63 protein-coding genes and 5 pseudogenes (1 of these 68 only partly in view) are annotated in these 54,825 nt (G+C 53.7%); 37 read left to right on the top strand and 31 right to left on the bottom strand.

The annotated features are described in order from the left end of the window. Positions 1–624, bottom strand: the 5' portion of a protein-coding gene (locus PG5_RS00280; RefSeq protein WP_020795094.1) for a hypothetical protein. It extends 30 nt beyond the left edge of the window; the window shows 624 of its 654 coding nt (coding positions 1–624); its start codon is at positions 622–624; its stop codon lies beyond the left edge, outside the window. 317 nt (positions 625–941) lie between these two features. Here PG5_RS00280 and PG5_RS34690 point away from each other — a divergent pair, with 317 nt between their 5' ends. From PG5_RS34690 to PG5_RS35165, 26 genes and pseudogenes are all read left to right on the top strand, one after another. After that, entirely contained in the window at positions 942–1,073 is a 132-nt protein-coding gene (locus tag PG5_RS34690; protein WP_256227746.1) for a hypothetical protein, read from the top strand. Beyond that, entirely contained in the window at positions 1,070–1,375 is a 306-nt protein-coding gene (locus PG5_RS00275; protein ID WP_020795093.1) for a hypothetical protein, read from the top strand. Before PG5_RS34690 ends, PG5_RS00275 begins: the two co-directional genes overlap by 4 nt. A 115-nt stretch (positions 1,376–1,490) precedes the next feature. Further along, positions 1,491–1,682, top strand: a complete 192-nt coding sequence (locus tag PG5_RS00270; RefSeq protein ID WP_020795092.1) for a hypothetical protein — start codon at positions 1,491–1,493, stop codon at positions 1,680–1,682. A 249-nt stretch (positions 1,683–1,931) separates the two neighbouring features. Then, complete coding sequence (locus tag PG5_RS00265; protein WP_020795091.1) at positions 1,932–3,098, top strand: RecT family recombinase; 1,167 nt, start codon at positions 1,932–1,934, stop codon at positions 3,096–3,098. A gap of 69 nt (positions 3,099–3,167) precedes the next feature. Then, a complete protein-coding gene (locus tag PG5_RS00260) occupies positions 3,168–4,184 on the top strand; it encodes a lambda-exonuclease family protein (RefSeq protein WP_020795090.1) in 1,017 nt (338 codons plus the stop codon). 203 nt (positions 4,185–4,387) lie between these two features. After that, entirely contained in the window at positions 4,388–5,419 is a 1,032-nt protein-coding gene (locus PG5_RS00255; protein ID WP_020795089.1) for an AAA family ATPase, read from the top strand. 3 nt (positions 5,420–5,422) lie between these two features. After that, positions 5,423–5,866 carry a hypothetical protein gene (locus tag PG5_RS00250; RefSeq protein WP_020795088.1) on the top strand — a complete coding sequence of 148 codons (444 nt, stop codon included), beginning with the start codon at positions 5,423–5,425 and terminating at the stop codon, positions 5,864–5,866. A gap of 58 nt (positions 5,867–5,924) precedes the next feature. Next, positions 5,925–6,254 (top strand): hypothetical protein, encoded by a 330-nt coding sequence (locus tag PG5_RS00245; RefSeq protein ID WP_042955044.1) that lies wholly within the window; start codon positions 5,925–5,927, stop codon positions 6,252–6,254. A 202-nt stretch (positions 6,255–6,456) separates the two neighbouring features. Beyond that, positions 6,457–7,698 (top strand): DUF3150 domain-containing protein, encoded by a 1,242-nt coding sequence (locus PG5_RS00240; RefSeq protein ID WP_042955043.1) that lies wholly within the window; start codon positions 6,457–6,459, stop codon positions 7,696–7,698. 68 nt (positions 7,699–7,766) lie between these two features. Next, complete coding sequence (locus tag PG5_RS00235; protein ID WP_020795085.1) at positions 7,767–9,563, top strand: VWA domain-containing protein; 1,797 nt, start codon at positions 7,767–7,769, stop codon at positions 9,561–9,563. 73 nt (positions 9,564–9,636) lie between these two features. Next, entirely contained in the window at positions 9,637–10,059 is a 423-nt protein-coding gene (locus tag PG5_RS00230; protein ID WP_052024648.1) for a hypothetical protein, read from the top strand. A 150-nt stretch (positions 10,060–10,209) separates the two neighbouring features. Continuing rightward, entirely contained in the window at positions 10,210–11,040 is an 831-nt protein-coding gene (locus PG5_RS00225; protein WP_020795083.1) for a hypothetical protein, read from the top strand. Positions 11,041–11,236: 196 nt separating this feature from the next. Beyond that, a complete protein-coding gene (locus PG5_RS00220; protein ID WP_042955041.1) occupies positions 11,237–12,163 on the top strand; it encodes a hypothetical protein in 927 nt (308 codons plus the stop codon). A gap of 105 nt (positions 12,164–12,268) precedes the next feature. Further along, on the top strand, positions 12,269–12,706 hold the full coding sequence (locus tag PG5_RS00215; RefSeq protein ID WP_020795081.1) for a hypothetical protein: 438 nt from the start codon (positions 12,269–12,271) through the stop codon (positions 12,704–12,706). A gap of 74 nt (positions 12,707–12,780) precedes the next feature. Further along, positions 12,781–12,975, top strand: coding sequence for a hypothetical protein (locus PG5_RS00210; protein ID WP_042955040.1), 195 nt, complete (start codon positions 12,781–12,783; stop codon positions 12,973–12,975). A gap of 217 nt (positions 12,976–13,192) precedes the next feature. Next, positions 13,193–13,666 carry a hypothetical protein gene (locus PG5_RS00205; RefSeq protein ID WP_042955038.1) on the top strand — a complete coding sequence of 158 codons (474 nt, stop codon included), beginning with the start codon at positions 13,193–13,195 and terminating at the stop codon, positions 13,664–13,666. Positions 13,667–13,730: 64 nt separating this feature from the next. Beyond that, entirely contained in the window at positions 13,731–14,378 is a 648-nt protein-coding gene (locus tag PG5_RS00200) for a hypothetical protein (protein WP_020795079.1), read from the top strand. 375 nt (positions 14,379–14,753) lie between these two features. Further along, complete coding sequence (locus tag PG5_RS00195; protein ID WP_020795077.1) at positions 14,754–15,254, top strand: hypothetical protein; 501 nt, start codon at positions 14,754–14,756, stop codon at positions 15,252–15,254. A gap of 169 nt (positions 15,255–15,423) precedes the next feature. Further along, entirely contained in the window at positions 15,424–16,098 is a 675-nt protein-coding gene (locus PG5_RS00190) for a hypothetical protein (RefSeq protein WP_042955037.1), read from the top strand. Positions 16,099–16,155: 57 nt separating this feature from the next. Continuing rightward, the gene (locus PG5_RS00185; RefSeq protein ID WP_155943673.1) at positions 16,156–16,707 is read left to right on the top strand and encodes a hypothetical protein; all 552 of its coding nucleotides are present in this window, start codon (positions 16,156–16,158) and stop codon (positions 16,705–16,707) included. Positions 16,708–16,914: 207 nt separating this feature from the next. Beyond that, a complete protein-coding gene (locus PG5_RS00180; protein WP_020795074.1) occupies positions 16,915–18,090 on the top strand; it encodes a DNA cytosine methyltransferase in 1,176 nt (391 codons plus the stop codon). A 1,139-nt stretch (positions 18,091–19,229) separates the two neighbouring features. Then, complete coding sequence (locus tag PG5_RS00175) at positions 19,230–19,562, top strand: DUF2790 domain-containing protein (RefSeq protein WP_042955034.1); 333 nt, start codon at positions 19,230–19,232, stop codon at positions 19,560–19,562. 217 nt (positions 19,563–19,779) lie between these two features. Beyond that, a complete protein-coding gene (locus PG5_RS35180; protein ID WP_020795071.1) occupies positions 19,780–20,169 on the top strand; it encodes an OprD family outer membrane porin in 390 nt (129 codons plus the stop codon). Beyond that, complete coding sequence (locus PG5_RS35175; protein WP_371106589.1) at positions 20,121–20,468, top strand: OprD family outer membrane porin; 348 nt, start codon at positions 20,121–20,123, stop codon at positions 20,466–20,468. Before PG5_RS35180 ends, PG5_RS35175 begins: the two co-directional genes overlap by 49 nt. Further along, positions 20,465–20,934: pseudogene (locus tag PG5_RS35170) on the top strand (OprD family outer membrane porin). The gene PG5_RS35175 and the pseudogene PG5_RS35170 overlap by 4 nt, the downstream one beginning before the upstream one ends. A gap of 65 nt (positions 20,935–20,999) precedes the next feature. Then, a complete protein-coding gene (locus PG5_RS35165; RefSeq protein ID WP_371106588.1) occupies positions 21,000–21,101 on the top strand; it encodes a hypothetical protein in 102 nt (33 codons plus the stop codon). A 563-nt stretch (positions 21,102–21,664) separates the two neighbouring features. Here the strand turns inward: PG5_RS35165 and PG5_RS00165 are convergent. After that, positions 21,665–22,669: a cytochrome D1 domain-containing protein gene (locus PG5_RS00165; protein ID WP_020795067.1), complete on the bottom strand. Its 1,005-nt coding sequence runs from the start codon at positions 22,667–22,669 to the stop codon at positions 21,665–21,667. A 494-nt stretch (positions 22,670–23,163) separates the two neighbouring features. On the opposite strand from PG5_RS00165, the gene PG5_RS00160 reads away from it, so the two are divergent. After that, positions 23,164–23,379, top strand: coding sequence for a hypothetical protein (locus PG5_RS00160; RefSeq protein WP_020795065.1), 216 nt, complete (start codon positions 23,164–23,166; stop codon positions 23,377–23,379). 286 nt (positions 23,380–23,665) lie between these two features. On the opposite strand, the gene PG5_RS00155 is transcribed toward PG5_RS00160, so the two are convergent. The 11 genes from PG5_RS00155 to PG5_RS00105 form a co-directional block, all read right to left on the bottom strand. Next, positions 23,666–24,895 carry an MFS transporter gene (locus PG5_RS00155; RefSeq protein ID WP_218187877.1) on the bottom strand — a complete coding sequence of 410 codons (1,230 nt, stop codon included), beginning with the start codon at positions 24,893–24,895 and terminating at the stop codon, positions 23,666–23,668. A gap of 116 nt (positions 24,896–25,011) precedes the next feature. Next, positions 25,012–25,266: a heavy-metal-associated domain-containing protein gene (locus PG5_RS00150; RefSeq protein ID WP_020795063.1), complete on the bottom strand. Its 255-nt coding sequence runs from the start codon at positions 25,264–25,266 to the stop codon at positions 25,012–25,014. A 51-nt stretch (positions 25,267–25,317) separates the two neighbouring features. After that, positions 25,318–25,959 carry a general stress protein gene (locus PG5_RS00145; RefSeq protein WP_218187876.1) on the bottom strand — a complete coding sequence of 214 codons (642 nt, stop codon included), beginning with the start codon at positions 25,957–25,959 and terminating at the stop codon, positions 25,318–25,320. After that, complete coding sequence (locus PG5_RS00140) at positions 25,928–26,425, bottom strand: TPM domain-containing protein (protein WP_020795060.1); 498 nt, start codon at positions 26,423–26,425, stop codon at positions 25,928–25,930. The genes PG5_RS00145 and PG5_RS00140 overlap by 32 nt, the downstream gene beginning before the upstream one ends. Before the next feature lie 2 nt (positions 26,426–26,427). Continuing rightward, positions 26,428–27,276, bottom strand: a complete 849-nt coding sequence (locus PG5_RS00135; RefSeq protein ID WP_218187875.1) for a YgcG family protein — start codon at positions 27,274–27,276, stop codon at positions 26,428–26,430. Beyond that, positions 27,273–27,905, bottom strand: coding sequence for a LemA family protein (locus tag PG5_RS00130; RefSeq protein ID WP_042955031.1), 633 nt, complete (start codon positions 27,903–27,905; stop codon positions 27,273–27,275). The genes PG5_RS00135 and PG5_RS00130 overlap by 4 nt, the downstream gene beginning before the upstream one ends. 798 nt (positions 27,906–28,703) lie before the next feature. Next, on the bottom strand, positions 28,704–31,130 hold the full coding sequence (locus PG5_RS00125; protein ID WP_042955030.1) for a cation-translocating P-type ATPase: 2,427 nt from the start codon (positions 31,128–31,130) through the stop codon (positions 28,704–28,706). A gap of 22 nt (positions 31,131–31,152) precedes the next feature. Beyond that, positions 31,153–32,028, bottom strand: coding sequence for a polyphosphate kinase 2 (gene ppk2, locus PG5_RS00120; RefSeq protein ID WP_020795055.1), 876 nt, complete (start codon positions 32,026–32,028; stop codon positions 31,153–31,155). A gap of 322 nt (positions 32,029–32,350) precedes the next feature. Continuing rightward, positions 32,351–32,998, bottom strand: a complete 648-nt coding sequence (locus tag PG5_RS00115; RefSeq protein WP_020795054.1) for an isoprenylcysteine carboxylmethyltransferase family protein — start codon at positions 32,996–32,998, stop codon at positions 32,351–32,353. Between the two features lie 2 nt (positions 32,999–33,000). After that, positions 33,001–33,270, bottom strand: coding sequence for a DUF2933 domain-containing protein (locus PG5_RS00110; RefSeq protein WP_020795053.1), 270 nt, complete (start codon positions 33,268–33,270; stop codon positions 33,001–33,003). 75 nt (positions 33,271–33,345) lie between these two features. Then, positions 33,346–33,735 (bottom strand): DUF305 domain-containing protein, encoded by a 390-nt coding sequence (locus PG5_RS00105; protein WP_256227711.1) that lies wholly within the window; start codon positions 33,733–33,735, stop codon positions 33,346–33,348. A 658-nt stretch (positions 33,736–34,393) separates the two neighbouring features. Between PG5_RS00105 and PG5_RS34685 the strand changes: the two are divergent. Then, positions 34,394–34,615: pseudogene (locus PG5_RS34685) on the top strand (OprD family outer membrane porin); the annotation flags it as partial. 399 nt (positions 34,616–35,014) lie between these two features. After that, positions 35,015–35,500, top strand: coding sequence for a hypothetical protein (locus PG5_RS00100; RefSeq protein ID WP_042955029.1), 486 nt, complete (start codon positions 35,015–35,017; stop codon positions 35,498–35,500). A gap of 297 nt (positions 35,501–35,797) precedes the next feature. On the opposite strand, the pseudogene PG5_RS00095 reads toward PG5_RS00100, so the two are convergent. The 9 genes and pseudogenes from PG5_RS00095 to PG5_RS00065 form a co-directional block, all read right to left on the bottom strand. Then, positions 35,798–36,491: pseudogene (locus PG5_RS00095) on the bottom strand (efflux RND transporter periplasmic adaptor subunit); the annotation flags it as partial. Continuing rightward, positions 36,491–36,712, bottom strand: coding sequence for a helix-turn-helix domain-containing protein (locus tag PG5_RS34680; protein WP_256227710.1), 222 nt, complete (start codon positions 36,710–36,712; stop codon positions 36,491–36,493). The gene PG5_RS34680 and the pseudogene PG5_RS00095, both read right to left, overlap by 1 nt. 270 nt (positions 36,713–36,982) lie before the next feature. Further along, positions 36,983–37,249, bottom strand: coding sequence for a hypothetical protein (locus PG5_RS34675; protein ID WP_256227709.1), 267 nt, complete (start codon positions 37,247–37,249; stop codon positions 36,983–36,985). A gap of 216 nt (positions 37,250–37,465) precedes the next feature. Then, the gene (locus tag PG5_RS00085; RefSeq protein WP_042955028.1) at positions 37,466–37,933 is read right to left on the bottom strand and encodes a DUF411 domain-containing protein; all 468 of its coding nucleotides are present in this window, start codon (positions 37,931–37,933) and stop codon (positions 37,466–37,468) included. After that, positions 37,923–38,738, bottom strand: coding sequence for a cytochrome c (locus PG5_RS33015; RefSeq protein ID WP_081648110.1), 816 nt, complete (start codon positions 38,736–38,738; stop codon positions 37,923–37,925). Before PG5_RS33015 ends, PG5_RS00085 begins: the two co-directional genes overlap by 11 nt. Positions 38,739–38,747: 9 nt before the next feature. Next, the gene (locus tag PG5_RS00075; protein ID WP_042955025.1) at positions 38,748–39,722 is read right to left on the bottom strand and encodes a copper resistance protein B; all 975 of its coding nucleotides are present in this window, start codon (positions 39,720–39,722) and stop codon (positions 38,748–38,750) included. Beyond that, positions 39,694–39,942 carry a hypothetical protein gene (locus PG5_RS34045; RefSeq protein ID WP_177326124.1) on the bottom strand — a complete coding sequence of 83 codons (249 nt, stop codon included), beginning with the start codon at positions 39,940–39,942 and terminating at the stop codon, positions 39,694–39,696. Before PG5_RS34045 ends, PG5_RS00075 begins: the two co-directional genes overlap by 29 nt. Positions 39,943–39,954: 12 nt before the next feature. Then, positions 39,955–41,913 carry a copper resistance system multicopper oxidase gene (locus PG5_RS00070; RefSeq protein ID WP_020795044.1) on the bottom strand — a complete coding sequence of 653 codons (1,959 nt, stop codon included), beginning with the start codon at positions 41,911–41,913 and terminating at the stop codon, positions 39,955–39,957. Between the two features lie 214 nt (positions 41,914–42,127). Beyond that, complete coding sequence (locus tag PG5_RS00065; RefSeq protein ID WP_042955023.1) at positions 42,128–42,334, bottom strand: co-regulatory protein PtrA N-terminal domain-containing protein; 207 nt, start codon at positions 42,332–42,334, stop codon at positions 42,128–42,130. Between the two features lie 379 nt (positions 42,335–42,713). Here PG5_RS00065 and flgB point away from each other — a divergent pair, with 379 nt between their 5' ends. After that, entirely contained in the window at positions 42,714–43,127 is a 414-nt protein-coding gene (flgB, locus tag PG5_RS33010) for a flagellar basal body rod protein FlgB (RefSeq protein ID WP_081648109.1), read from the top strand. A 118-nt stretch (positions 43,128–43,245) separates the two neighbouring features. On the opposite strand, the gene PG5_RS33005 is transcribed toward flgB, so the two are convergent. Continuing rightward, on the bottom strand, positions 43,246–43,446 hold the full coding sequence (locus PG5_RS33005) for a heavy-metal-associated domain-containing protein (RefSeq protein ID WP_020795043.1): 201 nt from the start codon (positions 43,444–43,446) through the stop codon (positions 43,246–43,248). 343 nt (positions 43,447–43,789) lie between these two features. On the opposite strand from PG5_RS33005, the gene PG5_RS00060 reads away from it, so the two are divergent. Together PG5_RS00060 and dmeF are read left to right on the top strand one after the other, a co-directional pair. Beyond that, positions 43,790–44,065, top strand: coding sequence for a metal/formaldehyde-sensitive transcriptional repressor (locus tag PG5_RS00060; protein WP_042955022.1), 276 nt, complete (start codon positions 43,790–43,792; stop codon positions 44,063–44,065). Positions 44,066–44,085: 20 nt separating this feature from the next. Continuing rightward, positions 44,086–45,018 carry a CDF family Co(II)/Ni(II) efflux transporter DmeF gene (gene dmeF, locus PG5_RS00055; RefSeq protein WP_020795041.1) on the top strand — a complete coding sequence of 311 codons (933 nt, stop codon included), beginning with the start codon at positions 44,086–44,088 and terminating at the stop codon, positions 45,016–45,018. Positions 45,019–45,066: 48 nt separating this feature from the next. Here the strand turns inward: dmeF and PG5_RS34670 are convergent. Next, positions 45,067–45,469 (bottom strand): annotated as a pseudogene (locus PG5_RS34670) (heavy metal-binding domain-containing protein); the annotation flags it as partial. A gap of 258 nt (positions 45,470–45,727) precedes the next feature. On the opposite strand from PG5_RS34670, the pseudogene PG5_RS34665 reads away from it, so the two are divergent. The 3 genes and pseudogenes from PG5_RS34665 to PG5_RS35160 form a co-directional block, all read left to right on the top strand. Then, a pseudogene (locus PG5_RS34665) lies at positions 45,728–45,960 on the top strand (copper oxidase); the annotation flags it as partial. A gap of 102 nt (positions 45,961–46,062) precedes the next feature. Further along, positions 46,063–46,443: a copper resistance protein CopC gene (locus PG5_RS00050; RefSeq protein WP_042955020.1), complete on the top strand. Its 381-nt coding sequence runs from the start codon at positions 46,063–46,065 to the stop codon at positions 46,441–46,443. A 101-nt stretch (positions 46,444–46,544) separates the two neighbouring features. Beyond that, positions 46,545–46,751, top strand: a complete 207-nt coding sequence (locus PG5_RS35160; protein ID WP_020795040.1) for a hypothetical protein — start codon at positions 46,545–46,547, stop codon at positions 46,749–46,751. A gap of 245 nt (positions 46,752–46,996) precedes the next feature. Here the strand turns inward: PG5_RS35160 and PG5_RS00040 are convergent, their stop codons facing one another. The 4 genes from PG5_RS00040 to PG5_RS00025 all read right to left on the bottom strand — a co-directional run bounded on the left by PG5_RS00040 (position 46,997) and on the right by PG5_RS00025 (position 50,762). Beyond that, complete coding sequence (locus tag PG5_RS00040) at positions 46,997–49,354, bottom strand: heavy metal translocating P-type ATPase (RefSeq protein ID WP_020795039.1); 2,358 nt, start codon at positions 49,352–49,354, stop codon at positions 46,997–46,999. Between the two features lie 2 nt (positions 49,355–49,356). Then, entirely contained in the window at positions 49,357–49,614 is a 258-nt protein-coding gene (locus PG5_RS00035) for a DUF2933 domain-containing protein (protein WP_042955018.1), read from the bottom strand. A gap of 93 nt (positions 49,615–49,707) precedes the next feature. Continuing rightward, complete coding sequence (locus tag PG5_RS00030; protein ID WP_042955016.1) at positions 49,708–50,244, bottom strand: plastocyanin/azurin family copper-binding protein; 537 nt, start codon at positions 50,242–50,244, stop codon at positions 49,708–49,710. A gap of 164 nt (positions 50,245–50,408) precedes the next feature. Next, entirely contained in the window at positions 50,409–50,762 is a 354-nt protein-coding gene (locus PG5_RS00025; RefSeq protein ID WP_020795036.1) for a co-regulatory protein PtrA N-terminal domain-containing protein, read from the bottom strand. 205 nt (positions 50,763–50,967) lie between these two features. Here PG5_RS00025 and PG5_RS00020 point away from each other — a divergent pair, with 205 nt between their 5' ends. After that, positions 50,968–51,657, top strand: a complete 690-nt coding sequence (locus PG5_RS00020; RefSeq protein WP_020795035.1) for a heavy metal response regulator transcription factor — start codon at positions 50,968–50,970, stop codon at positions 51,655–51,657. Beyond that, positions 51,654–53,060: a heavy metal sensor histidine kinase gene (locus PG5_RS00015; protein WP_042955015.1), complete on the top strand. Its 1,407-nt coding sequence runs from the start codon at positions 51,654–51,656 to the stop codon at positions 53,058–53,060. Before PG5_RS00020 ends, PG5_RS00015 begins: the two co-directional genes overlap by 4 nt. Positions 53,061–53,173: 113 nt before the next feature. Here the strand turns inward: PG5_RS00015 and PG5_RS32995 are convergent, their stop codons facing one another. From PG5_RS32995 to PG5_RS00005, 3 genes are all read right to left on the bottom strand, one after another. Further along, on the bottom strand, positions 53,174–53,506 hold the full coding sequence (locus PG5_RS32995; RefSeq protein ID WP_081648108.1) for a DUF2933 domain-containing protein: 333 nt from the start codon (positions 53,504–53,506) through the stop codon (positions 53,174–53,176). A gap of 156 nt (positions 53,507–53,662) precedes the next feature. Beyond that, on the bottom strand, positions 53,663–53,881 hold the full coding sequence (locus PG5_RS00010; RefSeq protein WP_020795032.1) for a hypothetical protein: 219 nt from the start codon (positions 53,879–53,881) through the stop codon (positions 53,663–53,665). After that, a partial coding sequence (locus PG5_RS00005; RefSeq protein WP_042955013.1) for a heavy metal translocating P-type ATPase occupies positions 53,878–54,825 on the bottom strand: 948 nt, incomplete at its 5' end. The genes PG5_RS00010 and PG5_RS00005, both read right to left, overlap by 4 nt.

The raw sequence follows: 54,825 nt of genomic DNA, 5'->3' as shown, positions 1-54,825 counted from the left end.
GGCCGCTTTCGTCTTTTGGTCGACATCGGTTTCTTCCGCAGCTTCGCCCAAGGACTGTGCGATTGACTCAGCATAGGGCTCTTTTTTGCCCTTGTTCCGTGCTTCGCTGGCCATGTTCTGCAGCTTACGAATCACTTTCATGACCTGGCGCATGCGCTCGTTGGCCACCAGGCTGTTCTTGTCCGACGGCAGCAGGCAGAGCAGCCATGCGGTTTGTGCCTGAATCAGCATTTGGTCGAAGGCCTGAATGATCTGCGCAAAGCGCATGATCGCCGGCGTGGAAACAGTGAAGGTGTAGGCCTGCGCGTTGTCGTAGCGAGCGGTAATTCCTTCTTGGCCGGCTACCTTGATCATGTGCGAGTAACGGTCGCGTTCTTTGGTGATCTCGGTTTCCAGGTTAATCAACATCGTTTCCACAGCCTTGACCACCTCGTTGTGGTCAAACGCCTTGTTCGACTGGGCCATTGCGCGAGCCACCACGTCAACGGTGAAGAGCGCGCGTGCCGCACCTTCGAAACAGCGGCGGTGTACGCGTTGAGCTTGCTCGGTATGGAGGGTGTAGGTGGACTCAAGGGTTGCGCTGGAGTACCTGCCTTGCGGCTTGAAATCGTGTCCGTTGGCCATTGTATGGCTCCTTTGGGTTGGGGAGCCTTAACGATATTCTTATGGTCCTTTTGGGAAGGTTGAATCTGACCCGATGTTAGGGTCAGAAGCTACCGTAGCAGCTTTACACCTTCCAGAAGGGCAGTTATGCTCAAACCTAATCTTCACCCAAGCATGTTGCTTGAGTGTTGTCCCAACAGGTTTTACCTGTTGGGGGCGTGTGAAGCTGGGCACCAAACCTAGCACTCAATCGATCACGATTCGCGGTCGTGATTTTACCCAGAGGGGCTTTCTGTCCCTTTGGGGTGGAGGCTCCTCTTTTTTTGCTGGAGGCCTCTATGAAATTTGCAATCCTCTCTACTGTCCTGTCCGCTTTCGCGCGGCTTGCGATGGTTCTGTCTGCTGACACTGCACATGCTTACAACTCTTACGCCGGCTATGTTATGGCTGACGTGGAGGTGGGCAAATGAACAACCTTCCTATCGTGTTGCTCATTTGCGCTGTGGTTGTCGGGTACCTCTACCTCACTCGTTCCAAAAAGGTTGTTCCTCGCCAGGATCCGAAACTTGGTAATGAGAAGGTTGATGATCTGCATGTGTCGCCTACCCAGGCCGCTCATGCGAAAGCAGCAAATGCTTCGCTCGGTCTTAGCGCTAATGATTGCCTCGCTCTGCGTGGCGCCACCCGCACTAACCAGCTTCCGAAATTGATCGATTACTCGACCTATGACGAGCCGACCTTCCAGCGTCGCAAAATCCAGCTCAGCTTCTGAGCTGATGGACTGCTCACTCTCTGAGTGAGTAGTGCTGCAAGGGCCCCCTTCCCAGGTGGTCCTCCAAAGTTCTCACCTCGAGTGCTTTGGTGGACCACCTGGCGAGGAGCCCTCCATGCAACATCCAGTTCAAGCGTTCTATCTAATGGAACTACAAGAGTTGCTCCTTGGCGGTGCCACGGTACGTGTGCCGGACAACATCGCGAGTACGGTAACTCCTGAGGTGATGGACATTCGCTATGTAAAGCGATGGGCCGTTTACAACCACATTCTTCCCGAGACCGCGGAAATCGGGATCACGATGTAAATCCCTTCGATAGCGGGGGGGAGTTCGCTCCCCCTTGAAGCTTCTTTTCTGTGGCCTTATCTCGAGCCCATCGAAAAGATTCTTCTGGACCTGCTACCTGGATTCCTGTTGGTCACTGTTGATCATCGGATGCAGAAGCTGGACTGCCTTTCCCAGCATTACCATTTGATCCAACTCTAGCAATTAATCCCGCGCGGGGCGCAAATCCCGTTTGGGGTTTGCCTTCGCCTCTTAACCTGGAGGTTACACATGGCTGGCAAACAAATTTCTCAACAGCGACCTTCCGTGAAGCCTGAACAGATCAATGATCTGGTCAGAAGCACGGAGCAGGACTTCTCGAACATTGTTAGTGCGATGAATAGTCGTATGAACTTTGCCCAGGAAGCGCTTTACGCCTACCAAGCAATGCTCGGTAATTCCTACTTGGCATCGGTAGCGATGAACAACAAGGCAAGCTTTGCTTTGGCGATGCAGCAAATTGCTTCGTCGGGGCTTACGCTGAATCCGGCAATGGGGTTGGCCTTCCTAGTACCCCGCGAGGGGAAGGTGATCGCTGATATCTCCTACCGTGGATTGATGAAGATCGCAACGGATAGCCGTGCTGTCGATCTCGTGGTGGCCTGCTCGGTTTACAGTCGTGACACCTTTAGCTACAACGGTGCCAATGACGAGCCAATCCACGTCTACGATCCATTCCTGGCGAAGCATGATCGGGGGGAGTTCCGCGGCGTATACGTCAAAGCGTATCTGTCCATCGGTAAGCTTCTCGTTCACCCAGTCAGTGCAGAAGACGTCTATGCCGCCCGGCAGTTGTCTTCTGCATGGGCGAATACGGACCCTTCAAAGAAGAAGGGGCCTTGGGATACTCATTTCGACTCAATGGCTATCAAGACGGCTATCAAAATTGCCCGGAAGTATTGGCCAATGACCAGTCCCGCCCTCGATAACGTCATTTCCTACCTCAATGAGGAAGGTGGTGAGGGCTTCGTAGGGGGTGCAGTCACGCTCGAAACTGCGTCGCGGGAGATGCACGGTCCTTCGTCGGCAACTCAGACCAATGTCGTTAACCTGCACGAGGGGGTTGTTTACGACGTTGATCCCACACCTGTTGTGCAGCCTCAGGCTGATGCCTCACCAGTTGGTGATTCGCACTACGCCCAGATGGATCAGTCTCGTTCCCAGGGTCCGATTCGTACTGAGGGGGAGGCTGGCGCCGGATCATCGCCACGTGATGTTAACGAGACGCTTATCCGTCGTATCGATCAAGTGCATGACCGCTCGATGCGTACCGGTGCCTGGCAGAGCGCTTTCGACTGGGCTACCGCCCAACTGAAAGGCGATTTGCTTGAGCGAGCGAACCAGAAGTTCCGTAAGGGACAGGCTGAATACCTCGCGAAGCAGAAGGTACCTGCGTGATGTCAGTACTCAACCCTAAAGGGGGCCTTGCCCCCTTGGGGGCTGGGTTCCTCCACCCATGGAGGCACAATGAACGTTATTAATTTGCGTCAAAGGAGCCCGCAGTGGCACACCTGGCGAAACGAAGGGATTTCTGCGACCTCTACCGCGGTGATCTTGGGACATCATCCTGAGAAAACACGGTGGCGGTTGTGGGCTGAAATGACCGGGAGGGTTGCCTCCATCGACATTTCGATGATCCCCCAAGTTCGCTTGGCAATCATGCTGGAGCCTCATGCGATCGCTTGGTACCAGGATCGGTTTGACACGGTCTTGCTTCCGCTCTGCGGTCAGTCGATAACACACCCTGTGCTCAGGGCGAGTTTTGACGGCGTGGATCCGGATAATCGCCCAGTCGAAGTGAAGGTCCTTTCGGACACAAACTTCGATGAGGTGAAAAATCTGGGAGAGCTCTCCTCGCACTACAAACTCTACTGGTGGCAAGTTCAGCACCAGATGGCTGTGTCAGGGGCAGAGAAGGGCTTTCTTCTTTTCTACCACACCCGGCATGTCCCGATTGTCTTCGAGATTCTTCGAAGCGATCTGGCTGTAAAATTGATAACCAAAGCGGCGCTTGAATTCTGGGCGCTGGTCGTCACCGATACAGAGCCGGAAAAAGACCCTCTTCGCGACTACTTCATCCCTGAGGGTGAGAAGCTGGCGGAATGGGTAAAGCATGCGGCCGAGGCCAGAACCATTGATCGTCGTATCAGTGAACTCGAGGCAGAGCTGAAGCTGATGAAGTCGCAGAAGGAAGAGGTTCAGAAAGGATTGGTTTCCCTTATGGGGCACCATATGCTGGCTGAAGCCGAGGGTGTTCGGATATGCCGTTACCAACAGGCCGGCAATGTGCGTTGGAAGGAGTTGTTTGCCAGCCTTCACCCGGACTATCCCGAGGATAAATTGCAGTCGTATCGCGCGCCGGTGACGGAGCGATCCCGATTGACGATAGATCCTGATACCCCGCTTTCTGACGCGGCGCTGGCGCATCTTTTCGAGGCAGAGACTGTTGACCTGGAGGGTGGTGTTCAGGCATTTTGCTATTAGGAATTGGGGGCCTTTCGGCCCTCATTTTCTCCCTCAAGAAACCTGCGGTAAGCACGTCCTTACCAGAGTTTTCTGAATTTGTTCCTTCGCCATGTGGCATGGGAGCGATAACGCAGCTGTTCGTTCTAACAGCAAATCTCAAACCCCCTGGGGCATCCATTCCCCAGTAGGGGAGTGGTGTCTCTCTTTTCTGGAGTTGCACCATGAAATTTCAAGACATCATCCCAATGAGCTCGTTCGGCGTTGTCGGCAATCAAGGGCAAGTTATGGCCCCTGGCTTCCCAGCTGATCATGAACTGATGGAGCTCGTTCCATCGATCAACCCTCACTACTTCTTCCGCACCATCCTGCGGTTGCCAGTAATGAACTTTCTCTACTCACATGGTGGCGACTTTCTGTCCCTTGTGGGGCCGACTGGCGCCGGTAAGACGTCTATCCTTGAGCAAATTGCGGCGCGTCTTCGTTGGCCCTTCCGCAAGGTAAACGCTCACTCAAGGATGGAAATGCCTGAGCTGGTTGGTTCGACCTCTCTCGAGTGTGATCAAGCAACTGGTGATCAACGAACCTCTTTCCGCTACGGCCCATTGGCTCTAGCAATGAAGGAGGGGGCGATTTTTGTTTTGGACGAGGCGGATGTACTTGATCCATCGGTGTTTGCTGGTCTCAATGCGGTGCTGGAAGGTGGCGCGTTGGTACTCGCAGAAAACGGTGGTGAGATCATTTACCCACATCCGAACTTCCGTCTGGTCATCACGAGCAACACTCGTGGTCAGGGAGATGACACTGGTCTTCATGGCGGCACCATGGCGCAGAACCTTGCGACCTGGGACCGTTGCCGGATGATCGAAGTACCTTACATGACCAAACCAGAGGAGCTTCAGATCCTCACATCGACAATGCCGAAAGTCGACGTCGCAATTCTCGACAAGATGATCGATATCGCCAACGATGTGCGTAAGCAATTCGTTGGCAATCCTGAGATGGAGTTGAAGCCAGGCCAGCCTGGTCTGACGATCACGTTCTCGACGCGCTCGCTGCTGCGTTGGGCTCGTATCGGTTCAACCTACAGTAGTAACCCATCAGCCAAAGCAATCTTCCCGTCAACAATGGGTCAGGCTCTTCGTGAGGCGCTTACCAACCGTGCTGATAAAGCGATGCGTGTGGTTGTTCACACCATCGCCAAGGACGGTTTCGGTGCCGCTTGGGGTGCAGACCCAGTTCTGCAGACGGTGTAAAACATGAGCATTTTTTTCTCGTGTGCAGTTGAGTCAGCACAACGGGAGCCTATCCGGCTGGCACTACAGGATCTTGATTCTGTAGCTGCCAGCCTGGGGCTGTCATCGTCGCTGAAATCTCTCGGTGAGTTGCTTGAAGGTTCTCTCGCTTCTGGCGAGCTGAAACCTGGTGAGGACCTCGAAAAGATACTTTTGCTGTCGGCAGTCGCTGTCAATCTGGGACCGCAAAACACTGGTGGTCAGCTACTCAGTTTGGCCACAGACGGCGGTGAATCCATTGCGTTGACTAACGCTAAAGAATGCGATGCATTTCTGACGCGGTTGTTGAACGTTGATCAATACAATCAAGGTATTCAAATTTTGATTGCCCTGGGTGTACTGCCAAAACCCTTGGACCTTTCTTCCTTCGCCAATGCTTTCGAAGGCGAGTCTGTGTTCTGTCTTTAACCCTTGCGGGGCTCGTCCCGTAAGGGGGGAGCTCCGAGAGTAATTCGGAGTGTGAGCCATGAATTTGACACCAGCGATCTGTAAGGCCGTTGAGTTGTGCACCAGCCACTTGCGCAAGGAGGATGTACAGCTTCTTGAAGCAATCGCGGCTGAACATCGAGGGCGCTTCAGTGAGTCCGCTGAATTCCTCCCAGTCGTCTTCGATACCCGTCATGGGTTTTTGATTGCGATCGGTGAGCTCACGGTCAACGCTATTGTTGCTCGAGGTGCATCATCCGAGTTCAAGTCTTTGCTTGAATGGTGCCTTGCACCTTCACAGGGAATCCTCTATCTGGCTTTCGACGCTGATGCTGAGCAGATTGATGATTTACCAATGTTTGATTGGTAAGAAAGCGGGGGCCTCTGGCTCCCGCCTTCGAGCCTGCTTTGCTATAGTCCGGCTATAGCAAATCAGGTTCTCAGCGTTGCTCATGCGAGCAACCTGCGTTAGTGACAGCTACTCACTCAAATCCGCAGCATTCTTACTTAAACCCATTGGGGGCGACCTTCCCCATATGGGGCAGACCGTCTCCACTTCCCGGAGGTGCGTCATGCAAAATTCTAATCTCGTTCAAGAAACTCAAATTCTCAGCAAGCTTTTGCTGGTGGATTTGAACGTCAGTATCTGGTCCGGCCGCAAGAAATTGCGCGCTGAGGACCTGGGTGTAGATCTCAATCTGCCCCCATCGGAACTGGCCTCATTGGGTAGCAAGCGAATCACCGATCCTGATGAGATCAAGGAATTCGATCGGCTGAAGCGGCGGGCAATTCGCCTGCTTGAAACTAACGGTGTTCGCTTCATGGGAGGCTACGGTCTTCCAAACGATGTTGCGCCGGCGGTTGCAGCTGAACTGCAGGATATCCAGCGATTGTTCTCCCAGCAGATTCAGATTTTCATCGGTAAGTACGATCAAATCTGTATTGACTGGATGAACAAATGGAACGGTAAACCTCAATGGCGTAAAGCTATTGAGAACGCCATCACTCCTAAGGCTGTCGTTCAACAACGGCTGGGCTTTCGCTTCACTCTTTGCCGCGTGGTTCCTGATGCATCGGATGCCTCGCTCTCTAAGGGCTTGGAGCAAGAGGTTCAGGGGTTGTCGGGTCAGCTGTTTCGGGAAATTGCCGATGCAGCTGAGGATCTTCTGGACAACAGCTTCGTTGGAAAGGGCTCCGTCAGCCGTAAGGCTGTCAGTGCCATGCTCAAGATGCACAAGAAGCTCAGCTCGCTGGCTTTCTTGAATCCGAAGGTGCAGGACGTAGCTGATTACATGATGGCCGTGATCGGTAAGCTGCCGAAAACTGGTCCCTACGAGGGTTCGCAATTTCAGGATCTGTTAGGCCTGATCATGAACCTCTCTGACGAGACCAAAATTCTCAAGATGGCTGAAGTTTTCTCGAAGAACTCCACCGATGTCCAGTCGACCCTTCAAGTGCAGGCACCGCTCGTTATTGATTCCCCTATTGCCGTCCCGGTCGTAGTCGAGTCGACGGAACCACACCTGATTGACGATGAGGAGACAGCGTTTGACCTGGCGGGTGAAAACCTCCTGGTAAGCGATGTTCCGATGGATGTTAGCCACACTGCACCAATCGTTACGCTCGATGAGTTGATGACTGATACCACCCTTGAGGGTGATATGAGCATTGGCGAGTTGTCGGCACTGGCTGAGCAAATCCAATCCAGCGCTGTTCAATCGGTACCCGTTGTCGAAGCGTGCGCTTTGCCCGCGGCCCACATTGTGGCGCCAGTGGTCGAGTTGCAAAGTGGTGCTATCGAGTTCTGCATGTAATTCCAACCCCTCGGGGGCACACCTGCCCCTTTGGGGTCGGTGTGTCTCCACTACCTGGAGGCAACACCATGAATAATTCACTTCAAACAGCACTCCCGATTATCGCTCGCTACTACTGCGATGATCTGGGAGTGACGGTTGTCTGGGGCGGAAGCCAAGCCTGTACCAGGAACAACGTCATCTACCTCCCCATGATTGAGGCGTCGCCTACCATGTTGAATGTAGCCCTGGGCTACACGGCGCATGAGTCGGCACACATCAAATACACGGATTCGACGGTGTACGACCAAGCCGGACTCGAACCACCGTTCATTGGGAAGTTTTTAAACCTTCTCGAGGATATTCGAATCGAGAAACGCATGATGACTGACCACTTCTCCACCATTCACCCCTTAGCCGTGACGGCTCAAGAGGTGCTTGGGGGCGAAAGTGATCTGTCAGGCATGACTGAGGCAGTACTGCTTCACGACGGTTGCTTGCTCGTTGGGCGCGCAAAATTGCTCAACCAACCGCTCCAGCGTGAAGCGGATAACCTTATCTTCAAGATGAGGGAGGTTTTCGGTCCTGGCCGTAGTACCAAGATTTTTGGATTGCTCAACCAGGTCACTGACCTTCCGGACACTGAAGCTGTTTATCAACTGACCCATCGCATCTTGGATGTACTTGATGAGGAGGAGCCGGAAGACGACCAGAGTCAGCAACCGAATCAACCATCGCCGAATTCTGGTCAGGGGTCGAACCCACCGGATCAAAGCGGACCACCCCAGAGCCAACCCGGTAATGGAGGTGATGATGGATCGGCTAACGATCAATCTGGCAATACAGATGATCCGGATGCGAAAGCTGATGGTTCATCCGCAGTTGCTGGTGATCCTGGCGGCGATGCTGCTGGACCGGATGCCGCTCCAACTCCCGGCGCTGCTACCGGTCAAGGAGCTGCTGGAAAGCTGAAGCAGAAGATACTTTCTGCAACAGATGCTGACCTCGACGATGCTAAGTCTGATATCGGCGGGGAAGCTGCAAAACTGATCGCCCAAGCAGTAGACCACTCCAGTCCTACACCTGCCTCGGTAGTGAAGGATGCGGTGGGATCAAGCTTGCAGGGGGGAATCGTTGTTCAGAATGGTCAGCTTGCCTCTATGGGGCTGCGCCAGGTCCTCAATGGACTGATTCAGGGTTCTCGCGACGCACGCGTAAGTTTGCGTCGCACGGGTAGCAAAATTGATTCCGCGCGCTTAGCGCGGGTTCGGGTTGGGGAAAACCGGATATTCCGGCAACAAGAACCCGTGCAGCGCACGAATGCGGCAATCGAAATTCTGCTCGATGGATCTGGGTCGATGGATTCTCACGACAAGGGCAAAACAAAAGCACCGCTTCAGATTGCCGAGGAAGCCACCGTTGCAATCCTCACTGCGTTGGAGGGGATTGCTGGCGTGACGACCGGCGCGATGGTTTTTCCACGCAATGGTGCGCACGGGACAGCGGTTGGCGTCTTGAAGCGACATGATCAGCGGCTTGTTGCCGCTATTCAAGAAGGGCGTTTTGGCTTGAAAGCAACCGGCGGTACGCCTTTGGCAAATGCCATATGGCCTGCTGCAGGAGATCTGCTGAGGGCTAAAGGCGAGCGGAAGGTGATGTTCGTTATTACCGATGGCGACCCCGACAACGCTGATCAGGCTAAGGCCATGGTCGGTCGCTGCAGGGATTCAGGAATCGATGTGTTCGCGGTCGCTTTTGGGACTGCAAACACAGTGAAACTCCAGGACGTCTTTGGTAAAGACAAGTGGCAATTTCTGAGTGATCTCGGCGAATTGCGCGCTGCGTTAAATGGCCTGGTTCAACAGGTTCTGACACAAGCCGCGTAAAGCGGATTCAACCCAAAGGGGGTATTTCACCCCCTTTGGGGTGGCGTACCTCCTCCTAACCGGAGGTATACCAATGCAGTTAGCCATGTTGTTCGGAGAGCAGTCTCAGTCCGAACTCCCCGACAGCCTCGTGAAGAAAGTTCGTCGCGCGCGTCGCCACCAAGGGACCAGTGCGGTAGACGTTCAGCAGTTCTCTATCTTCGACCTTCTGGCGCTGCCAGAGGAGGAGTTGGGGCCTGTTGAATGGACGGATGACGATATCGACGTACTCAGGGAGAAACTGCTGTTTGAGGCGTGCAGTATCTTTTTGGACAAGCGCGCAGCAGTCGGCACTCGAAAAGACCGTTGGGCATGGATCATGAGCGATGTGCTTTCACCATTCTCGTTCAAAGTCTGCATCAGTGCTGCTGGTGTCGACTGCGACAAGTTCCGTGAAAGTCTGGTTGATCTTTGCCGCCGGGAAGGGGTGATTGATCAACTGCAAATCGCTGCATAACGAGCTCCTCCTCCAGAGATGGGGGAGGGCATTTGGTAACCGATACTCAGGCCATTTGGCTGGTGGTACCTGGTGACCAACGACAACTAAAACCGCTGGGGCGGTACCGACCCCACCGGGTGGTGCTTCCCCTGAAATATTGGAGGCACCATGCGCTATAACACACAACCGAAACTTGAGTTTCCGTCGGTGGAACTGTTCCCTTACCGGGCGTCGGAGCATCTCCGTTCACGAGATGAGTACCGACAACTGGCGGCAACCCTGCAGCAATTTGAGCAGGGGCGCCGGGGCGAGTTTCTCGAACGGCTGAAACAGTTCAAGGCGGTAGGAGAGGGGACCATACGGTCTTTTCCTGCATCGCTGGTTGAGCCGATCTGCAACTACGAGATGCCGCCGGCGCCGCGCGTTCTGGTGCACGCACCTGGAGCGTATAAGACGCATGCCAGCCATCACGTGGTTGACGATGCGCCGTTGGCCTCCGACGATGATTACGCGGGCTACAGCGAACACTCAGGGGGCATCCCTGAATACCTGGCAGAGCCTGGCCATTTGGAATCCCCTTTAGAGGAGGTTCCGCCTGGTGACTACAGTGATACGCCCATGGGCGCCATTGCTGGTCATGTATTGCCGGCAGATGTTCTGGCCGACGATAACCAGGTTGATTGGTCAGGCGCTAAGGAAGGGGTCGTTTCCCAATACGGTCACTACCACTATAAGTTCGACAAAAACGAGTCCATGTCCTACGTGGTTCGTCTTGGCCGAAATGAGTACGTCTGGGGCATTGACCTGGAGCGTGTGGTGAACCTGCAGAGCATTCGGAAGGGTGATCATATCCAGCTGAAATGCATTGGTAAGCAACCCGTCGAGGTTGAGGTGCGTGTCAAGCAACCTGATGAAACGTACAAGATCGGAACACGGATCGTGCAACGTAACACTTGGGTGGCACGCGTTATTGCTCGAGGGCCTGAAGAAGCGAAGTAGTAAAAAAGCTCGATCAGGGTCGCCGTTATGGCGGCCCTGGCTGAGTCTTCAAACCAGAGGGAACGTGCCCTCTGGTTTGAAGATTCTTTGTGCCGGAATGATCTGGCGCACTGAAGCTGAATATTCAGCACTCAACACCCTGTGGGGTTTCATACCCCACTCCGGGGTATGGCTTCACCTCCAAACGGAGATATCCATGCCCAACTTTAAAATGCTGCAGTCGGTTTTTACGCAGGCTGCTGCCCTGGGGATTCTGATTCCCAATGAACTGAAAAATTTGCCTGAGGTTCTCGATGAGTTCGTCACTGTTGCCGACGGTCTCGTCACTTCAGCTGACAACACAGGCTGCTGTGATGAGCTGACGGTTGTCGACGCTGTGAAGGTGGCAGCGCTTTCAAAGGTGGTGAATTCATTTCGTGATGAAATCTGTGAGCTGAGTCAGCCGTCGGTTGAAGTTTCCCTTTCGATCTTCGATCACCTTGGTGAGCCCTATGCTATTCGTGTGGTGAATCTGGCGGCTGCGGGCGTTTCAGATGTTGTTGACCATGCTGCGCAAGCGGTGCTTTTGCATCGAGCCGGCAAGGACATGGGCACTGTCATGGATGAGCTTGAATCGGCCTTGGTCGTCTACGACGTGATTCCGGATGAGGGCGATTGGCCCCTATCCGGCAGCACTGCCAACGTGAAGATCGACCTTGAGTCGATTGATATCACGACAGGGCCTGTCTATGGCGGGGCTACAGCCGCGAGCGGTAAGCGTGCATTGGTGGATCGAAGCATGCTTCGCGGTGCAGCTGTACACCACATGTCTGTTGCCTACCCGGGCGGTGACAAGTTCGGCATTCCGCCGGAAGCTACCCGAGATGGCGCGGAGCGTTTGATTCGTGAGCTGGGCATGGTTCCAATGAACCTGTTCGTGGAAACGCTGAAGCTGGGTCCCGATAAACTCCCAGAGGTCAGTCTGACGGTCAGTTTGCCGGGGAATGCGGTTCTGATCGGGGAAATCAGCGATGTAGTGAAATACGTCGCCGAGCACTGGGATCTGCGATTTCGATCCCTACACCCAACGGAGCAGAGTGAGCTCGTGGATCGCATGGTCCGTACGGTGTGCGCGGACCGCTAAGGTCATGTTCGCATCATTACACGCAGTTCCATCGACGTTTTAACAAACCCTCGCGGGGTTCAGTCCCGCTTGGGGCTGGCCCTGCTAATTCCAGGAGTCAGAAAAATGAAATTGAAAATCACCGATATCTCTCAGATTAAGTTTGCCCAGCGTCTTCGATTCAACGGCGTATGGGTGCACGACGTCTGGGTTGACGGTCAGTATTTCCAGATTGAAATTGGCGACGATTCATTCAAAGGCCGGCGAGAGTTCTTCAGCGGGATGACCGATGTTGAGTTTGAACGGGATGTTGTTGGTCGTACCAATACCATGACCATGATGGATCGCTCAGCTCCTCCAGAGCCATTGGTGACTGCGTTCAATCAATGGCGAAAGGAATTGCACGCCGAACGCGTAGAGCGCCTACGCAGCCAACCAGAGCGCTACGGCGCGATCAGCGAGGATGATCCTTGCATACAACCGTATCCGGATGTGGTCGCTACACGTTACGAGCCTGGGCAGGGTTGGGTAAAACCATCCGTAGTGGCGCGGTCTGCGGCCTGATTTCAGGTCAAAATCAATCTCACAACCTTGAGGAGCATCACGCATGTGGTGCTCCTCGTGGCATAGGAGGACCTATGAAATCTGGAACCAACTCGCCTCACACAATCAAGTTCGAGGGGCAGCTATCGGTCTTTGAGAGCCCTCATTCGGGCAATGTACTGCTCGTCGACCGCGCTAAGTACAACCGCTATAACCGTTTGGTTTGGGTGGCTCTACTTCCTGAAGATACAGTTGCGCTGGAGGCAATAGCCCTTTACCGGGCCAAGTAACTCTAGCTTCAACATTTCGGTACCAACCATCCTTGGTCAAGCCAGGGATGGGCTTTATCAGATCACATCCAAGAGGGATGCCTGTCGAATGTGATTTCCCTATCCAGCATGTGCTGGAGAGGAAAATAGCTGCACTTGCAGCACTGGCCTCGGCCTTTCTAACCCCTGCGGGCACCGTCCCCGTTTGGGGATGGGTCCGTACTCTCGGAGATGACCCATGACTTTAATGAACAACCTTAGTAAGCAGCCTTCCCGGGCACGTGTTTCCTGGCGTCTGTCCTATCAAGGTAAACATGAATACGACTGTTCATTCTTGGGCAGTGAATTTCGCGTCTCAGTCCGTGTTGTGAGAGAGCGCTATCCGGTTTTCTGCAACATGAGTGAGGTCGAGTTTGAACGGTGGGAAAACGGTCAATCCGGCTATGTGACCCACAGTGATCCTTCAAAACTCACGGCTGAGTTCGTGGCCACGTTCAATCGATTGCGCTTCGAAGAGTGGCAGCAGCAGGTGCAAATCATGCTGAGGCAACCCGAGAAGTACGCTGACTACACGCCCAAGCATTTCCCTGTGTACGTCGGCGCGTCCTACGACAAGTCAGAAGGCTGGGTTCGGATGCATGACTTCGAGGAAATTCGGGCTCTGGCCGGGATTCCCGAGCACATTGCAATCGACCCAACTGTTCTTCACTAAAACCCTCCGCCGGGCAAATGTCCCCACGGAGGGGCATGGTTCGGCTCCAAGCTGGAGATACACCATGAATGCAAACCAAGCTCTGATCGTTGTTCAACGCCTGCTCATCAATGCAGGGTCTCGGTTGAAGCTGCGATTGGTTTCACACGTAGGAGCGGATTACTGGAGTTTTTCTGTTGTTGGCCGCGGCCGAATGGGCAAGAAAGTCATTGTGCCCTTCATCCAGGTCACCGACGGCTTCAGGATTCTAGGGATCCTGGACCAGACGGGCCGCAACGCTCATTGGCTTTTCAATGGCCAGGCTGGCAACGGTTGCCGGCAGATTGCCCACTACGGGGATCAAGGCCGTACCGTTGTATATCACTCGAAGCAATATTTGACCGAGTGGTATGGAAAGAGCGTAGGGGACGCCGGTCTCTCCATCGCGTGCCGGGAGATTATTGCCTGTGCGCCCGATCGGGAAACGCTGGTCCTTCGGGATCTTGAGTATGAACGTGACGACCAGCGAATTGAGCTGCCGTCCACGAGCCAGGCCGATGTCGTGCAACAATGCTTGGATGGGAAAATTGTTCCAGTCCAGGTCGAGCACTACGAAAGGCTGATTAAAGAGTTCGGCGTCGCAGTCCGTTTTGGCAGTGGTGAATACCGCGGCCAACTGATGTCGATCGATACGTTTAAGGTTCTGCTTGCCGGCCAATTTATGGCCGCGTGAGGTGCGATCTTTCCCGTTAAGGAGCGCGTTGGAACAATAAGAGAAATCATGGAGCCGGGGCGCTAATAAGCCCCGGTTGCATGCTGTGCTTTGCCCAGGCAAAATCCAGCTTAGTTAACCAGTTGCTTGTGCATCTAGGTAAAAATGAAGCTGGTATCCCAGCATTTCTCTCAACTCCGGCGGTACTCGCTCGCTAGGAGTCAAAAGCTCGCTTCCCATGGGGCTCAATCGATAATTCTCAGCCTGCTGATTTTCGCTGTCGTGGTGGAGGGCACCTCGTCGCGGTTGATCATCAGCATCTGAGCGTTCAAAAAACTCAACCTGCGGGGGTGTGTTCCCTGTGGGAGCATGGTCCCGCTCAATCTGGAGAAGACCATGAATTGTAAAACCACCCAGAAATACATTTTCATCTTTGTCAGCAGCTATCGTGGGACGCATTCCTATGAAGCCAAGTTGATCGAGAACGGAAGTGTTGGCCAGACATTACGGCTCTCATGTCGAGTAGGAACTGATTCGTACGAAGAGCCTTGCACGCTTTCTCGTGAGGAGTGGGAAAAACAGGTCAACGGAAAAGTTGGGATGGTTAGCACCTACCCATCTGAAATGCTGACCGATGAGCTCGTGGCCACCTTCAACCGATGGATGTTTGATGAGTGGGAGCGAGACGTTGCCAAAATCCTTGCCAGTCCTGAGCTTTACGGCACTGATGCTCCGAGCCTCTGTCCTGTGTTTGTGGGCGGGCGGTACGACGCTGAAACTGGTTGGTGCGCCCTGCAGGATTTCGATGATTTGGTGAAGCTCGCCGGCTTGCCGGTAGAGCGCTGCTGGAATCCTCGTGCGTCTGGCGTAACCCGGGAAATGGTGACAGACGCCTGATACATGATTTTTACGAAGGCCAAGGCCTTCAGAAAAGAACGTTTGATTTCTCCGAAGGCCTTGAGGTCTTCGAGATAACAAGCTGGTCACCCCAGCACACAACAACCCATCGCGGAGCTTCATAACCCCGCACTGGGGTCATGGCTTCGCATTCAACCGGAGCTCCATGATGAAAGTTTTTGCATTTGTTCAAAGCGTTGATAATGAGCTCTACACCGTTTTCGTAACGAATAAAACTCACTCCGATCAGCGTTGGCTGACTGCCGTTTCACCCAACACCAACAACCTGTTTGAAGGTTTCAGGCTTGCACTGGAGAAGTTTGAGGCGGGTCAGCGCGAGTTTGTCAGCTTGGATAGCGTTCATATCTCGCTGTTAGGTGAGGTGGTCGATGGCGATGTTGTCATTGGTCAACATCGTATGTTCCTTGTGTCAGCCGATGAGCAATATTGGCTGGCCAACAAAAAAGGGCAGCTGGCGAAACTGAGTGACCTTGAGTCCACACTGAAGTCCTACCTTGGGACCGCTTCTTGTGTTCTCAGCACGGTCAGCGATGAACACATCGGGGCCGTAGTCACGAATTACGCGCCAATTGAAAATCTGCGACCTCAGGTATTGGTGGTCATGGAGGATGGAAACCCGGTTGGAGTCCAGCTTTTCGGGCTCCCAGCTTCAACAGTGGTCTCTGTTCTGAATGTGATCCACCCAGATGATGTTCATAGCTTGAGAGACGAATACCTTAGCGATCTTGTCTTTGAACATGGCGAGGTCAAAAAGAATGTTCGGAATGTCACCCCCGCGGTGCAGCACCTGAACACTTTTTCGCAGCTTGCCAAATTGATCTAACCCACTCGGGGCCATGTCCCGATGGGGCGTGCCCCGTACCTCATCCTGGAGTACGACATGACTACAACATCCAAGCTTCAAATCAATCTTGATTGCATGTTCATTGGAAGTCACACAGAGGTGGTTTTGGTCCCGGCCGATCTCACCCTTGCAGAAACGCATGACATCATGGACCTGCGGTTTGGAACGGTTAAAGTCGGCGACTATGTCATCGATACCGAGAACGGATCTAAATACAACTCGCATACCGAATGGGTTGGTGACGATGAAAAGCACACGCTTGAAATCGTGAGAGATCCCAACGGGCGAATGAAAATACTCAAGCAAGAGACCGTTGTTTCTGAGCCGGCCATGGCGCCGGTGGCCAGCGACGGGCTTGTGTTCATCCAACAGGATGAAGACTTGCACACCATCATTGCAGCCTTGCGGTACTGGCAGCAGATGGGAATGTGTGACCCCTTCAAGCGGTCGGATGAAATGCACTCCTTGTGTACAAACAACGATGAGCTTCAGTCGTACTGTGACGACGACGTCGACGAACTGGTCATGAGGCTGAACGTCGAGATGGACCCCAAGAGCTTCTTGGAGGAAATCAAGGCTGTCGTTTGATTGTGAGGTAGCCGGCCCTTATGGGTCGGCCACCCTCAGAATGCTTTTGAGTGGCTCTGCTCAAGACTCAGTCACAAGCATTCTTTGGCCACTCATGTGAGTAGCCAAGATACCCAGCTGGTGGTCACCAGCACTCAAACTTAAAACCCACCTGGGGGGCATTCATCCCCAGTGGGGGTGGTGCTTCCAATCACTTGGAGTTCCACCATGACTACAGTAATCAACACAACGATTGGCGAGGCAAAGGGCGGTGTAGCGCGACTCTGGCTTGAGGGTCAGAAGCTGGTTCATGCCGGCGTAAAGGTTGGTGCTAAGTACCTGCTGCGAAGCAACGAAGCATCCAAGCGCCTCGAGTGGGTACCGGTCTCCGGCGATACGATGGAAGCGGGTTCCTTCACTGTTTCTAAACGTGAACGCAACGGTGTGGTCACGCCTCTGTTGGAGGTGCGCACCGATTTGCTCAAGAAGTTCTTTGAAGGCTGCGAGAAGGTTCGTGTTGCCATTCGAAGTGGTCGCATTGTCGTAACTGCTCTGCAGATCGACCTCAAGATCAAAGAGCGTGTTGAGCGTATAAAACGCAAGCTCACCGAGAAGGTGGCGCTGGCGAAAGGCTCGCTTTATCACGGGAGTGGCATCATCGATAAAGCGCTGCACTCAGGCCTATTGGTCGCGGGTGTTGCTTCCTTCATACAAGTCGGCGTTGAGCTCGATTCAAATTACCTGGATGCATCGCTACGTAACAATCCGGAGCTTTGGACTGAAGAATCAATCGCGATCAACACCGACATTCGTGACCTCACCTTGTCGGGCGACGTACCGCAATTAGATTGCGTGGTCGCCGGGATCCCCTGCACCGGGGCCAGCCGCTCGGGCCGCGCGAAGAACAAGATACAGAACGCTGAGGAGCATTCCTCGGCAGGTACCTTGTTCATCGACTTTCTGGACTTCGTCAAGGCCTCTAACCCTGCGATCTGCATCATCGAAAACGTGCCTGAATATTTGGACTCGGTATCGATGACTGTCATTCGCAGTGTTCTGACATCGTTGGGATATGTGTTGCATGAGACGGTGTTCAGGGGGGCTGATTTCGGAGTGCTAGAAGACCGGAAGCGGATGGTGGTTGTTGCGATCACAAAAGGCTTGGGGGAGGGCTTTACCTTTCCGACGCCCACTGACGTTAAGCCAGTGAAAGTCGGCGATATCCTCGAGGAAATACCTGATGACTCACCCCGGTGGAAAAGCTACGAGTATCTCGCGGCAAAGGAGGAGCGAGATATTGCGGCTGGCAAGGGTTTCAAACGTCAGTTGGTCACAGCAGACAGCACCTCGGTTGGGACTGTCGGCTGTCATTATGGTGTCAAGAAAATTGTTGCATTGCGCTGAAAAGGTGGTTTTAGGGCTGCTTGACGGGGTTTTACCGAGTTTTAAGGTTTCATCTCGAGTGTTGCAAATCCTACCCCCTTCAAGGCCAGCTGTGATCACTCATCCTCACAGGCCTCATGTACTTTCGCGCACGTATCGGACCCGCTTGGTCTTCACCAGCTCGGAGGCCACTCGTGCCAATCTAGAAATTGGGCTTGGATGATTTTGTCAGGATTGCCTCGCCCCTGATGATCCTGCCGGCAAGGGGAGCGGCAGCCACTCTGAGCGTTTCAGTCAATCTATTGGGTCGAGTCCATAGTCGAAAGCGCCATCTGCGGAGGGCAGCTTTCGACTTGGCAAGTAGGGCCGCTTGCTGACCAAAAAAGCGGTCCGTAAGGGGGTGAGAGCAAGTGTTCGTGACTGACCGTCATCGACCGATTTTGTTGAAATAGTCGATCCGCCCAAACGGCCTGTTCTGTGACTGGTTAAGGCGCATTACGGAAAAAATGATCCTCAGCGTGGCATTGGGTCTGTATTGGCAGACAATGTGAGAATTGATGTGGCCCCTTCAGGTCTGGGTCAGTCAGTATTTATTCTAGATCCACGACCGTCGATTTAGAGAATGAATACTTTAGGTGTAGGCGCTGCGCTTCAGCCTCCTGCGACTGCTTTTGGACTGGCTTACCGATTGCTTGAAGGCCAGCATCGGCTGAAACTGCTTGCTACTGTCGGTGGTGACTTATGTCGAATACGACGTCGGTGCTTATGGTTCCACGTACAGATCGAGGAACGTGAACGATCCAAATGGTGGCGTTTCAATCTCATGACCAGCGGCAAATTCCCGCTTCGGGCTTTTGATCGCCTGGCAATCCGAACATCTGGCCATAGTAAACGTACAGCTCATTGGCACTGATGAGATCAACAACGGCAGTCGTTAGTTGATGGAACTACTTGTTGAAATTGAGCTGAACAGGCTGGCCGCAAAAATAACACGTTTGAAAGCTTTGACGAAACGCGAGGATCGGAATTCAAACGCATAATTTGCCAATCGTGATCCCTTACATACGAAACCTTACGAATAAGTAATCCTCATGCCAGCTTCCTGAAAGGCGTTATTGGTTATTCTCTAGTCAGAAGTTATTGAGAACCAGGAGATAATCATGAAATCATTCAAAGCAATTTTTGCTCTCGCTATTTTGGCCTCGTCGTCATTGGCCATGGCTGAGGGAGGCGGTGACCGCGTTTACGGTCGGATGATGCAGGAGAACCAACGGGCTATGGAACAATACGCATTGAAAAATGGTAAGTCCACCCCTGAAGTTGTTCATTATGAATATGGAATGAACCTCGATATTCAGAAGTTGGTCAGTGTCACGCAAGCCAACAAAACCTGTAGTGTTGCACCTTCGCGCATGACCTATGAAGACTCGGCTGGCAAGCTCAATACGGTGGAGTACAGGGTTATGGGTACCAACTGCCCGCATGGAAGCTAGATCAATGGAGCCTACCCGCATCAGGTTTTTTGGCAAGGATTTTAAATACGCTTTCTGTTTGCTGACATAGAAGTAATTTCCAGGTCACGCTGGAGTTATCTTTTGTATGAAATTATGTCTACCGGCACGTAGGGGGAACCACTACGTGCCGGTGGCTTTTAATAACGATAAAAAATTTCATAAAGAAACTCTGCCAAGCTAAAGCCTGGAGTGTTAAATGAACAATAAAAGCTTTTATGGTCTTTCTCTCATTGCCCTTGGCGTGAGCATGGGGCAAGCTGCATTGGCCGTTGAGCAAAAAACTGAGGGGTTCATTGAAGGGAGCACATTTAGTCTTCTCAATCGTAATCTCTATTTCAATCGTGACTATCGAAAGGGCCAGTCAAGTCCTACAGGCAATGGCTATGCTGAAGAATGGGCTAATGGGATTATTGGACGTTTTGAGTCGGGCTTTACCCAAGGCACCGTCGGGTTCGGCATTGATGCATTTGCAATGGTAGGACTCAAGCTTGATGATGGGCGCTCGGGCGCTCGGGCGCTCGAAGCTCAGTGGATGTCATGCCCTACAACAGCAAAGGCCAACCTGAAGACTCTTACTCAGAAGTAGGCGGAGCCGCTAAGGCTCGCTTTATGGATACGGTGGTCAAAGTAGGGGACGTATTTCCATCCACGCCTGTCGTGGCATATGGCGATTCTCGACTGCTGCCAGAGAGTTTCCGGGGAGCAACGTTCACCAATACCAGCATTAAAGACCTGACCATTCAGGGGGGCCGGCTGCATGCAATGAGCCAACCCAATTCCAGCAGCATGCGTGACGGCTTTTCGACTTTCTATGCCGGTGCTGTTGATGCTCCGTGGATTGCTTACCTCGGGGGGATTACACCGTCAATTAGTTCGTTGGTGTGAGTCTTTACGCCAGCCAATTCAAGGACGTTTGGACTCAATATTACGCTGGCACTTCTCTTAGTTACCCGCTCTCAGACAACGTCGCGTTGATCGGTGGATTTACTACCGCGCGGTCGACGAGGGTAAAAAACTCCTAGGCAGCTTTGATAACAAGATTTGGAGCGGCAAAACTGGCGTCAAATTCGGCGTCCATACGGTGACCGTTGGCTATCAGCGCAGCAACGGCAATGACGACTTCGATTACCTGCGCCAATCGGACTCGATTTTTCTGGATAACTCCATTCAGTACAGCGACCTCAACTCACCGAAGGAGCAATCCTTGCAGCTACGTTACGACCTTGATATGCAAGCTTTCGGCATTCCAGGCCTAAGCTTCATGACTCGCTACGCGAAGGGGTGGGACGCTGATTATTCCAACGCGAACAGCGTCTACATGCGTCGCGGGGCAGATGGAGTGCCATTGTAAGCCCAAAAGCGTTGGGAGCGAGACATTGAGGCTAAGTACATCTCCAGTCAGGCTCTCTGAAGGACATGTCTCGGCGTGTTCGCCAAGCAACCACGCGTGCTACCGATTTCGAATCGGATTTGGATGAGGTCCGACTGATTGTCGAGTACCCACTGCAACTGCTTTAACGAGCGCTAAACTGCGGCACCAATTGTTCGACTACTAGGTACACCCCGCTTCCTTGTTTCTCCTTTGGTTTGGGAGGCGGCTTAGGCGCCCTAGTGGCGCCTTTTTTTATGACGCAGATCCCTTGCGGCGTATGCGAAGCGCTCACACACACAACGCAGGAAAATTTCCTTAGATGAATAGTTCCCACTGGCGCAAGGATCTTGCGTCTCGGCGGCCAGGTCAGCCAGTTGTTTAAGAGGCTATTCTGCCGACGGAGCAATATCCATCACGCCCAGCATGTGTATCGAAATTAGCGAGTTTATGCTCAGGACATAATTTCGGACCTTACGTCGCGAGCGTAGAAAACTCCTCGTTTAGCTATCCTCATCGGCTTGAAGAACGCACTCAAGGGTGTCGGCTTCTTTCTTGACGGAGCCTTGCTGGCATTGATCGGCTTCAAAGGCGCCTTGCTGGCCATGGCCGGCGTACTGGGCGCTGATTGAGATGAGTAGTCTGATCCTGTTGAAGAAGGATTTGGGCAAGGCCAAAGCTCCGGCAGCACAAACAAGCGGTTGTTTACGGCTCACTCGGGCACTTGGTAGCTAATGCCATTGGGTCCGGCCCCGACTTTATGGCTGGCCACCACTGTGCGACTGGCAGTATCGATCACAGAGAAGGTGCCCGCCTCGATATTGCTAACAAACACATAAGCGCCGTCGCTGCTGATGGCCACGCCGTGAGCGCCCTTACCGGTGGTCAGGGTGGCGACGACGCTCAAGGTCTGCGGGTCAATCACTGAGACGCGGTCATCCGGCTCACTGCTGCTGCCCTGATTGGCTACATAGACCTGGCGACCATCTGCCGTGGCATACATCTGAATCGGCGTTCTGCCGACGGCAACTTTACCTATCAAGCGTTGTGTTTCCGTATCGATGATTCCGAGCTTGTTCTCCGCGCTCAGCGACACATAGGCCTGCCGCCCATCTGGGGCGAAGCCGACTTGCACGGGGCCGTTACCAACGGCAATTTGCGTGGCTTCTTTCAGCGTTGCGGTATCGATTGCTGATACGCTGCCACTGCGCATATTGGCGACATACAGCATCTTGCCATCCGGGCTCAGGCGTAAACCATGGGGGAAACTACCGGTCTTTACAGTGCCGAGCTGAGTGCGTGCTTGTAGGTCAAAAACCCGCACCAGATTAGCGGAAGAGTCGCTAACGAAAGCCCGCTGCCCGCTCAGGTCAGTCACTACGTGGGCAGGATGTTGCCCCGCCGGCAGGCTAAAGACCGGTTTATCCAGCGTGGCAGTGCTGAACACCAGCAATTCACCCGCCCTCATGGCTCCTGTTTGATGCTCGGCATGCGCAGGCATGCCCACCACCAGCAGCCAGCGTCCATCGGCGCTGATTTGTAAATTATGCGGTGCAATGTTCAGGGCCAGCGTTTTGACCACACCCGTGTCGAGCCTGACTTGGCTAATCGAACTGTCGCGCTCATTGGCCGTGTAAACAGTGCCAACTGGCGCTGCCAGGGCTACGTTTAAAGCCAGAGCGAGACTGGACGCCAAAAGCAGTTTGAACTTGAACATGAGCGCTGATCCTTTTAGCGAAACAGTGACTATTGCGACTGGTGTTCTGCGAGCAATCGCCTGCCTACCATGCTGCGCCGCCGCAACCAGTCGCTCATTGATCATGATCAACTACTCGGCATTGAGCGCTGCGGAAAAAGTAGTTATTGCTCACGGCAAGACCAAGCGAAACAGCTCAGCCCAAGGATCAAACTGCTGCTCAACAACCGTGTACGAAATGCTTTTTTCATGGGAATACCGTTCATGGTGGGCCTCAGGTCAATGTGAATCTGGGTTAGAGCATGGTCTGACTGGGTCATCTAATAAGCGCTGCAAGGGTGCCCAACCAAATAGCCAGAACATCAAGGGGTCAGGAAGCTGCCCATAATGGTCGAGCTAACCAGCCACCTCCGCGCTGCAGGGAAAGTGCAGCAAGCTCTTGTAGAACACGACGCATTAATCAAGGTTCAGGAACAGCAGGCCCTGGCGCTGGCAGCCAAGGGCTGACGGAAGCCGTGCAGCGTCAGGAGGTGGTCCAGGCTGGACTGGGCAGTGAAAAGTTCGACCTCGAACCGCGTCTGACTGATCGCGTCTATTACCAGGAGTCAGTCGCTCAACAGCAAGGCGACGAGCGCCAGGCCACTGAACAGCGCCAGCAGTGCCTGGAACACGAACTGACTGAACTCCGGCAGCAGCTACTCGCTCAGCAAACCCGCCTAGGTGGACTGTAAACACGGGAACAGCGACTGGCGCAAGACAACGATCGCCTACAAAACACCCTGCTCAGGGCAAGGACACGCTCACCCAAAGCCTCAGCGCACATGAGCACCTGGTATTTCAATTCGCCGCGGCAGCTGAAAACGCTGCACCAGCGTAGGAAGTCACTAATGCGCCGTAAACTTTAAGGATTGACAACGTTTTATCGCTTTATCATTCGTTAAGCGAGTCATCATGATGTTCGTGATCGAAATCCGACTGGGCTTTTAATACCTCGAGAAATCTAACGCCCTACTTTTTTCATTTTTGCTTGGTCGATCGCGCGGATAACGAACCAGAGCATAAATCAGGAAGAATTAGTAAACGCGGCAGCCCAAGGCTTAGCAAGAAGCCAAGCACTGTGAGGCTCGCGCCCAGAACAAAAGAGGCACCAGGCAGTAAGACAGTACTGTAGAGGATCCCACCGACCGCCGACCCCAAGGTTGCCCCAAGACTGGACGCTGCCGTTTGCTTGCCGAGTTCCCAGCCTTGTACGCTTCCAGCCTTGGCCGAGATCCAGTAAGTGAGGATCGGCGCCAGGATGCCAGCGCTGGCAGCGACCGCACCGATCACGACCAGCATCAACGTAAAATCAGATGCCCAAGGTACAAGAAACAACCCGGTTGCCAGCACCGAGAGTGCGGGAGCTATGAGCCAGCGGGTCGTGTCCGGCTTGAACCAGGGTGAGAATACGATTGCTTGCATCCCAAACATGACCAAGCTGCACTCGGAGAACATCAGCGCAATCTGATATGGACTCAAACCAAGTTCCTGTTTACCACGCAGTGCGAGCCCGACCTCGAAGGCCCCGACGCCGATCGAAACGATGAAAGTAAGAATGAGGAGTTTTGGCACGAGCCATACTTTTTGATCGGCCGAGGTCTTAGATATCTGCTTTGACCGACCAAGGCCTTCGCTACTTGGTACTGAAAACGCAACTCCAGCGGCCACTAGAAAAGCGAGCAGTCCCGTCGCCGCGAGCGGAACCGTGATCGATCCTGCCGGCAAGGCGAGGCTGAAAATATATGCGGCAAAGCGCGTTACGAACACGCTCAGCATCGGTCCAAGCAGGAAGCCGCTAATCCCAGTCATGCTGACGAGCGCAAGCCGACGGGCTCGCCCCTGCTCGGTTGTCGTGACGTTGCCGAACACAGCAGCTGCTACGGGCGTCACCGCTGCAGCGAACATACCGCTTAAGAAGCGCTCGGCGTAAACAGCGACGAGACTCTCAACAAAAGAGAAAACCAACATGGTTCCGCCAAAGCCGAGAAGTCCAACAAGTAGTACACCACGCGGGCCGCGTTGGTCGGAAAGTCGACCCCACATGGGTGCAAACAAAAAAAGTGAGAGAGTGTAGACAGCAGTCAGTAACCCGGTGTGCTGGGAAACTAGCGCAGCATCACCTTCAGCTCCCAAGAGCCGCTCAATTAGGTAGGGTAAAAGCGGAAGCACGATGCCAAAGCCAACCGACACAGTGAACACGCTGAGCATAAGCACGGCCGTAGTCGCTATGGGCAAACGTGCTGAGCGCGCGCTGGTGGCCCTCATGTAGCCGCAGACCATCGAGTCATGCATGCGGTCCGACGTCTGAGCATCATATGGGCGAGTTAACCGCAGCAACCACCCTTGGATTGATGATTGGGCGTGGCCTTGGCCGCATTCACTCCATAGCCCGCGCCTTTCACGGCCGATTTTAGTTGATCGAGCGAGGTGAGTTGCTCGTCATAACGTACCGCAGCCTCGCCGGTCGAGAGCGACACTACTACGTCATGGACTCCGGGAATTGCTTTCAGCGCGTTCGCTACATTGCTGGTGCAGCCGTCACACGTCATTCCCGTTACGTTCAACTTTTGATTTTGCATGGTGATACTCCTTTTCATGATAGGGAATACAAACATCGCAGTAATACGCTTTTAGGCTCCTGCATGGACCTTCACATTCTCATGCAGATCAATACTTGCCGGATTGCTTGACTCAAGGATCGTTTTGGATCTCGTCATCTCGTCCGAGGAGCCATGGGCTACAACAAGAAATCCATCAGTTTTGACGGCTTGCTCGTACTGTATGACGCTGTCCTTCGGAATGCCGATGCTGAAAAGCGCAGCGCCAAGCGCACTCAACCCTCCGACTAGAATTGCACCCTCGACAGCGGCAACGACGATCCCTGCCAAGTGACCAAGCACCATGACAGGACCGATAACAGGAATGTTCAGAAATATTCCGCCGAAGAATAAGCTCCAAAGACTGCCCCAAAATGCGCCGTTTGTACTCCAAAATTTAATTCTGTCGCCGAAGTTGTAGAAACCCACAACCTTTTCCTCGGAATGAAAACCCCGTCCGACGATACTGAAATGCGTCATGTCGAAACCACTGGCAGCAAGTTTGCGGACAGCGTCCTCTGCATCCTGATGATGAACGAATACAGCGACTGCAGCGTCATGTTGATCTAATTGGAGTGTCATGCTCTGTTCTTCGGTTGAGCGTGCTTGAGTTTTTTGGTTGGCGCCAGCGATAGAGAGCTCCTCAGAGAACCATTGGATTATCCGGTAATTCATTCGGCTCACCGCCGGCAACGGGAAAATGTTTCGTCAGATGCTGTGTAACCGCCTGAACACCGCTGACTACGCCCACTTTGTAATTGGATTGTTTGAAGGCGGCTTCCATTCGGCAGCAAATGCTCTGCCATTCTTGAGAGCCCACCTTCGCGTGAATTCCGCGATCAGCAACAATCTCCACGTCCCGGTCAGCGAGCAACAGATAAATCAGCACACCGTTATTGTGAGCTGTGTCCCATACACGCAATTGCGAAAACACATCGACAGCGCGTTCTTGCGCGGATTGGCCTTTGAAAAGCGGCATGCTATCCAGTGCGCCCTCCACGACGAAACGGATTTCCCCGGCGTGTGCAGCCTCACTGGCTTTGATCGCTTGCTCGATCGCTATCAACGTTTCACGAGGAAAGGCCCGTTTGACCTGCCAATGGGTCATAACAAGATGGTTCAAAATGCGTTTGATATTCATCTTTACCATCTCCCTGATGCACCGCCGCCGCCAAACCCGCCGCCGCCACCGCCGAAGCCTCCACCACCGCCTCGACCAAATCCTCCACGATGCCGCCCCATACCGTATCCACCCATACCGCCACCGACCAACGTGAACAAGAGCGCCATCGCTCCCGCGCCCAACGCGATGAACAGTGCGCCGGCCACCAACCACGCGATAACGGCCACAACCCCTCCAGTGACTAGCGCACCTGGAAATCTGCCCAAAACGGGGCGCAGAACACTGCCTATCACGAGCGCAAGAATAAAAACGAGCGGACCATACTGTCGAATATCTGTATCACCGCCGATAGTTTGTGCGTTGGGTGCAGGCAACGGTTCGCCATCAATTACCCGGATCATCTGGTCGAGCCCGGCAGCAATGCCACCGTAGAAGTCTCCTTGCTTGAAGCGCGGTGTGATGATTTCACTAATGATGCGCTTGCTGATGGCGTCATTGAGTGCGCCCTCAAGCCCGTAGCCTACTTCGATGCGAAGCGCACGGTCGCTCTTGGCGATGACCAGGATTGCGCCGTCATCCACTTTTTTTCGGCCTAACTTCCATTGCTCCCCTACGCGCAAAGAATATTGTTCGATCGCTTCCGGCTGTGTGCTAGGGACAATGAGAAGTGCGAGTTGAGTGCCTTTCTTGGCTTCAAACGTCCGTAAAATTTGCTCGAGACTTGCAGTCTGATCTGCGGTGAGCGTAGCGGTCTGGTCAATGACCCGGCCAGTCAGGGGGGGGACTGCGACTTGAGCGCCCACGAGGAAAGACCAGCACAGCAATAAGACAAACAATACCGCCGCGCTTGTCGTTCGCACCGTCTTCACTTGGCTGCTCCCTGAGTCCCGCTTGGGGGAAGAGCAGGCGCTGACCCAAAATCTACTGCGGGGGGCTTAGCGATTTCTTTTTCGTTAGCTACCGTGAAATTAGGCTTCTCTTTGTATCCGAATGCCATCGCCGTCAGATTGGAGGGGAACGACCGGACCGTGACGTTAAATTCCTGCACTGACTTGATGTAACGGTTGCGTGCCACTGCGATGCGGTTTTCGGTGCCTTCCAGTTGCGCCTGCAAATCGCGAAAACTGGCGTCTGCTTTCAGTTGCGGGTAGTTTTCGCTCACTGCCAGCAACCGGGACAACGCTCCGGAAAGCTCGCCTTGTGCAGCCTGAAACTTGGCAAAGGCGGCCGGATCATTGAGCACCTCTGGCGTCACCTGTATGGAGGTCGCCTGAGCCCGCGCTTGGGTCACTTGGGTCAATACTTCTTTTTCATGCGCAGCATAGCCTTTGACGGTATTGACCAGATTAGGTACCAGATCCGCACGCCGCTGGTATTGGTTTACTACCTCAGACCAGCTAGCTTTGATTTGCTCGTCGTTGCTCTGGAATTTGTTGTAGCCGCAGCCATTTAGGTTTAAAACAACCAGCGTTGCTAAGATGATCCATAATTTGCGCATTTTATTTTTCCAAAAACAGGTTTTCAAACAGGACAACATTGTGACTGTTGCGCCTTTTGGCAATATCCTTGCCATGTTTTGGTTGCGATGACTAAGTGTTGCTTATAAAAGTTCTTCGTCACAATGCGGTAATGCCGCTCATCGCATTACTGCCCATGAGATTCGGATGGATCCATTACCGTTTGTATTTATTTGTGCATCAATGCAGTGACGCTATCGTGTGTTCGAAGATTTAACACTCTTGCCATTAGGTTAGACATGTCATCGTGTGTCGCGTTCATGTGTTCGGTCATAAACGTATCATGCTCTTCAGATATTTTTCCGCTTAAGCTTATAGATAGTGGACACATTTACAGTACGAGAATGAGGCAAAGGATAGATTGATCTATGTCAAAGTAACCAGAAGGGACCTCCTCCGTTCGTCGCTTTTGACTTGCACCCTGCAAAGCTCTGGCTCAAGGGCAAACATGACTCAAGGGAGCAGAGGTCTTATTTTCAGTAGCTTACAGATTTTTGTGCCTGAAACAGTAATGACATCAAAAATCGACGGCTACTTCACACTGCCCAGCTCTTGATAGTTCATACCGAAACGCAGGGTGTTGTAACTAACTCGGGTAGTGCGCATCTGTTTTGAGGGCACGGAGTTGCCACTTCAGCATGAGCTACATCACCTGCCTGGCAATCCACTGACCTCGTGTTGCCACACTGCGGTAGCAAGGCTTGCGTACAGGGTCGCGACAGTATCGGTTTCCTGTTGCCGCATTATCGGGCCCGTTGGACAAATCGGCCGGCTTAGGCTTATAACGAGACGCCCGAGGAAGCCTGCGCGCCGGTCATAGGTATAATTTGTGGCCGTACACGCTTGATACCAGCGAGCTTGGTCCGTTTCAGTAGCAGAGCGTTGATTGCCACGACGGCCGAACTACCCGACATCGATAATGCTGCGACTTCTGGCGATAAAGTAAACGGGTAGAAGACGCCAGCTGCCAGCGGAAAGGCGATCAGATTGTAACCAACCGCCCACCACAGGTTCTGATGCATCTTGTGCAGGGTGGCACGTGACAGTTCTATAGTACCGACGACATCGAACGGGTCACTTTTCATCAAAATGACCTGCGCGCTTTCCATGGCCACGTCGGTGCCGGCACCAATCGCGAAACCTACATCGGCCTGGGTCAGGGCCGGCGCATCATTAATGCCGTCGCCTACCATGCCAACTTTGTACCCCTGCTCTTGAAGCTCCTTAAGCTTGGATGCTTTCTGGCCTGGAAGCACGTCTGCCAGCACTATATCAATGCCAAGCTCATTACCGATGCGATCGGCCGTGGCTTGATTATCGCCGGTAATCATCGCCACCTTTACACCGCGCTCCTGCAACTTGGCGATCGTTGCCTTGGAGGTCGGCCGTACGGCGTCGGCAATGGCGATTAGACCGATCAGCTTTCCGCCGCGAGCGACATACACTACAGTTCGGCCCCCACCCTGGAGTCGAAAGGCTTCTGTGGCCAGCGCCTGCAATGGGATGTCTTCGGACTCCATCAGCTTGAGGTTTCCGAGCAGTACCTTCTCACCGTCGATCATCGCGTGAGCCCCCTGACCATCGATGTTGGTGAATCCCGTCGCGACCTCGGCCTGCGAGGTCCCCAATCTTTTGAGCACCGCCAACGCCAAGGGATGCTCCGAGAACTTCTCCACCCCCGCAGCGGTAGCCAGCAACTGAGCTTCGGTGACGTCCTGGGCGGTGACCATCTCTACCACATCAGGTTGCCCGAGTGTGAGAGTGCCTGTCTTGTCGAAAACGATGATGGTGAGCTTGGTAGCGTTCTCAAGTGCTGCGGCGTTTTTGAACAAGATACCGTTCATAGCGCCGAGCCCCGTACCGACCATTATGGCCATCGGGGTGGCTAAGCCTAGAGCGTCGGGGCAGGCAATGACGAACACCGTGATCGTTAGCGTCAACGCTAACAGCAGTGGCTGGTCCAGGACCCAGAACCACACGCCGAAGGTGAGCAAACCAATGACAATGGCTGCCAGAACCAGCCACTGGGAGGCTTGATCAGCGAGTAGCTGCCCCGGCGCCTTGGAGTTTTGGGCTTCCTGGACGAGCTTGACGATCTGGGCCAACGCTGTGTCGGCACCAACCTTGGTAGCCTTGTAGCGAAAGCTACCGCTCTTATTGATCGTGGCGCCAATAACGGCATCACCAAGAGTCTTCTTCACGGGCATCGATTCGCCGGTCAGCATAGATTCATCGACCTCAGAGTTACCTTCGATGATTTCGCCGTCAACCGGAAGCTTGTCGCCCGGCTTGATGATTACCGTCTCGCCTGTCAGCACCTCCGAGGTGGCCACCTCGGTCTCGACGCCAGCGCGTAGCACCGTCGTCATCGGCGGGGCCAGATCCATAAGGACGCGGATCGCATCTGAGGCACCCGCGCGTGCACGCATCTCAAGCCAGTGGCCCAGTAGAATGAAGACCAGCAGCACGGCTGCCGCTTCGTAGAACACCTCACCTTCGTAGAGGAAGGTGGTCCCCACACTGAACACATACCCAGTGCCGACCGAGAGTAAAACCAGGGTCGCCATGTTGACCACCCGGTTGCGCGCAGCACGCCAGGCTGCGATGAAGAATGGCCAACCCGGATAAGCGATCGCGCCAGTGGCGGCGACGAACAGAAAAACCTTCCGATTGAGGTCGAACGGAGTTGCGAAATCGCCGAACATCTTGCCCATCGGCGAGTAAAGGAAGACTGGAATCGCGAACAATAGGGCAACGAAGAAGCGATTACGCATATCGTCGGCCATGTCCTGTATCGACATGCCATGTGTATGCCCCATATCGTGCGTCATGTCGCTCATCGATTGCGCGGGTTTGACGCTGTGGCCGGCACGGGGATCACTCCCCGGTTCCATTTCCTTCGGCGCATGTCCCTTACTACTACCATGTGCCATGTAGCCTTTATGCGCGTCTGCGGTCTTGTGATCTGCAGGCTCGCAGAGGTGAGCGGGAACGAGTTCACCCCGGCAATGGTAGCCGCAGTCAATGATGCGTTGGCGGATCTCTTGATGCGACGTTTTCGCTTCGTCAAAGTACACGGTGGCACTGCCGGCCACATAGTTCACATCGACATGATGAACACCCGATAGCATTGCGATCTGTCGGTGGACGCCGGTCGCGCTCAGGGTGGAGATTAACTCCCCCACTTCGAAGGTGCTTGTTTTCATGCTCGCTCCTGAAGGGCAGACATCAGCGAGCCAGTTTCCCAGCGTCGACGCAACTGGGCGTGAATTCGAATACGATGTCCCGATCCGGCTCGACGAGCTTGTTCTTCTTCCCCGCGTAATGTAGTCGCGAGAGGACGTCGCGTATAAGATTTAGACGCGCTAACCGCTTATTGTCAGCCCGTACGATACGCCACGGTGAGATAGCGGTATGCGTTCGCATCAGCATTTCGTCGCGCGCGGCGGAGTACGCCTTCCAACGTTTAATGGCGATAGCATCGATCGGACTCGTCTTCCATTGCTTGAGCGGATTACGTTGCCGCTCGTCTAATCGGCGCCGCTGCTCGTCCTTGCTGATGTCGAGGTAATACTTCAGCAGCTTGATACCTGAATTGACGAGCACTTCCTCGAACTTCGGCACCGATTGCATGAACTCCTCATGCTCGTCCTTAGAGCAAAAGCCCATCACATGCTCGACGCCGGCACGGTTGTACCAACTTCGATTGAACAGAACTAGCTCCCCAGCCACGGGGAGGTGGACGACGAAACGCTGGAAGTACCATCCACTACGCTCGCGGTCAGAGGGTTTGTCGAGTGCCACGACGCGTGTTTCGCGCGGGCTTAGGTACTCGACGACGCGCTTGATGCTACCGTCCTTACCGGCGGCGTCTCGCCCCTCCAGCAGCACGAGAATCTTATCGCCGCAGCCGATGAAGTGCCTCTGCAGCTTGACCAACTCTATCTGCAAAACACGAAGCTGAGCTTCATAGTCATCATGTGAGATCAATGCCTCGGTTTGCTCCCTGCTGTTGATAAGCTCAGCCGGCGAAATACCTGTGCCGCCTGCAACCGGCAGAACGACAGCATCACTTCCCCTGACATTTTTTTTCTTTTTGCTCATAGAAGTACTCCATCGCCCAGCTCGGTCGTTCGGACCTTCAGGGAAACTGATTTTGGCGGCCACCGATTCGATCTGGATCGGTGTCACGGACGCAGAAATTTTAGGCGCTTACGCGCTGTCTGCACACGCACACGATACGGGTACCTCCCTCGACATTAGGTTCCTTCTGCTGAGGTACAAGGCCCGAACAATTAACAGATGGAATGGGATTGATGCGGTTGCTTGCGTTGTTGAACCTACTAACGCGATACAGGTGTTGGTCCATAGCCGCCGGAATAAACGGAGTTAAAGGAGTGCCAGCGAGCCTTTAGGCAACATCGCTTCAGGTGGCCGATAGACGCTTATGCAGCGACGGCAGAAAGCGTGGTGTCCTCGCGGCATAATCTGCGAACTCCGCGCCGAACTGCTTTCGCATCTCTGACTCTTCTGTGATAGCCAGCCGCGCATACATTACTAGCAAAATAGGAAACATGAGCAAGGTCAGCAACGTCGGCCACTGGAACAGAAAGCCCAACAGAATAAGTACGAACGCAACGTATTGCGGATGGCGGATATGCGCATACGGGCCTGACACGGCGAGACCTTTGCGCCGCTGCGCGTGGTACAGGACATTCCACGCGCTGGACAGTAAATAAAAGCCGAAGCCAAGGAAGACATAGCTGGCGATATGCAGCACACCGAAGTGCGGATCGCCCTTTTCGCCGAGTAGCGTCGACCACAGATGGCCGGTGTTGTGGGACAGTAGGTCGAGGCTCGGAAACTTCGTCTGAAGCCAGCCCGACATCAGGTAGATTGTCAGCGGGAAGCCGTACATCTCGACGAACAGAGCTACGATGAAGGCTGCGAACGCCCCGAAAGTGCGCCAGTCGCGTGCGGTCTGAGGCTTGAAGAAACTGAAGGCGAACATGATGAAGATGGCTGAATTGAGGATGACGAGCGTCCACAGTCCGTAAGACGGGGTGTCGTGCATGACTAATCTCCAGTCTTGGGCGGCTGCGATGGTCCAGGGGGGACTTTGGTCGATGGGTCTCCATGATGGTGACCATGGCCGCCGTGCATGAAGAAGTGCATCAGCGGGCACGCCAGCAGCAGTAGAAACGGCAGTGCGCCGAAGAAGTGGACACGGTGCTCGCTGAGCAAGAAAAACGCAGCAATGGCGCCAAAAACGATCAACCCGATCAAGTAGCGCGAGCTCCAGAAGCCTGGTGGTTCAGAGTTGTGCTGGAGGTGGTCGTGATTCACTAGATTCTCCTTCAAACCGACGCGGGTATTTCTTTTAAAAACGCAGCGCATTGATAGGCTTTGGCGCCACCATAGTCATTGTTTTTTATTCGCTTTAATCCACTGATCGATTACGGCGATTTCCTTCTTTTGCGCGGCAATTATGTCCTTGGCCATATGGAGCATCTCCTGATTTTTTCCGCTCTTGAGTTCGGCTTGCGCCATTTCGATTACCATCTGGTGGTGCATGCGCATGTTGGCCGCGAAGTCATAATCCACATCACCAGTCTTGGACATGCCGCCCAGTTGCTTCGTGATCTTCGATTGAACCATCTGCTCGGAAGGCATCGGCATCGTTTCGCTTTTCGCGGGTTCTGCGGCATTGGCCAACATCGGTGCTGCTGCCATTACCGCGACAACCATCGCTACCGCCCTCATCAACAAAGTGAACCGGCTAGCGTTGTTGTGCTTGATATACTGTGACATTGTCAAACTCCTGTTAGGGCGGGAGGGTTGGCCATTGCCCCCGAACACGGAAATTGCTATTTCTGAACCGCATGAGGGTTGACCAAACCCTAAGTGCCAACCATTTTTCGGCAACGCTGATCCCATTCACAACAGGCCTGACGTAATCTCCCATACCTCCATCGACCCGTTTTCAGCCGGCGCAAGCCTCACAGAGGCTCGGCGCAAGCCCCGCACACGTGGAGGTGGAAACGGAACCGCTCAACAAAAATTGGCCGACGTCTAATAGATTTTCAGCACAGTTGATCATTAGATGAAAATGTTCGACCTCAAGATGTTTACCCCAAGCCTCAAGACTACCAAGCGTAACTCGAGCAAAATGCTGTTTCACAACGCTCAAGTAAGCCAATACCCAAACGCTCACATTTACCCTAGACCACGTTTGGCGGACAGTCGACTGAAATTAAGATTACATTCCTGTCAGCTTCTAGTTGGTTAGCATTACGATGCACATAGGTGTTAGCACCATCCGAGCCTATTTAGCTGACGAGGTGTAAATCACGATGCACTGTCAGGAATGACATTAACAGAGCAAATATCATACCTGACACATAAGTAATGTTAGCGTCAGCTTCTGACAGGTAATACTGGCTAATATCTAATTTCAGTTAATTAGCGCTCGGAGAAAACCTACTCGAATGCGAACAGTGTCTATATGCGCCGAGGAGCTGACAGGACCAGAAGGGTTGGAGCGTGACATCAAAGCTAAGTACATCATTCAAACCGGCTCTCTGAAAGATATGTCTTGCGTGTTCGCCAAACGACGACTTGGGCTACTGCCTTCGAATCTGATTTGGATGGGGTTCGTCTGATTGTCGAGTACCCACTGCAACTGCTTTAACGAGCGCTAACCTGCAGCATCAATTGTTCTATTGCTAGGTACACCCCGTCTCCTTGTTATTCCTTTGGTGGGAGGCGGCTTAGGCGCCCTTGTGCCGCCGGTGCATGATAAGGCGGAAAAACCTTCCGAGCGGCAGACATGACAATCCCGTGGCATGAACGCCGCCGCCTGCTGGTTGGTATCGATGCCGAGCCGGCGGACGCGTAACTCAGGAAAGCTTTGCAGCGATGCGCAAGCTGTTGCACATCATCGTTGGTGTGCTCAAATCGGGCCAACCATTTGGCCCGGACTTCTTGATCAAGATCAACCCGAGAGGCGATCCGGAGCTATATTTTTAGTTGTGCTGTTCCTTCGCGCAGAGCGGTTAAGTTGCGCGTTCCCATTGAGCGGAATCATGATATGAAACTGACAAAGCTAACCGCGTTCCTGATAGGCGCATCACTCACCCCAGACTGGGCATTGGCCGCGCAAGGCACTGAAGGAAGCCCCATGCCCCTAGCACAACAACCAGCCGTCAATGTCGAAGAATTTGATAAGCACATGGCACAGGCTCAAGAGTATCTGAAGAAGATGGAGGAGGTTATGACCGAGATCCAACAAGCCAAAGACCCCAAGGAGCGTCGGAAACTCTTGCAGGAGCATCAAGCGATGATGCAACGCGGCATGGGAATGATGGGGGACTTGTGGGGTAGAGGGACGATGGGGCGTCAAATGATGAAAAGCGGGATGATGGGCTGGAAGGATATGGGGGACCGATACTCAGCGATGACCCCGGAGCAGATGAAGCAGCACCAGTACATGATGGATCGGTACATGGGCATGCAGCAGATGATGATCGATCAGTTGATGCAGCGCCAAAACCAAATGGATATGCAGCCGCGTTAACCAGCTCCACAGCCGCGGGAAAGGCGCTGACCAATGCATTTGTGAATTTACACTTTGAACTCAGTACGTTACCTCGGGTTGCAAGATTGGCAAGTTCATTGCGATCTTGGAACAAGGTTCGGATCTGAAAACTCTTTCTCGGCTGGGGAACGCCAATAAAGAGGGAGCTTGGCGGCTGAAGTTCTTAAAGTAAACTCTGCTTAAAATCAATCCTGCACCCCAGATATTGGCCTTGGAGCGATTGGCAACACGCCTGGATCAAGCACAGCAACGTGCGGTGGCTGCACAGCGCCTGGTGCCCGAACGTACATTCAACTCTTGTAGCAAACCGCTTATGGGGCTGGTGAGCGTCAGGACCCGGCTCGGTCTTGCCGCTTCGCTCCACTTGAGCAATCAACGTCGCTGGCATCCCGGTCAAGCGCAATCTTTGGCGCGCTGCCGCCAGCAAGTCGGCATCGCCACTGCGTTTGAGTGCGAGAAACTCGTCCTGAGCAGCGGCCCACTCCGGGACCAAGATATCGGCTAAAGCCGCACGGGCTTTGAGCACATCGCCTGGAGCACGGGCATACACACGCTCCACAAAGCCAGCAGTACGCGATTGAATCACCGCAACATCCCGCTCGTCGAATGCCAGCACACCGACCACCTACAGGCTGGAAGCAAGCACGCCGCGAGTGACTGAGGCCAGTCGTAAGCCGAGATTCTGGGTCAGGCTGGGGTCGATACTGATGGCCGCACTGTCTGCTGCAGCATCAGCGTAGCGGGGCTTCAACTCCATATCCATAAAAGGAGTTTTGCCTGGTTTATCGAATTTCTGCTGCGGGGACATCGGGTTGTACCAATACAGTACTTTGCGTTGGTCTTGGGCTTTAGGGGCCTGTTCAGCTGTGCTATCAGGCATGCGCTATTGAGCGAACCAGTAACCGCCGGCAGCGCCTAAGGCAATCGAGAGGCTTGTCAGCAAAGCCCCTTGCCAGATTTGAGAGCTCATTAATTGGCGTTCCCATAAGCAAAATACAGGCGGGCAGCCAAGGCGGATGACGGATCGATACCCAGTAGCGCCCGGAATGTCCGGGAGAAATGAGCCGAGTCTGAAAAAACCGCCTGATGAGCCGCGTCGGTCAGCCGTGCACCTTTGGTCAAATGCTGCAGGGCTTGCTTGAGACGTAACCATCTCGCGTAACTGCGAAGCGGCAGCCCCGTATGCTCCACGAATCAATGAGAAAACCGCGTGGGGGATAGATGCACCACCGCGGACAACTCTTCGCGTCCCATTTGGCCTCTGCTCAGCGCCTCAATTATCTTGATCAAGCGAGGATATGGGGGCGGGAGATCGGGCAGTCGCAGCGCCTGGCGCCCCCCAGTCCTAACTTGGAGATCACTGTGTTCTGGCTCGTGAAGTGCGTCGACTATCGGCGCTACGTCCGCCGGAGCGATCAAAATCACCCTCGGGTCTTCCGCCCCCCGCAGAGCGCGGGCTTACTATGACAGCGCATCCACATAGATCGACAGAACGTGACCGGCGCTCAGTTGGTGCTTCAAACCGGCCGGAATGAAGATGGCGCCCTCTGTTTGAATACCCATCGGGGTTTGAACCGATACAGTTGAGTCGAGGTCAACTGAGATCTGATGTGCTTGATGGAGGTGCCATTCTTGGTGACAGGCAAGGCCAAAAAAGACACCGATACCAGGGCCAACCCATGCATGACCTGCCCAGCGCACGGCCTCTGCTGTAACCCAGCTCTTCATTCTCTAGCTCGGCCTACTTCCACTTTTGTCCGTGCCGACTGCAAACGTATAGTCATTCGGCATCTGACTGCGGCATCGTATTGATGCTGGGCCATGATGGGCTATTCGTGCGCCGACTCCCAATTTCTTTACCGTGCTCTCGCACATGGGTACTTGAAAGTTTTGGCAACGCCGGTTTGACCGGTTTGTCACCGTTCGGGTAATGAACTTTTGTGATTAGTTTACCGGGTACTCGGCGATCACTTGGTCGGTACCTGCTTTGCTCAGACCGATGACCTGATACGCATCCTGCTTCTCACCGACCTCCATACCTGGCGAGCCTGCCGGCATCCCCGGCACAGCAATCCCGATAAGGTCATCGCGCTTGCTCAAGGCAACTATTTGCTCGGCGGGCACGTGACCTTCAACAAACTTTCCATTGATCATTGCTGTGTGGCAGGACGAGAGTCGTGGAGCAATACCGAGTTCCTGCTTGACCGCGCTCATGTTGGTTTCTACATGATCAACGACGGTGAAGCCGTTAGCTTCAAGGTGCTGGATCCACTTCTTGCAGCATCCACAGTTAGCGTCACGATGGACGTCTATCGTCAGCGACTCTGCTGCATGACCAGCTGAACTGATAAACAGAGCCGCGAATGCAGCGAGGCGAAGTGCCCGACCAGGACGAAGAAAGTTATTTCGCATGGGTATGCTCCTTCCCATCAGCGTGGGTATGAGTTTTTGGCTGAACGGCCGGAGCTGCAGGGGCGTCATGCGAAGCCTCCACAACCTGACGATGGACGTGTTCGGTACTTTCATCCTGAGAAGGCGCTGCGACCGCCTCATGGGCATGGGCGCTGTTTCTCACCCCATGATGATCGCCTGCTTCGGCTATCTCTCCGGCTGCACCTGCATCATGATGCCCAGCGGCAGCCCCTTTTTGGCCCTCATGCTGCCCTTCATGGTTATGCATTTTGCTCTCGCCGCCACCGTGTTGATGACCACCGCTGCTGGTTGCTAGAGCGTTGTATTGCTCAGCATCCAATGAAGGCAGTTGCTGGAGAAAAGCGACCATTCCCCAAATGTAGGGATCGGCCATGCTTTTACCCCAAGCGGGCATACCTGTGGATTTGATTCCATGCTTGATGATCCAGAAAGCTGCGGCAGGGTTTCCGTCAACGCCCAGTTTTGAAAGATTTGGAGGTGCAGGGTAAAGACTATTGCTTAACTCGGTTCCTCCAATACCCGGAGCCAGATGGCAACCGATGCACATAGCGTTGTAGTTGCCAGCACCTGCGCGGATGAGAGCTTCTTCACTCAGGTCGGGGACTTTAATATCGCGTGAACGCACAGCAATCGAGCGATCCCGAGCAGTGGAAAGAAGCGAGTGAACGGGGCCGAAATGCGGATCATCCGCCCCAACATTGATCACTCCAAAATACACCACGCCGGCACCTACTATTGCGGCAACCACCCCGGCAGCAGTCAATGTTTTCAATGTTCTTTTCATGTCAGGCCCTCAAAACCACATCCGAATACCGGCGACAAATCGCGCCTCGTTCGCATCCTCTCCTTCATCACTGGCCAGGTCTGCCGTATTGCCGTAGGAGCGGCTCCAGCTAACCCCAATGTAAGGGGCAAATTGGCGAACAATCTCATAACGCAATCGGAGCCCTACTTCGGTGTTTGCCAAACCAGACCCAATGCCGCGCTGAGGATCATTTTTTCCGTAAAAATTGGCTTCGGCCGTCGGCTGCAAGATCAGGCGATTGGTCAGCAGAATGTCGTAGTCGCCTTCCAATCGAGCAGCGGTTTGACCATTCTCACCGATATAGGCAGTCGCTTCGGCTTCAAAGTTATATAGGGCCATGCCCTGAATACCGAGCGCTCCCCAAGTTTGTGGTGATCCGGGCTTGAAGTCTTGTCGTACGCCGGTGACGACATCCCACCATGGACCGATGGAGTGCCCCCAAAGTGCTGAGAGTTCAGCGTTTTCCGTTACGCCATTGGTACGTTCGCCTTCCGAGCGCAACCACAGGCGGTCAACGTCACCGCCGATCCATCCTTTTGCATCCCAGGCCAATGCACTACCGTTGTCAGCATCCTGGTACTCAAACTTATCCAGCAGCATGAAGGAGTTGACCTTCTTGTCGTGAACACCATGACCAGCCACATCAGGGAACGCGGCTGCACGGTCGGCGTCGGTCAGTACACGGATTGGAGTTCGGCTGGTGGAGGTAGCCCCTCCATCCATACTTTCCATACCGTCCATTGCTCCATTGTCCATGCCCATCTTGCTGTGATCCATTGCCCCCATCTTGCTATGGTCCATAGCTCCCATCGAGCCGTGATCCATCTTGGAGTGATCCATCTCTTCTGCCGCCTGGGCCATGAAAGAGAAAGCAGGACTGGTGGAGACTGCAATTGCTAACAACGTTGGGCGTATGAATTTACTGGTCATGATCTCAATCTGCCTTTTTGGTTTTTTGGTCATGATCCATCGACTCATGGCGCATCTTGCTGTGATCCATTGACCCATGATCAGGCTTTGACTCGGTTGTCGTAGTTGCGGGCTTGCTCGTTGCTTTTGCAGGAGTAGCAGGTGAATGATCACTGCTATCTTCGACTGCCAGCGCCACGGACGAGAGACCACCCATCAAGCCGATGGCAAAGAGGCTACCGACCAGCGATTTGCGATTTAGGTATGTGCTCACAGATCGTCTCCTTTACTCATCAACCCGTACTTCACGGAACATGCCCATTTCCATATGGAAAAGCAGGTGGCAGTGATAGGCCCAGCGACCTAAGGCATCAGCGGTGACTCGATAGCTGCGCTTGGTACCTGGTGGCATGTCGATCGTGTGCTTGCGTACCATGAACTTGCCGTTCTCATCTTCAAGGTCACTCCACATACCATGAAGGTGGATGGGGTGAGTCATCATGGTGTCGTTCACCAGGGTGATGCGCAGACGTTCTCCATACTTCAGGCGCAGCGGCTCGGCGTCAGAGAACTTGATGCCGTTGAACGACCACGAAAATTTCTCCATGTGGCCGGTAAGATGCAGCTCAATGGTGCGATTGGGCTCGCGGCCATCAGGGTCTTGGAAAGTGCTTTTCAGGTCAGAGTAGGTAAGTACTCGACGACCGTTGTTCCGCAGCCCGATGCCTGGATCGTTTAGCTTTGGCGTCGCGGTCATAGCTTGCATGTCAACCAAGGGGTTGTTGGTTTCGGAAGCTGGATGGGTCAGCATTTCGCCACCCATACTGCCCATGCCAGTCATTTCTGAATTATCACCACCATCCATCCCTGCCATCTTGCTGTGGTCCATACCGGCCATCTTGCTGTGGTCCATACCAGCCATCTTGCTGTGGTCCATACCAGCCATCTTGCTATGGTCCATGCCTGCCATGTTACCGCTGTCCATACCGGTCATCCCGGTCATGCCACCTTGGTCCATGCCGGTCATCTTGCTGTGATCCATGCCCGTCATCCCGGACATGTCACCGTGTTTCATCTCGCTACCACCCATACCAGCCATGCTGCCATGGTCCATACCCGCCATCCCGCCCATTCCCATGTCATCCATGGTCAAAAGAGGCCGAGGATCCAGCGCAGGTACCTGTGCTTTTAATCCTTCGCGAACGGCCAGCGTTCCGCGTGCGTACCCAGTTCTATCCATAGATTGGGCGAAGATGGTGTAAGCCTCTTCGCTGGCAGGTTCTACGATGACGTCATACGTTTCTGCCACGGCAATACGGAATTCGTCGACGCTTACTGGTTTGACGTGTTGTCCATCGGCGGCCACAACGGTCATTTTCAAGCCAGGAATACGGACATCGAAATAGCTCATAGCCGAGCCATTGATGAAGCGCAGGCGCAGCTTCTCGCCCGGTTTGAAGACCCCGGTCCAGTTACCGTTCGGTGCCTGGCCATTCATGAGGTATGTGTAAGTATCCCCACTGACGTCTGCGAGATCAGTGGGGTTCATTTTCATCTCAGCCCACATTTTCCGATCGGCCACGGCAGCAGACCAACCTTCCTTGCTGACATCGTCGATGAAGTCGCCAACCGTCCGTTTGTGGTGGTTGTAATAGTCTGATTGCTTCTTGAGCTTGGCCATGACCCGAGCAGGATCTTCATCGGTCCAATCAGTCAGCATCACCACGTAGTCGCGGTTGTATTGGAAAGGTTCGGGCTCTTTCGAGTCGATGACGATTGGACCGTAAACGCCTGCCTGTTCCTGTAAACCAGAGTGGCTGTGGTACCAGTATGTACCGTTCTGATGAACCTTGAATTTGTACTCGTACATGCCATCGGGAGCGATGCCATGAAAACTCAAACCCGGTACACCATCCATGTTGGCGGGCAGAATAATCCCGTGCCAATGGATGGAGGTGTCTTGGTCCAAGCGATTTTTTACACGCAGCGTGACTGTTTCCCCTTCACGCCAGCGCAGCAAAGGTCCCGGCAATGAGCCATTGATGGTCATGGCTGTGCGTGGCGAGCCGGTGATGTTTACAGGGGTTTCTCCAATAAACAGATCAAATTCGTTACCGGTGAGCACGCTCGGCAGACCAGGACTGGTCACTGCCCATACAGGAGTGCGCCACAGACCAAGGCCGCCGAGAATGCCACCAGCGGCCAAGCCTTTTACGAATGTCCGCCTAGAGGTTTTGGAATTCATGCCGTTTATATCCAATCAGTCAAAAGGGAAGCCGTGCGAACAACCAATGAGCTGCTCAGGTTGAAGGCACTCTCTCGGGGGGAGTAATGAGCCCGGGTGAGCTTCGCCCGCCGTTACTGAAAAAGAGCTTTGACGGCAAGCGAGCTCTGAAATTGCCACATTTGAACCATCAAAGTGATTACATTTCTGTCAGCTTTGGAGTGCTGCAAGCTATTCAGCAATTCTTGTGGTCCATCTCTTTGACTTTGCTTTCCGCGACAGGTGGTTGGGATTTTTGTGTTTGAGCTACTTGGTACGACTCCATTGAATTAATCCTTGCCGCCTCCATACGTGCGAATGTCCGATCACCGCCGCCTTCAGCCATAGCCAGCGAAGAGATGGACAGAGCGGCGATGACGAACAAAGTTTTGATAGGTTTCATTTTGGTTCCTCGAATGTAGTGGTAACCCCCGAATCCACAGCAATTGATGATTCTTAGGGGAGAGCTCAAGGCTCAATAGGACTATACAACTCACCCCCTGTCAGGAACCTTAGGTGAATATTACAGTTGTGTCAGGTTGCGATATTTCTCTTGAGGAGCACGCTATTTAATCCGTAAGGTCTCGATCTCCAGCGTTACACGGCTATTTATTGAGTATCAGTTGAGGTGCCTAACATTGTAAGTATCCGATTGCTTTCAAGGTGCAGACGTTTTTTTAGTTTCTGCACCGGGACTGCGAATGTGAGCCTGGGTGCACCGCGTCAACACTTGAGTGTTCAATGCTCATGGAAAATAGCAACGCTAGTGAGGGTGGTTGAGTGTGAGTATTAATTTTGAGAAAGCGCTTGGCCCCGCAGAAAGAGCGTTAATTTATCGTAGTCAAAGAGCCGAAATCCTGAGTAACAATATCGCAAACGCTGATACGCCGAACTTCAAGGCCCGAGACTTAGATTTTTCTACTGTGCTTGCAAGCCAGGCAAAAGAAACTCCTGCTACTCCGTTTTCTTTGAAGACAACAAATGTAAAACATATAATTGGACAAGCGTCAGCAAGTGATATTTACGGAGGTGCTTTGCTTTACAGCACACCGGCTCAACCTGCCGTTGATCAAAATACTGTCGGTCAGCAGGTCGAGATCGCAAAGCACACAGAAAATGGAATACGTTTCGACGCCGCTTTTACTAGGTTGAATGGAGCATTCAAAGGTTTGCTCAAAGCTCTGCGAGAGGATTAGTAGCGCATGGGCTTGTGAGCGGTAATTGTGGCCGACGCGGCTGCTTCGGTACTCCCTAAGGGTTCACCAAGGGGAGTCCTCTGCATATCGGGCTCTGACCAGGGGGGCAGGTCAGCATTCAAGCGCTGATCTGGGAAGGAAAACCTAACGCCTCGACAGCTTTACGAATCTGCTCAGGGCTTTCGCTGCTTTCAACACTCACTTTGCCGGCTGACCGATTAACGGAAACCGTAGCTTCGTTGTCCAGTGACTGAATCGCTTTGGTGATTTTGCTGACGCAACTGCCGCATCCAATGCCTGATACATCTAAGACAAACATGGTGATTCCTCTCGTGCTGAGCGGTCTCTTTTCACCGCACCGACAGCATCAACGTTGACACGATGGTAAGGTCAACAGTTTTCCGTTTCGGGTTGTGACCGTCATTAATGGCTAATTGCAAAGACTTGACCACCCGTTTGCGTCGTATTCGACCAGTACGCTTCTTGGCCATGGCCGGCAGAGAACGGCCAGAAGTGACATTCCAGGTCCTCTCGCTTCATCCCTGCTAATTGAAGCCTCTCTTTCCTGCCGCGGGCTTTAGATGATTTGTTCGCCTGCCAATCTTGCATAGGTATAGGGGGTATGCCTATCATGCGTGACATATAGGTAGGGGGGGTATTCCATGGGTCATATCGCAGCACACAAAGACGACCTTCTCAAGCGCGTAAAACGTATCGCCGGACAAATCCAAGCCGTTGAACGGGCATTAGAATCGGATCACGATTGCGCCAAAACACTACACCTTGTTGCTGCCACTCGCGGAGCCATCAACGGCTTGATGGAGGAAATTATCGAGGACCACGCGCGGGAGCATGTCGCGAACCCTGCGCTCAGCGAAGAACAGCGTAACAAGGGGGTCGAAGAGCTTCTTGAAGCCATTCGCCGTTACTCCAAGTGAACGCATCTAGGTACACACTCATGAGCAGCACCAACATCAACTACACACACGACCACGTGTTCCTTGGCTCAGCGCACGACGAAAATGCCAAGCGTACGCTTTGGGTTGTGGCACTGACGGTGGTGATGATGATTGGCGAGATCACCGCCGGCTATATCACGGGTTCGATGGCATTACTGGCCGATGGCTTCCACATGGCAACCCATGCCGGCGCATTGGGCATCGCGGCGGCCGCTTACGGATACGCAAAACGCCACGCTTCCAGCCAACGCTACAGCTTCGGTACCGGAAAGGTTGGAGACTTGGGTGGGTTCGCCTCGGCGCTCATTCTCGGCATGGTCTCCTTGGGAATTGGCGTTGAGTCTGTCATGCGCCTCTTGCAGCCAACGGAAGTTCAGTTCGGCACCGCTACTCTCATCGCGATTGCTGGTTTGATCGTCAACATTGTCAGTGCTCTGCTGCTGGGCCACGGGCACAGTCATGGGCACGATCACGATCACGATCACGATCACGATCATGGCCATGCCCATCACGGGAACGACAACAACCTAAAATCGGCCTATGTCCACGTCCTGGCGGATGCGCTGACGTCGGTTCTGGCCATTGCTGCACTGCTCGCCGGCCGCTACCTCAGCTGGGTGTGGCTGGACCCGATCATGGGCATTGTCGGCGCCATCGTTATCGCGCGTTGGGCATGGACCTTGATGCGGGTCACCGCAGGTGTATTGCTGGATCAGACAGACGCACACGTTGCCGAGGAAATCCGTGAACTGGTTGAGAAACCTGGGGATGCCACCATTACCGACTTACACGTCTGGCGGGTCGGGCCGCAAGCCCATGCGGCCATCGTCAGCGTCCTGGGCCGAGCAAGCGTGAATGCCGATAGCATTCGTGAGCGGCTCAAACCGGTTCACGAAGTCAGCCATCTGACGGTCGAGTTTCGACTGGCCTGATGAGCGACTCCCCTCCATGGTCTCCAATGGAACCCGCAATGGCCCTAGCGGGAATTGGGGTAAGAGCGTTGCCATGACGCTGTACAGGTGGGCTGCGGCGGTACCCAAACCAATCAAAGCCCACATGTTTGGACTGCTATTGCTGATAGAAGTGATGCCCCTTACAAAAAAGGGCTGACCTGCCCATAAGGTCACCGGTGTCGCCAGAGCGGGCTCGATCCAGTTTTGGATCGAGCCATGGACGAGTTGCAACGAGTGTCCCGCCATGGCGAGCATGGTCACTATCACGGTTAAGGGCAGCGACCACCAAAAGCGGCGAGCGCAAACCCGGAGTTCAGGATTTTCTTCTTCATCGAACGCGGGCATGACCGGCTCTAATGTCATGCCACATTTAGGGCAGTTGTCGGGTTCGGGGCTGGCGTATTTCCGGGTGCATCGGACAGGCAAATTCAGTGCCTGTTGTACCGCAGACTCTGGAGTGGTGACGCGAGACTCGGAGCTCGAAATATTACCGCTGAAGCGTTCAGGATCAGCTCGAAATTTCTCCTGGAATTGGCTAGGCAACCAAGCTTACTGAATTGTAATCACCATTGTGGCTGGCTTATGTCATCTTCCGATCAAACACGCATGTGGCAGCTGACCTCGGACTTTAACGCCTGGCGCCGCTACTGATGCTTGCTCAGATATCCGTCTGATGGGATTTGGCGCAATGCAATCCAAAACTTTGAGGCGCACCTTAGTGAAAGGTCTGGCCGCCGATGGAGTCTTCGGCGGCCTGGGGCAATGGCGCACCCCAATCTTAGCCATAACCAGGCCAGGACAGTGCCACGTCCTTTCGCGTACAGAGTTTGATCTTTTCGTTGGTGAAAGCTCGGTGAGTATTACAGGCCCCCCCGCACCTTCATGACCGTCAACGGCGGATTTCCTGGACCTCTGCTGCGATAGCGGGGTTCTTGGGGTTCGCAAGTGGTTTTGAACACAGCAAAAAGAACGTGAAATAAACCAATCGACAAGCCGACAGCCTCGCGCTGTGGGGAGCCTTGCATGTCTATATTCAAAGTTACTGCTGTCGCCGTTGCCCTGACCTCCGGACTTTTAACGAGTGCATTGGCACAGGCGCACTCTAAACTGTTGTCCTCCACCCCGGCGGAAGGAGAGAGTGCCACTGCTCCAGCGAAGATCGAACTGCATTTCTCCGAAAACCTGATAATTACTTATTCCAAAGCCGAGCTGATCATGATCGACGCACCCATGTTCCACTCGCCGGTCGTAAAAGCTACTGTCGCGAGTGGTAGCGATCCAAAGACTATGATCATTACGCCAGCATCGACTCTTCCCTCCGGCGCCTATAGGGTGGAATACCATGCTGGAACGCATGACGACAGAAGCACCATACACGGCAACTTCACCTTCAAAGTGAAATAAGCCATTAGCGATTCACTAGACGTTGCACTGCGTTTTACCCTTTACACCGATCTCATGTTGCTCTTTACAGTCTACGGGGCAGAGAGCGGGTATCGGGAGCGGTGCTAAATTTTGAGTCGCTGCTGGTGGGGAAAGCCGTCCTCGGCATGGTGCTGTCTCTTGCGGCTGTAGCCGTGCTCGCTCAAAACATGAGCGGCGCCCCAAATTGGGCTGAGCTGCGCCCTCATATTGAAATGATTCTGGCCGACGCCGAAGTGGGTTTTAGTTGGATTGCTCGCAGTCCCGAGATGGAGATGGCGGCAAAATAACCGGACAATCCCAGCCGGCCCAGCGAGCGGAAATTTCACTGGCGTCTTACTGGCTGCTAGGAATGTCAGCAACAATGTCCCGCGAGCCTGCCTTGGCCACATGTACCGTGGTATGAAGGCACCGCTTCGCACCGCTAACCAAACTTAACCATTATTCCTCTCGTGCTCATCGGTCTCTTCACCGCACCCCCAGCATCAACGTTGACGCGATGGCAAGTGTTTCGGGTTGTGAGCGTCATTGACGCTCAGTCAATTCGGGTATTCCTCAGTCTCAATGCATTGAAAACTACAGATGCAGAACTGACGCTCATGGCTATGGCAGCGATCATTGGCGACAGGAGATGTCCCGTCAGTGGATAGAGCAAGCCTGCGGCAAGAGGAATGCCCATTGAGTTGTAAAGAAAGGCGAAAACCAAATTTTGCCGCATGTTTTTTACTGTTGCGACCGAAAGAGCCCGTGCTCGTAAAATTCCCATCAGGTCGCCTTTTACCAGCGTGAGTTGCGCGCTATTCATCGCCACGTCAGTCCCTGTCCCCATGGCTATGCCCACATCTGCTCGCGCCAGGGCCGGTGCATCGTTGATACCGTCACCAGCCATGGCAACTTTCCTGCCATATTGCTGGAGGTCTGCGACCAGACGTTCCTTGTCCTGAGGTTTCACTTCACCGTGGACTTCTTCAATCCCCATCTCCCTGGCGACAGCCCGAGCGGTGGTGAGCCCGTCGCCAGTAGCCATGATAATTTTGATGTCATCAGCCTTGAGCTTGGTGACTGCTTCTTTGGAGGTCGGCTTAATTGGATCTGATACTGCCAACAACCCTGCCAATACCCCGTCGACTGCGAGGTAGATGATGCTGATGCCATCAAGTCGCAACAACTCTGCACGCTCTTGTAGGGGCTTAGTGCTCACGCCTGCGGCTTCCATCAACGCGGTGTTCCCCAGCTGGATCTTCTTGCCATCAACGATGCCACTGACCCCGATTCCTGAACCAGACTCAAAGGATTCTGGCTTGGTGAGCTTAATGTTCTCGGTTCGGGCGTGATCGACGATTGCATGAGCCAAGGGATGCTCGCTGCCCTGATCAAGGCTGGCAGCCAGCTGAAGAACATCGTGGGGATTTAATCTGGGTGTGGCCTCCACACTGTGAAACACTGGCCGCCCCTCTGTCAGCGTGCCTGTCTTATCGACAATCAGCGTGTCGATCTTGCAAAGGTTTTCGATGGCACTGGCATCCCTGAACAGCACACCCATGCTAGCTGCTTTACCTGTCGAAACCATGATCGACATGGGTGTAGCAAGACCCAACGCACAGGGGCAAGCGATGATCAGCACGGCGACAGCGTTGATCAGACCAAACACCCAGCTGGGCTCAGGGCCAAAAAGCCCCCAACCAACAAATGTCAGTATCGCAATCGCGATAACACCCATCACAAAGTAGCCGGCAATCGAGTCGGCCATTCGTTGCATTGGTGCTTTGGAGCGCTGAGCCCGAGCGACCATCTGTACGATCTGTGACAGCATGGTCTCGGCGCCGACCTTCTGCGCCTCCATTACCAAGCTCCCATGTGTATTCAGCGTGGCGCCGATCAGGCTATCTCCAGCTCTCTTCATTACCGGCACTGGCTCGCCAGTGAGCATGGACTCATCCACCGCACTTTCACCCTCCAGTACTGAGCCATCAACTGGCACCTTTTCACCAGGCCTGACCCGCAGATGGTCTCCAAGGTGGACATGGGTGAGAGGAATGTCTTCTTCCTGTCCATCGGCATTGATCCGGCGTGCGGTCTTGGGCGACAGGCCGAGAAGGGACTTAATGGCGGCGGAGGTTTGCGATCGGGCTTTGAGCTCAAGAATCTGCCCAAGCAAGGTGAGCGAGATGATGACCGCAGCGGCTTCGAAGTAGACGCCGATACGTCCATCTTGCATAAAGGTAGCGGGAAAGCTTTGGGGTAAGAACGTTGCCATGACGCTGTAAAGGTAGGCTGCGGCGGTACCCAAACCAATCAAAGTCCACATGTTTGGACTGCGATTTCTAATAGAGGCTATGCCCCTTACAAAAAAGGGCCAACCTGCCCATAAAGTCACCGGTGTCGCCAGAGCGAACTCGATCCAGTTTTGGATCGAGCCATGGAGGAGTTGTAACGAGTGTCCCGCCATGGCGAGCACGGTCACTATCACGGTTAATGGCAGCGACCACCAAAAGCGGCGGGCGAAATCCCGCAGTTCAGGATTTTCTTCTTCATCGAGCGCCGGCATGACCGGCTCTAATGTCATGCCACATTTAGGGCAGTTGCCGGGTCCGGACTGGCGTATTTCCGGGTGCATCGGACAGGTAAACTCAGTGCCTGTTTGTACCGCAGAATCTGGAGTGGTGACGCGGGATTCGGCGCTCGAAACATAACCGCCGAAGCGTTCAGGATCAGCTCGAAACTTCTCCTGGCATTTCAGGCTGCAGAATTGATACGTCTGTCCCTGATAAGACTCACCAAATTTACTTGATGAAGTGACTGCCATTCCGCACACCGGGTCACGTAGATCATCGTCATTGAGCGGAGCAGCATGGGCGTGACTGTGGTCGTGGTGGCTCGATATGTTAGGCATGGCTATTTCCCTTCTTTGTCCTTGTGGGTTGCTGCCTGATCGCCATGGCTATGTCCGCCATGTCCATGTCCATGTCCAAAAAAATGCATCAATGGACAGATCAACAGAATCAGATAAGGCCAAAATGGATAAACGTGGCTGAAATGCTCCCGCAACACGTAGAAGGCACCAATCGCAATCAGCATGATTAGTACAACGCCTGTTTTGCGCCTCCAAAATGGTGCGGTGGTGTTTCCATCCGGATGCTGATGGTTATTCATGATCTAAACCCCACTGTGTGAGCGTTGCTGTGATCTCTGCGACAGAGCGTAGCCAACTCGTGCGTCGAAGCGCTGTTATCAGCCAGCTCCGGCTTACTTCAGGTCAAACGGACCAACCATTCCTGACTGATAATGCCCCGGCACGTTGCAGGCAAACTGAAGGCCTGTGCTGTTGTTGAAGGTCCAGATCAGCTCTTGGGTTGCGCCAGGCTCAATCAGGACGCTGTTCGGGTCGTTGTGCTCCATTCCGACCATCTTCATTCCACCCATGCTGTGGCTCATACCGCTCATCGTTTTCCCGGCACCGGTGGGGTTAAGGGTCCCGTTCTGGAACATGCTTGCCATTTCTTTTTGGTGTGCTGCATGAGCAGCGGCTTTGCCGATGTTGAACTCGTGCAGCAGCGAACCCTCATTGCGAAGGACAAATCGAATAGTTTCACCAGGTTTTACGTCGATGCTTTCAGGTTTGAAGAAAATATCGCCCATCTCGACCTCCACCGTACGGGTAACCTCAGAGGCGACTCCAGGCTGGCCGATGTCCTCTTTCCCATGCCCTGCACCGGCCATAGCCGTAGCACCGAAGAGTAGAGCGATTGCTGCGATGACAGGGGAAACGAGCTTAGCTTTCATCGTGACCTCGAGAGTAAGAGTGGGAGCACTGGCTATGCTAAAGACACGGAGCTGCCAGTTAACTGACCTGAACACTACATTTCTGTCAGTTTTCAAAAAAACACGGCGTCCAAATGACGCCGTATTTAACGTTACTGTTCAAAAAGCCCTTTGGAAGCTGGTTTTCACTGATGATTCTCTGAAAGCATCAGCTTGTGCTCACGTTGCATTTGGCTCAAAACGTCGTCGACAATTTTGTCGTGCTTTTCCATCCAGGCTAGGTGCTGCTGAGGTGACATTGAGGCGTCTGGATGATCTTTATGGAGTTGGCTCATGATGTCGCCGAGCATCTTCATATGCTCGGCCATGTGGACATGACGCTCCCCTTCAGGGGCTTTTTCAGCTTGTATCAGGACGGCTTCCGCCTTGTCGCGCAGGCGTTCCATTCGCTCCACGACCCGATCTCCACCACTTTCAGCCCATACAGAAGCCGAGACGAGTATCGAGCTCACAAAAAACAGCATTTTTAGGCGATTCATGGGGCAGCTCCTCATGGAATTGATTTCCGGCTCCCATACGTTTCATGCTGAAGAGTCGGTCGAGCGCTAGGAAGTGCTCATGTGTGAACCCTAGACAGCGGTCGCTGACATTTACCTGAGGCCAATATTACTTTTCTGTCAGTTGCTGGTTGGCTAGCGTGTTTCGTTGCAGACTGCGCTTCATCATTATCCGAGAGCCACCCTCATGAGACTTCTGGTTGCTGAAGACGAACCCAAAATAGGTATCTATTTGGAGCAAGGACTCACGGAGGCGGGGTTCAATGTGGATCGCTTTACCAATGGCAAAGTGGCGCTTCAGCACGCTTTGAGCGAGGCCTATGACCTGCTGATTCTCGACGTCATGATGCCTGGGCTGGATGGCTGGGAAGTACTTCAGAAGGTTCGTGCATCCGGAAAAGATGTTCCCGTGCTCTTCCTCACGGCGCGAGACCGCGTTGAAGATCGAGTGAAAGGACTTGAACTCGGAGCAGATGATTACCTGATCAAACCCTTCGCATTTTCTGAACTGTTGGCTCGCGTCAGAACGTTGCTGCGTCGGGGTAACGGCGCTCCCTCGCAAACCTATATGAAATTGGCTGATCTCGAGGTGGACCTGCTCAAGCGTCGGGCCATTCGTGGAGGTAAGCGCATAGACCTTACGGCCAAAGAGTTTGCGTTGCTTGAGCTGTTGCTACGACGTCGAGGGGAGGTACTGCCAAAGTCACTTATCGCCTCCCAGGTTTGGGATATGAACTTTGATAGCGATACCAACGTTATTGAGGTTGCAGTGAGAAGGCTGAGGGCAAAGATAGATGACGACTTTGAGGTCAAATTGATTCATACCTCAAGGGGAATGGGTTACATGCTCGACGCACCTGATTCGGAGTCGGAATGAACCGAATGTCCCTGACGACTCGCATGAGTCTGATGTTCATGCTCGCGGTAACGGCCGTACTCACGGTCGCCGGACTCAGTTTCAATAACCTAAGCCGGCATCATTTCAAGATGCTGGATCAGCAGGCATTGAACGAAAAACTCCACTCGACCCAGAGAATTTTGTCGGGGTTGAATAGCATCGATCAATTCAGCGAATTTAAGCCTGAGCTGGAGGCGCTGCTGGGTGCTCACCGTGATTTGACTGCCCTAATAGTCGATGGTGACGGCAAGCTGCTGTTTGCTGATCCCGGCCCGGTAGATATTCCGAAGGAGTTCCGCACAACCACAAACAACAACGTCTGGGAGTGGCGGCAGCAAGAGCAGATGTTCCGTGGCGTGACAGCACAAGCCGTTGTGACGGGGCAAGAAAAGCCGTTGACCGTCATTTTGATCTTTGACGTTACTCAGCATATGTCCTTTTTCGAGACGCTTGAACGCTGGTTTTGGATAGGGTTGGTGATCAGCGCACTGGTCAGTGCGGCACTCGGCTGGATGGTTGCAAGCAGTGGTATGCGGCCTATTCGCCAGGTCACGCGGGTCGCTGCCTCAATGTCAGCAAAATCACTCAAAGAGCGCATCCCCTTAGCACCCGTTCCGAAAGAACTTCAGCAAATGGTGCTGTCGTTTAACGCAATGTTGTCCAGGCTCGACGATGCATTTGTCCGGTTATCGAACTTTTCCGCAGACATTGCCCACGAACTACGGACCCCCGTAAGCAACTTGATGACCCACACCGAAGTGGTGCTTTCAAGAAAAAGGAATATTGAGGACTACGAAGACAACCTGTACTCAAATCTTGATGACTTGAAGCGTATGAGTCGGATGATTGATGACATGCTTTTTCTGGCGAAATCGGACAACGGTCTGATCACACACGAGAACAAACCGATAAATCTGGTAGAAGTCGTGGAAAAACTGCTTGAGTACTACCGCCTTTTGGCTGACGAGCGAGGGATTGAACTCAAGGTTTCAGGAAGGGGCAACGTCCGAGGCGATGTCCTTATGCTGCACAGAGCCATTTCTAACCTGCTCTCTAACGCGCTGCGCTACACCTCTGAAGGGAAGACGATCAGTGTCGATATTCAGCAGAAGGAAATGTCGGTATTGGTCGTTGTGGAGAACCATGGAGTACCCATTGCCCCCGAACATCTTGAAAAGCTTTTCGATCGTTTTTATCGCGTGGATCCAGCGCGGCGAGAAGGGAGTCCAAGCAACGCAGGGCTAGGTCTGTCGATTACCCGATCAATAATTGAAGCACATGATGGCAAGATATGGTGTACGTCCTTCGATGGAAAAACGACCTTTCATATAGAGTTTCCAAGTGTTGACTTGAAGGTCAGCTGTTCAACGGCGCATTTGTGATCAACGGAGATCTCTCAGCCTACGCCCCACGTTCCACTTTCGTTATTTTTGAATGAGTGAAAACCCTAGTATCGCGGTATCCGTCCGGACAAGTCCTCTATACGATGAATCCGTCATGCAGGGCGATCGGGATACTTCGTCTGATTATCGGGTGGACCATCGTGCTCCGCTTGGCTATTGCGAGCGCTGGCGTGCTGATGGCCACAGCAATTGTCATGTGCACCACTTTCACCGTGTTCATGTCCGCCATGCCCATGCCCATGCCCATGCCCACGGTGCATGAAGAAGTGCATCAGTGGACAGGCCAGTAGTAGCAGGAATGGCAGATAGGGAAGGACGTGAGCCCTGTGCTCGGTGAACAGGAAATAACCGGCGATGGCTAGGAAGCCTAAAAAGTACCAGTGGGTGCCCCTTGCGCGGTGCTGGGACAAATTATGTTGGTTCATGATGGCACTCCTTGGAGGGAACGGGAGGGAGGGTCATGACGCAAGGCCACTTCCAATTTTGCTGAAGCGCTATCGTAGGTTTGAGCATAGCGAGCCAGAGCATCGGTTTACGTGTCCAATGCGTCGGAAATTTAGGGTGATGAGTCGCATAAAGTATCAAGGCAGATTCTTCCTTTTCAGTTGGCGATCAGCCTCGGCCATGTCCTTATCAAATTGGCGAACGCCGCGAAAAAGTTGCACCCCGACCAAGACCGGGCACAGCAGGAAAATCGCTGCTATGGCAAACGATTTTCCGGTCAGCCCCAACAGGTAAAGCACGGTGGCGATGCCCACAATACTCACCAGGAGGCAGATAATTAAAACTTCGCGGTTCATGATTTAGCCTCCTGAATCAAGCCAATACGGGCACGTTTCAGCAGCGCGGAATTGGCGATTACCGACAGGGAGCTGAGTGCCATCGCGGCGGCAGCGATGATGGGATTAAGCAGTCCGAAGGCCGCAATTGGAATGCCGATACTGTTGTAGATGAATGCCCAGAACAGGTTTTGTTTGATCTTGACCATCGTTGCGCGCGACAGCTTGATCGCGGTGACCACGTCGCGTACATCGTTCTTGAGCAGGATAATGCCGCCGGTTTCCTTGGCGACATCGGAACCCGAGCCAATGGCGATGCCGATGTCAGCGGTGGCCAGGGCAGGCGCATCGTTGACACCATCGCCAACCATGGCCACGACCTGCCCTTCGCTTTGCAATTGACGGATCATTGCGGCCTTGTCGTCCGGCAAGACCTCGGCAATCACTCGCTCGATGCCGACCTGCCGCGCGACCGCTTCGGCAGTCCGGTGGTTGTCGCCGCTCAGTAGCACGACCTTGATGCCGCTGGCCTGCAATGCCGCAACGGCTTCAGCCGCTTCAGGTTTTATGGTATCGGCCACAGCAATTACCCCGAGCAAGCGGTCGTCGACCCCGACCAGCATCGCGGTCTTGCCATCGGCTTCCAGGCCGATGAGGTGCTCCTCGGCAGCCTCGGTCGAAATGCCTTGGCGGGCGAACAAACGCCGGTTGCCCAGCCAGATTTTGCGACTGTCGATACTGCCTTCGATGCCGTGACCGGCGATCCCATTGATACCGGTCGCCTTCGGCAGGCTGATGCCGCGATGCCGTGCGGCGCGCACTATCGCTGCGCCGAGCGGATGTTCTGAACCGGACTCCACAGCGGCGGCGAGCATCAAGACCTCGTTTTCCAACGCTGTGCCAAGCGGGATCACATCGGTTACGTTGGGTTCTCCTCGGGTAATCGTGCCGGTTTTGTCGAACAC

Source organism: Pseudomonas sp. G5(2012) (genome assembly GCF_000408945.1).
GTDB lineage: Bacteria > Pseudomonadota > Gammaproteobacteria > Pseudomonadales > Pseudomonadaceae > Aquipseudomonas > Aquipseudomonas umsongensis.
This window is presented reverse-complemented; position numbering and strand designations above follow the sequence as displayed.

What these genes read in the sequence shown, in the direction of transcription:
- PG5_RS34690 (WP_256227746.1), top strand. Translation starts at nt 942, where the DNA reads ATGAAATTTGCAATCCTCTCTACTGTCCTGTCCGCTTTCGCGCGGCTT.
- PG5_RS00275 (WP_020795093.1), top strand. Translation starts at nt 1,070, where the DNA reads ATGAACAACCTTCCTATCGTGTTGCTCATTTGCGCTGTGGTTGTCGGG.
- PG5_RS00270 (WP_020795092.1), top strand. Translation starts at nt 1,491, where the DNA reads ATGCAACATCCAGTTCAAGCGTTCTATCTAATGGAACTACAAGAGTTG.
- PG5_RS00265 (WP_020795091.1), top strand. Translation starts at nt 1,932, where the DNA reads ATGGCTGGCAAACAAATTTCTCAACAGCGACCTTCCGTGAAGCCTGAA.
- PG5_RS00260 (WP_020795090.1), top strand. Translation starts at nt 3,168, where the DNA reads ATGAACGTTATTAATTTGCGTCAAAGGAGCCCGCAGTGGCACACCTGG.
- PG5_RS00255 (WP_020795089.1), top strand. Translation starts at nt 4,388, where the DNA reads ATGAAATTTCAAGACATCATCCCAATGAGCTCGTTCGGCGTTGTCGGC.
- PG5_RS00250 (WP_020795088.1), top strand. Translation starts at nt 5,423, where the DNA reads ATGAGCATTTTTTTCTCGTGTGCAGTTGAGTCAGCACAACGGGAGCCT.
- PG5_RS00245 (WP_042955044.1), top strand. Translation starts at nt 5,925, where the DNA reads ATGAATTTGACACCAGCGATCTGTAAGGCCGTTGAGTTGTGCACCAGC.
- PG5_RS00240 (WP_042955043.1), top strand. Translation starts at nt 6,457, where the DNA reads ATGCAAAATTCTAATCTCGTTCAAGAAACTCAAATTCTCAGCAAGCTT.
- PG5_RS00235 (WP_020795085.1), top strand. Translation starts at nt 7,767, where the DNA reads ATGAATAATTCACTTCAAACAGCACTCCCGATTATCGCTCGCTACTAC.
- PG5_RS00230 (WP_052024648.1), top strand. Translation starts at nt 9,637, where the DNA reads ATGCAGTTAGCCATGTTGTTCGGAGAGCAGTCTCAGTCCGAACTCCCC.
- PG5_RS00225 (WP_020795083.1), top strand. Translation starts at nt 10,210, where the DNA reads ATGCGCTATAACACACAACCGAAACTTGAGTTTCCGTCGGTGGAACTG.
- PG5_RS00220 (WP_042955041.1), top strand. Translation starts at nt 11,237, where the DNA reads ATGCCCAACTTTAAAATGCTGCAGTCGGTTTTTACGCAGGCTGCTGCC.
- PG5_RS00215 (WP_020795081.1), top strand. Translation starts at nt 12,269, where the DNA reads ATGAAATTGAAAATCACCGATATCTCTCAGATTAAGTTTGCCCAGCGT.
- PG5_RS00210 (WP_042955040.1), top strand. Translation starts at nt 12,781, where the DNA reads ATGAAATCTGGAACCAACTCGCCTCACACAATCAAGTTCGAGGGGCAG.
- PG5_RS00205 (WP_042955038.1), top strand. Translation starts at nt 13,193, where the DNA reads ATGACTTTAATGAACAACCTTAGTAAGCAGCCTTCCCGGGCACGTGTT.
- PG5_RS00200 (WP_020795079.1), top strand. Translation starts at nt 13,731, where the DNA reads ATGAATGCAAACCAAGCTCTGATCGTTGTTCAACGCCTGCTCATCAAT.
- PG5_RS00195 (WP_020795077.1), top strand. Translation starts at nt 14,754, where the DNA reads ATGAATTGTAAAACCACCCAGAAATACATTTTCATCTTTGTCAGCAGC.
- PG5_RS00190 (WP_042955037.1), top strand. Translation starts at nt 15,424, where the DNA reads ATGAAAGTTTTTGCATTTGTTCAAAGCGTTGATAATGAGCTCTACACC.
- PG5_RS00185 (WP_155943673.1), top strand. Translation starts at nt 16,156, where the DNA reads ATGACTACAACATCCAAGCTTCAAATCAATCTTGATTGCATGTTCATT.
- PG5_RS00180 (WP_020795074.1), top strand. Translation starts at nt 16,915, where the DNA reads ATGACTACAGTAATCAACACAACGATTGGCGAGGCAAAGGGCGGTGTA.
- PG5_RS00175 (WP_042955034.1), top strand. Translation starts at nt 19,230, where the DNA reads ATGAAATCATTCAAAGCAATTTTTGCTCTCGCTATTTTGGCCTCGTCG.
- PG5_RS35180 (WP_020795071.1), top strand. Translation starts at nt 19,780, where the DNA reads ATGAACAATAAAAGCTTTTATGGTCTTTCTCTCATTGCCCTTGGCGTG.
- PG5_RS35175 (WP_371106589.1), top strand. Translation starts at nt 20,121, where the DNA reads ATGCCCTACAACAGCAAAGGCCAACCTGAAGACTCTTACTCAGAAGTA.
- PG5_RS35165 (WP_371106588.1), top strand. Translation starts at nt 21,000, where the DNA reads ATGTCTCGGCGTGTTCGCCAAGCAACCACGCGTGCTACCGATTTCGAA.
- PG5_RS00165 (WP_020795067.1), bottom strand. Translation starts at nt 22,669, where the DNA reads ATGTTCAAGTTCAAACTGCTTTTGGCGTCCAGTCTCGCTCTGGCTTTA.
- PG5_RS00155 (WP_218187877.1), bottom strand. Translation starts at nt 24,895, where the DNA reads ATGCTCAGCGTGTTCACTGTGTCGGTTGGCTTTGGCATCGTGCTTCCG.
- PG5_RS00150 (WP_020795063.1), bottom strand. Translation starts at nt 25,266, where the DNA reads ATGCAAAATCAAAAGTTGAACGTAACGGGAATGACGTGTGACGGCTGC.
- PG5_RS00145 (WP_218187876.1), bottom strand. Translation starts at nt 25,959, where the DNA reads ATGAATTACCGGATAATCCAATGGTTCTCTGAGGAGCTCTCTATCGCT.
- PG5_RS00140 (WP_020795060.1), bottom strand. Translation starts at nt 26,425, where the DNA reads ATGAATATCAAACGCATTTTGAACCATCTTGTTATGACCCATTGGCAG.
- PG5_RS00130 (WP_042955031.1), bottom strand. Translation starts at nt 27,905, where the DNA reads ATGCGCAAATTATGGATCATCTTAGCAACGCTGGTTGTTTTAAACCTA.
- PG5_RS00125 (WP_042955030.1), bottom strand. Translation starts at nt 31,130, where the DNA reads ATGAAAACAAGCACCTTCGAAGTGGGGGAGTTAATCTCCACCCTGAGC.
- ppk2 (WP_020795055.1), bottom strand. Translation starts at nt 32,028, where the DNA reads ATGAGCAAAAAGAAAAAAAATGTCAGGGGAAGTGATGCTGTCGTTCTG.
- PG5_RS00115 (WP_020795054.1), bottom strand. Translation starts at nt 32,998, where the DNA reads ATGCACGACACCCCGTCTTACGGACTGTGGACGCTCGTCATCCTCAAT.
- PG5_RS00105 (WP_256227711.1), bottom strand. Translation starts at nt 33,735, where the DNA reads ATGTCACAGTATATCAAGCACAACAACGCTAGCCGGTTCACTTTGTTG.
- PG5_RS00100 (WP_042955029.1), top strand. Translation starts at nt 35,015, where the DNA reads ATGAAACTGACAAAGCTAACCGCGTTCCTGATAGGCGCATCACTCACC.
- PG5_RS34675 (WP_256227709.1), bottom strand. Translation starts at nt 37,249, where the DNA reads ATGAAGAGCTGGGTTACAGCAGAGGCCGTGCGCTGGGCAGGTCATGCA.
- PG5_RS00085 (WP_042955028.1), bottom strand. Translation starts at nt 37,933, where the DNA reads ATGCGAAATAACTTTCTTCGTCCTGGTCGGGCACTTCGCCTCGCTGCA.
- PG5_RS33015 (WP_081648110.1), bottom strand. Translation starts at nt 38,738, where the DNA reads ATGAAAAGAACATTGAAAACATTGACTGCTGCCGGGGTGGTTGCCGCA.
- PG5_RS00075 (WP_042955025.1), bottom strand. Translation starts at nt 39,722, where the DNA reads ATGACCAAAAAACCAAAAAGGCAGATTGAGATCATGACCAGTAAATTC.
- PG5_RS00070 (WP_020795044.1), bottom strand. Translation starts at nt 41,913, where the DNA reads ATGAATTCCAAAACCTCTAGGCGGACATTCGTAAAAGGCTTGGCCGCT.
- PG5_RS00065 (WP_042955023.1), bottom strand. Translation starts at nt 42,334, where the DNA reads ATGAAACCTATCAAAACTTTGTTCGTCATCGCCGCTCTGTCCATCTCT.
- PG5_RS33005 (WP_020795043.1), bottom strand. Translation starts at nt 43,446, where the DNA reads ATGTTTGTCTTAGATGTATCAGGCATTGGATGCGGCAGTTGCGTCAGC.
- PG5_RS00060 (WP_042955022.1), top strand. Translation starts at nt 43,790, where the DNA reads ATGGGTCATATCGCAGCACACAAAGACGACCTTCTCAAGCGCGTAAAA.
- dmeF (WP_020795041.1), top strand. Translation starts at nt 44,086, where the DNA reads ATGAGCAGCACCAACATCAACTACACACACGACCACGTGTTCCTTGGC.
- PG5_RS00050 (WP_042955020.1), top strand. Translation starts at nt 46,063, where the DNA reads ATGTCTATATTCAAAGTTACTGCTGTCGCCGTTGCCCTGACCTCCGGA.
- PG5_RS00040 (WP_020795039.1), bottom strand. Translation starts at nt 49,354, where the DNA reads ATGCCTAACATATCGAGCCACCACGACCACAGTCACGCCCATGCTGCT.
- PG5_RS00035 (WP_042955018.1), bottom strand. Translation starts at nt 49,614, where the DNA reads ATGAATAACCATCAGCATCCGGATGGAAACACCACCGCACCATTTTGG.
- PG5_RS00030 (WP_042955016.1), bottom strand. Translation starts at nt 50,244, where the DNA reads ATGAAAGCTAAGCTCGTTTCCCCTGTCATCGCAGCAATCGCTCTACTC.
- PG5_RS00025 (WP_020795036.1), bottom strand. Translation starts at nt 50,762, where the DNA reads ATGAATCGCCTAAAAATGCTGTTTTTTGTGAGCTCGATACTCGTCTCG.
- PG5_RS00020 (WP_020795035.1), top strand. Translation starts at nt 50,968, where the DNA reads ATGAGACTTCTGGTTGCTGAAGACGAACCCAAAATAGGTATCTATTTG.
- PG5_RS00015 (WP_042955015.1), top strand. Translation starts at nt 51,654, where the DNA reads ATGAACCGAATGTCCCTGACGACTCGCATGAGTCTGATGTTCATGCTC.
- PG5_RS32995 (WP_081648108.1), bottom strand. Translation starts at nt 53,506, where the DNA reads ATGAACCAACATAATTTGTCCCAGCACCGCGCAAGGGGCACCCACTGG.
- PG5_RS00010 (WP_020795032.1), bottom strand. Translation starts at nt 53,881, where the DNA reads ATGAACCGCGAAGTTTTAATTATCTGCCTCCTGGTGAGTATTGTGGGC.